The following is a 50,536-nucleotide window of genomic DNA, read 5'->3' as shown; positions in this document are numbered from 1 at the left end:
CCCCGGCCCTTCCCACGGGCACCGGCGGCGGCGCGAAGGTGCTCGGCGACGCGGACGCCGGTCCGCCGCGTGCGGTCGCGTTGCCGGTGGCCGATGCGCGCCAGCACGTGCACATGCTGGGTAAGACCGGGTCGGGTAAATCCACGCTGCTGGTGAACCTGATCCTGCAGGACGCCGCGGCCGGGCGCGGCCAGGTCGTGATCGATCCGATGGGCGACCTGGTGACCAACGTCCTCGATCGGCTACCGTCCGCGGCGCTCGAGCGCCCGATCGTGCTGTTCGACCCATGCGACGAGAGCGTGCCGGTGCCGCGGGTGAACATGCTCGACGGCGCGGAGCCGTACCTGGCCACCGACCACCTCGTCGGGATCTTCTCGAAGATCTACGCCGGGTTCTGGGGGCCGCGCACAGACGACCTGCTGCGCGCCGCGTGCCTGACGCTGATGCAGGCGGACCGGGCCCGTGCGGACCTGCCGTTCCCGACCCTGGCCGAGGTGCCGGAGCTGCTGACGGACGCGCGGATCCGCCGGCGCTACACCGACGCGCTGCGCCACGACCGGCACCGGGTGCTGCTCAACTTCTGGGCGGGCTACGAGCAGCACTCCGAGGCCGCCCGCGCCCAGCTGACGGCGCCGCTGCTCAACAAGTTGCGCGGGTTCCTCATGCGCGACTACCCAGCCAAGGTCATCGCCTCGGGTCCCACCGATATCGACATCCAGGCGGTGCTCTCCGGCGGGCTGCTGCTCGCTCGGCTGCCCAAGGGCGTGCTCGGGGAGGAGACCTCGCGGCTGCTCGGCAGCTTCCTGATCGCCAAGACCTGGCAGGGAGCCACCGCCCGCGCGGGGATGCACCCGGACTCGGACCGGCCGGACGCGGCGCTGGTCGTCGATGAGGCGCACACCTACCTCAACCTGCCTTTGAGGGTCGAGGACATGCTCGCCGAGGCGCGCGGCTACCGGCTCTCGCTCATTCTCGCGCACCAGGACCTCGGGCAGCTGCCGGCCGCGATGCGCGAAGCGATCTCCGCCAACGCCCGCAACAAGATCTACTTCAACGCCTCGCCCGAGGACGCTGCGAAGCTCGCCAAACACACCTACCCCAACCTCGGCGAACACGACCTCGCGCGCCTCGGCGCCTACCAGGCCGCCGTCCGGCTCGTGGTCGCCGGAGCCGAACAGCCCGCGTGCACGCTGGCGACCAGGCCCATGCCACCGGCCATCCCCGGCCGCGCAGCCGAACTGCGCACGCGACTGACCGGCAACGACATCCCAGCCGAAACCCCCGGCACCACCGGCGCTAGCGGCACCACCGAGCAGGAGGTATCCGCATGACCCGCACCGATGCCGGCACCGAGGCGGCCATCCCCCTCAACCCGGCCGCGAAAGGACGCGGTGGCTCGAGCAACTACCCGGCGCCCGTCGACGGTCTGGCCTATCTGCTGTTCCGCACGACGCCGCGGGACCGGTGGCTGCTGGCGATGCTCGGTGAGCACCGGCTGCTGACCGCGATGCAGATCCACGCCCTGGCCTTCACCCGCGCCCGCACGATGAACTACCGCTTGTCCCAGCTGCGCGAGCTCGGCCTACTCGACCGGTTCCGGACGCTCAGTGCCTCCTGGTGCGGGGCGCAGTGCTACCGCTATATCCTCGGTCCGCGCGGCGCGCTGCTGGTTGCGGCCGCGCACGACATGACGCCGAAGGAATACGGCTACAACCACGCCAAGCTGCTGCGCCAGGGTGCGCGCCCGGATCTGGCGCACACCATCGGGCTGACCGACGCGCTCGTCTCCCTCGCCGCGCGCGGGCAGCTCGCCGCGTGGTGGAACCAGTACACGTGCATGGGGCTGTGGGGAGACTTGATCCGCCCGGACGCCTACGCCGTGCACCGCGACCCGGCGACGGAGAAGGGGTTCGGGTTCTTCTTCGAGCACGACACCGGCAGCGAGCACCTTCCGCAGCTCGCAGAGAAGAGCGCGGGCTACGCGCGCTACGCCGCCGCCTACGGAGGGCACCGCCCGATCCTGATCCAGCTGCCCGACGCGGAACGCGAATACCGCCTCCACGGCAGGCTGGCGAAGATCCCGGACGCCGCCGGGCTACCGATCGCCACCACCGTCACCGCGCCCGCCGAACGCGCCACCGCGCAGATCCACGAACTCGGCGGACTCCTCGGCGGGCCGGCTTGGCGGCCACTGGGCGCCGACATGCGCGTCACGCTCGCGCAGATCCCGAGCTACTTCGCGGGCCGCGGGGTCAAGCTGCTCGCCCCGCTGATGGGCGACCGCGCGGTGCGTGCACCGATCCCCGTCGCGCCGAAACTCGCCATCCAGCAGCAGTAGCTTGAGGGGAGATGTGCGTGCTCGCCAAAGCCGGGCTCGCCGCCGGTACGCTCGCCCTCTGCTTCCTGCTGCTGAGCGCCGCCGCGGCGGCCGCGGTCCTCAGCCTGCTTACCGGCGGGCTGCTCGGCAATGACGGTGCCGCTCCCCGGCTCGCCGAGGATTACGGGGCGGTCGCCTGTCGCGTCGACGGCGGTATCCACGTCGAAGGGCTGGATCTGACTGCGCGGCAGGCCGCGAACGCCGCCGTCATCAACCAGGTCGCGCTCGAGGACGACATCACACCGGTAGACCGTGCCGTCGTGATCGCGCTGGCCACCGCCATGCAGGAATCCGGCCTGGAGAACCTCGACCGCGGGGACCGGGACAGTCTCGGGCTGTTCCAGCAGCGCCCCTCCCAGGGCTGGGGCAGCCCCGCTCAGATCATGAACCCCGCCTACGCGGCCCAGCAGTTCTACCGGCACCTGCAGCGCGTCCCCGGCTGGTGGAGCATCCCGCTGTGGCAGGCCGCCCAGGCCGTACAGCACTCCGGAGCGCCCACCGCGTACCAGAAATGGCAGCGGAAAGCCGAAATACTCCAGCAATTCCTCGCGGCAGATCCACGCATCTGCGTACCCGCCAGAAAATGACCGCGCGTACCGCGTTATGCACCGACACCCGTGAAATCCGCCGTGAAGAACCTTCGCCGACCGGGGGCATTCATGCGCCCGCGATATCCGGCGAACCGCTATCGTCGAAATCATAAGACGGGTCCCGGAAAAGTGGGTCCAATCACCGATTCGGCCACCGCGCAAACAGCCTCCGGGCCCTCGACGCTGCGGAGCCGCACAGGACCGCAGCCGCTGGCGGCAGGGCGACCGAGACGCGGAAGGAACGAAAGGAGCGAATCAATGTACAGCTATCCAGGCCCCGCCCTCCCTGACCTCCTCCCTGACCCCGGCGCTGAGCCCCGCTCTGGCCACCTCGTTCCTGAAGGAGGGGCTGGGATCTGCATACGCACAGTTCAGCCGCCATGTGCAAGGCGCGCCCGGCCGGGGCTGATAGGTCGTAATCGACCTATCCACGCGATACCCACCGCCCGGCGCATCCGGCCCCCGGCACGCTGAGTCCGCCGCGCCTCTTGTCCTCCTCCCCTTCCCGCTCCAGCCTCGCCGGCGCTGCCGGCGTCGAGCCGAGCCCGAGCCGGGCCGGATTCGAGCGCGGCGTCACACGAGCTGATATCCCGCCGCGACGCATTCAAAGCAGCGCAGGCGAATTCAACTAATGGTGGTTTACCCGGGGCGTCGAAAATCACCCGATGGACGTACGCGTATCAGTTGACTTCGTTAATAGCGTGGGAATAGCGTCCACGACGCCGGTTAGCCCGACCGGCCCGATAAGAAACGGAAAGAGAGTACTGACATGACCGAGACGACCGCCCGCGCCACTGCCGCTGTTCCGGCCGACCCGTACGCGGCCATGGCCGCGCCCATCCGCGCCGCGTTCACCGCCGCCATGGCTCCCTACACCAACGGGGAGGCCGCCGCCCCGGCCGGGCTCACCGGGATCCTGATGGAGGCGGTCACCGCGGCCGAGCCGACGGCCGAGCTGATCGGCATGCTCTGCCAGTTGCTGACCACCGCCGCACCCGACGCCGACACCCTCTCGATCATGCACCGGGCCATGGGCGCAGCCCTCGGCCTGGGCACCGGCCCGGGCCGTTCCCCCCTCCGCACCGGCGGAGCCACGGCGCCGCGTCCCACCACTGGCGGCACGGGCGTGGGGACGCGGCCGGGATCGATCGGCGCGCGGATCTTGGAGGTGCTCGCCGCGCACCCCGGTGCGCAGCTCACGGTCACGGAACTGGCCCGTGAGCTGGGCAACGGCACCGGCGCCACCGGCGCGGCCATCACCGGTCTGCTCAACCGAGGCGAGCTCGTCATGACGGGCGAGCACCCGCGCCGCTACACGACATCCGCACCCGCGCAGGCGACCGACACCGCCCCCGCCGACAGCGCCGCCGACGCGCCCGACGCCGCGTAGGCGATCCGTCGCCGGGCGACGTACACGGAACCGGCCGCGCCTACCTCAATTAGGCGCGCCCGGTCCGGTCGCAGCCTACCGGCCCGGCTCCTAGCGCCCCAGCACGTCGCCCCTCCGGCGCGCCCTCCCATCCAGCCATGATCTGGCGCGCCGCCCCTGGCCGCATGACGGCCCCCTGATCCCTCGCATCCGCGCCCGAGCCTGCGACAAAGGCGGCTACGGGTGCTGCTGCGGGCCATGGAAACACCAACCAGTAAAGGAATGCTCTGTCATGACTGCTACCCGTACCCCCGCCCGGACCCCTCGCCGCACCGGCACGCCCGACACCGCCACCGCCGGGTCGGCTCCGGACCACACCCCGGCGCCCGTGCCCGGGCACACGGTGCCCGCCTACGCGGCCGGTTGCGGCCTGCCCGAATCCGCCCTGGACGCCGGGGCCGACGCCGGGTTCCGGCGCGGGACGGATGAGAACGAGACCAGCTGGGCCGTGAGCCCGGACGAGCGGCTGCGCATCGAGTTCGGGCCCGAGTCCGCCCGCTACGCGGGCAACCCGATGGGCGGGCTCTGGCTGGTGACCTACACCGACCCCGAGGCCCCGCGCCGCGGCTGGCGCGCCGGTTTCGGAGACAACTGCCCGGCCGAAGCCATCGCCGCGTTCATCAAGGCCCTGGCCATCCCGGGCGGCCTGGACCCCGATCGCGCCGACGCGGACCAGGCCGAGGCCCGCATCACTGTCCAGATCACCACCGACATCACTACGGCGCAGGCGGAAGAGCAGGCGGACCCGGCCGATACACAGCCGGAACCCGCCCAGGCCACCGCCCCCACCGAACAGTAACGACCACGCCACACTTCGTCTCCGCTGCCCTGGCCGTCCGCGTATGGCCGGGGCAGCGTGGGGGCCTGGGCTCCGCCACGGCCCCGCCTCACCGGCGCCGCCTCCGTGCACGGCCCGGCTCGCGAGCGCGGCCATTCCGGTACACCGCGACGACGGCTGCGCGATCGCGTGCCCTCGCTTACCCCTGTTCGCACCGAACCTTCCTGGAGCCATGCCATGACCGAGCCTCCCGTCACGTCACAGGACACGCAGACACCCCCTTCGCCGCCCCGCCCCGGGCCCGTACCGCCGACCCGTACCCGGGTGCACGACGCGGCCGCCTATGTCACAGCCCTGGCCTACCACCACCGCGCGCAGCTCTCGGCCAGCAGCCTGCCGCTGGTGCACCCCGACCTGCACTGGCTGCTGCTCGCGCACATCACCCCGGCCCTCGAGCTCGCCGACGTGCGCGTCGGCCCTGAAGCCGAATTCGCCGTACTCCGCCTGGTCTTCGCCGCCCTGCGTAAGGCTGCCGCAGTGCGCACGGCCGAACTCGCCGGCTACCTGGAATCGATCACCATCGGCCAGCAGCAGGCCCTTCTCGCCCTCGCCCACCACTACCTGTCCGAGCAGGCCACCTCGTGAACGAGCTACGTAGGCGAGCCCGAGCCCCGCCGGGCCCACGCCTGCAGCAGCACGATCCGTGAACCACGTGACCTGGAACTGGAGAAATAGACCTTTGAATACGTCCCCTTCGTCAAACGTCACCGCCCCCGACCTGTCCGGCTGGCTGCAGCACGAGGGCTGGAGGATCGAGCGGCCCTGCCCCTGCTGCCCCACGCCCGCCGCGTCGACGTTCCGTGCGGCATCGCCGTGCGGCCGTCTGATGCTGCACGCCGCCGACCCACACGAGACCGAGTGCCGCCTCTACAGCCTCAGCCCCTCGGCCGGGCTCGGCGGCTGGGTGCTGACCGTGCCCGAGGAGCTGACGGGCACGGTCCTGGCCGCCGCGCTCAACGCGCTCGACCACACTCCGCCCGTCCCCGCGGGCACCGAGCACGATCAGCGGGTCGAGGGCCTCGACCTGCTCGACCTCGCGCTCAGCCAGCTGCGCCGAGAAGTGATCACCCTCTGCCTGCGGATCGATGACTGCGTCGACGGCATCAGCAGCGAAGAGAAGCCGGAGAAGGACCGGTGAACCGTCCGCACGTGACCGCCCGGGAAGCCGAGGAGCTTGTTCGAGCGCTGGTACGACTGTCCTTGCCGAAAACCTCGTCCGTGCAGGTCAGGCGGCTTGTCGGTATTCGTGGATGATGCCGCCGGCGCGGTCGTGTCGTCGCGCCCGGAATGCCTGGAGGTCGGCGACTTCGGGCGGGAGCGGCCGGTCCGGGGCGGCGCTGGCCAGTGCCATGTGCGGGCGGTGGCGGTTGTGGTGGGCTTCGTAGTCGCGCAGGATGCGGCGCAGGTGCGGCAGGTTCCATACGAGGGTGCGGTCGAGTAGTTCGCGGCGGCAGCCTCCGATCCAGCGTTCCGTGATCGAGTTCATGCGCGGTGCCCGCACGGCGCTGTGCACGGTTGTGATGCCTGCGTCGGCAAGGGTTTGGTCGAAGCCGGGCGGGTAGAGGATGTCGCGGTCGCGGATCAGGAATTTGACCCTTCCGGGGCCCTCTTCGAGGTCCATCAGCATATTGCGTGCCTGCTGGGTGACCCACTCCGCGGTCGGATGCGCAGTGGCGCCGAGGATGTGGATGCGCCGGGTCGCGTGCTCGATCACCGCCAGGACGTACGCCTTGGTGCCGTCGAGCAGGTCAACGGTGAAGAAGTCGCAGGCGATGATCGCCTCGGCCTGGGAGCGCAGGAACTGCGCCCAACTCGGGCCGCTTCGCTGCGGCGCGGGATCGATGCCGTGTTTCTTGAGGATCTCCCAGACGGTGGAGGGCGCGACGGTGATGCCCAGTCCGGCCAGTTCCCCGGTGATCCGCCGGTAGCCCCAGGGGTTCTCGCGGGCCATGCGCAGCACGAGCCGGGTGATCTGTGGGTGCTTGCGGGGCCGTCCCGGCTGTTTGTGCCTGGACTTCGCCGCCCACCGGCGTCTGACAAGGTCGCGGTGCCAGCGCAGGATCGTCGCGGGGGTTACGGGCAGGTGCAGGGCGCCGTGGCGGCGCCGGGGTATCACGGCCAGCAGCGTCGCGATCAGGGCGCGATCGGCCCAGGTGAGCCTCGGTCGAGCCGTGCTCTGGCGTTGCAGGACTGTGACCTGGTGGCGCAGTAGCAGGATTTCCGCGTCTTTCCAGGCCGAGGGGCGGCGCGAGAGCCGCAGCCACGCCGGTATCCGCAGGGCGAGGAGGAACACGAAGCGTAGACACACGAGAGACGATCATCGCGGAAACGCCGAACCGGACGCAACCTCGATCGGCAGCTGACCTGCGGGGACGAGGTTTTCGGCAAGGACAGGTCGCAGCCATGATTGTCCGTACCGTCGCAGAGCGCGACCTGTCCGCACTCGCCGGGCGGCAGCTTCAGCGCTCTGCCCGGCAGACGATGAACCGCCTTCGGCCCCGCGTTCGCACCGCCGACGCTGCCATGGAGGCTCTGAGGCCAGGCGGCGAGGAACTGTTCGCCGCCCTGCGCGATCAGCTCAGCGTCTACCGCAACGCCGTACCGGCACACCTGCGCACCTCCTGCGCATCCTCTCTGATCCACATGCACGCCAACCGGGTTCTGCCCTCGGGTGACGATGAGCCGCTCATGCGCGCTCTGGCCGCCGACCTCATCGCTCGTACCTCATGACTGCCGCCGTCAGCGCGAAGCTGGCTCTCGCCATCGCTGAGAGGCTGCTGGATGTTGATGTAGTCGCCCGCGGCCTCAGCCAAACCGCCCGCGAATCGCTGTCAGGTCTGTCCGGGACCGCCCTACTGCATGCACGACTCTCCGCCGTCGACGATTGCTTCGCCACAGCCGCCGTCGAACACTGGAACCGGCTCGCTATCCATATCCGCCAACGTGGAAGCACGGGAAGCGGAATCTTCACAGGGCTTGGCTCCGTGGCCGCCTCCTTGATCATCGGAGCGTCCTACCTGCCAGACGCACAGCGGCTCCACGATCAATGCGCCGCAGCCGCACGCTGGCTCTCAGCTCACGCCATTGCCATTGCCGAGCAACAACATGACCGACTTCGGTCGTGCGAACCACCCACCTCGTGGGCCGCTTATGACGTGATCTGCGGCCTCGCCGGCATCGGCAGAGTCCTCATGGCCGCAGTAGACCAAGGGCACGAGCACGTCACGATCGGACTCGAAGCTGCGCTCCAAACCCTCACCGCGATGATCAACAGCGGGAGCGAGAGCAGGCCAGGCTGGTGGCTACCACCCGACGCCCACCCATCAGCCGCACAGGTGCACCCGAGTGGCGCGGCAGCCACCGGGACCGCGCACGGCATCGCCGGACCACTTGCACTCCTCGCCGTCGCCCGAATCGCCGGACACGACGTTCCTGGCCAAGAAAAGGGGATACGCGCAGCTGCCGACTGGCTCCTGCGCTGGCGTGATCCCGCCACCGAAATGTGGCCACCGCGCATCACGGGTTACGAGCTCGAGTGCGGCAAGGCGGCTCCCGTCCGCGGACGGCATGACGCCTGGTGCTACGGCATCCCCGGCATTGCAGTGGCCCTCGCTCAGGCCGCGCGCGCCACCAGCGAGGATAAATACCAGGTCACAGCCCATCAAGCGATGCGAAGCCTCGCGGCGCGGGGCTCTCCGACCTGGGATGTTGAAGGGCCCACCCTCTGTCACGGTTACGCCGGGATCCTCGCAGCCTCCGACGACCATCCAGGCCTCGCCGAACTCGCCGCGAGAAGGATCGAAACGGTTGCTAATCCACGCCACCGATATCTGGTCCAGCACAGCGAACGCGGCGCTCTCGAAGACGATCCCGGCCTCCTCACCGGAGCCGCTGGCGCCGCCCTCGCCCTCGCCGACCACGCCGGCCTACCCTCGTCTGCCACGCCAGCCAGTCGCTGGAACTGCATCCTGCTCTTGTCCTGAGCGGTCAGGGCATGTCCTCCGGGAGGAACACGGTCTCCGGATCGCGCGGCGCTGAGCAGACCACTCACTAGATTGGGTAGAGTCCTGCCGGTCTCAAGCTGAATCAGCCTTTTTCTCGCTACTTCCCGGCTAATTTACGAAGCTGGTGGGCGAGGCGTGCCGTCTCGCATGCACACGAGACGTCGGGACGATGCGGATGCGGAGACTGCAGCACACTGTCATGCTCGGGGCAGCTCTGATCGGCGCTCTGGCTGCGTGCAGCGGCTCGCCAGCAAGCCCTGCAGCAGCGAGCAAGTCGACTTCGACATCTTCGGCGGTGCCCTCAGCGTCGCCGAGCAGCACGCTCGGGCCACAGGCCCAGGCCGCCCTCGCGGCCTACGTAGCGGCGTGGGCCGATGCGGCCGCCGTCGAGGACGGCGGTAACTACCGCGACTCCCGACTCGAGCGGCATATCGCTGGGGACCTACTTATGACGATCTCCGAGGATGACTACGTCGAGGAGGCACACGGCGTCGCCTCGCGCGGCATGCCGATTCTGCACCCACGCGTGAGTGCGCAGAATCTGAACGGCGACCCGCCGACCGTCACGGTCACCGACTGCATCGACTTTCGCCATTTCATCCAGTACTACGTGGCCACCGGCAAGCAGTACGGAGCGGTCCAAACGGGGCTGAGCGCGAGCACCTCGACTGTGACGCTGATGAACGGCGCCTGGATGGTGACGAGTGCCGCGACAGGCGCGGACGGCTCGTGTTCGCTGTGAACCGCGGCAGCCTCCAGCGAAGAACCGTGGTCATTATCGCCGCGGCGCTGGTATCGATCGTGTCGGTGAATCCAGCCGCCGAAGCGATGTGGAGTCGACACGGTTCAGAACACACTCCTGGCTTATGCTGAGCTTGCCTAGAGTTCTCCGTGCGATCTAGCCCGTTGATCTGCTGTTTTCTCGTTGTGGCAGGGTTCGCCCGGATGGGCGTACCCGTTTGGTGGTGGGCGTGGGCCGCTGTCCGGGCAGTTGTGCGGTCTCCGGCCCGGTGGGCACCGGGGTCTTCGCACGCTCGGGGCGTCGGCTTCGGCGTCGGGAGGCGTCCTTGGCCAGGCGTTCGAGCTCGTCCGCGGTCAGCGAACCTGCGGTGTGGGCGGTTTCGAACTGCATCTGCGGTTCAGTTCAGGTTCAGGCGGTGTGTTGTGGTGCGGGTCCAAGTTGGCCGGGGCGACCCTGACCGGTAACTCAAGGGTTTGCTAAGTGGGGTCGCGCATGGTTTGCGCGACCCCACTTGGCGTTGTGTGCTGGGGGTCAGTTCACGAAGTAGCCGTCGACGTCGACGATGACTTCGATGGTTCCGCTGGAGGCGTTGTGGATGTCGATCTTGTTGCCGTTGCTGGCTGCGGCGATGTTGAGGTTGGCGGCGGTCTGGCCGGTGGCCCAGTTGATGGCGCTGGCGGTGGGAATGGACTGGCCGTCGGGGTACACGTTCAGGTCGCCGGCGGCGGTGCCTCCGGTGACGGTGATGTTGAGGTCGAGGGTCGGGTTGGTGGCGTTGATGGCGGCGGGGGTGGGCATGGTGATGGTGGTGTTGGCCGGGATCGGCGCCTTGGTGCCGGTGGAGGGGTTGTAGGCGCGGGTGTCGAGGAGTCGGGTGGAGGAGAGGGCGTGGAACTTCTGTCCGGTGGTGGAGGTGGTGTAGTAGCCGGAGATGTCGCCGACGACGTTGACTGAGGCGCCGCCCGAGTTGTAGATGTCGATCTTTCCGTTGGCGCCGACGGGCACGATCAGGGCGGCGGCGATGTTCTGGCCGCTGGCGTAGGTGAGCGCGGTGGATTCCGTCGGGTTGGTGAGGCTGTTGGTTGCGTCGGGGTAGGCGATGAGTTCTCCGCTGCCCGTGCTGTTGATCGCGGTGAGGTTGATGGCGACGGCGGTGACGGTGTTGGTGCCGTCGGCGGGGATGTCCGCGGTGGTGTTGCCCGCGACGGTGAGTGTGATGCCGGCGTCGCTGGCGATGGGTGCTTCGCTCGTGCCGAGGCCGCTGCGGGTGTCGAGTGCGCGGGACGGGTCCGTCAACGGCGTGTAGGTGCTGGTGTTGTTTGCGCCTGTGCCGGTGGTGAAGTAGCCGGTGACATCCACGATGAGTTGGGCGGTGCCGGTGGAGCTGTTGTAGATGTCGAAGTCGCCGTCGGTGCCGAGGGGGACGATGGCGGAGTTGGTTCCGGTCGCCGAGGTGAGGTAGTTGAGTGTTGAGGTGATGGGTGTCGGGGATCCGTCGGGGTAGGCGGTGAGGTAGCCGTTCGCGGTCTCGCTGAGGACGGTGATGGAGACGGCGGCTGCGGTGATGTTGGTCGAGGGCAGGGTGGTTCCGGCGACGGTGGCGCCTTCGACGGGTACCACGGTGGTGGAGTCGGAGGTCACCGGTCCGAGGGCCGCGCCGGCCCTGGGGTTGCCGGTGGTGCCGTTCTCGCGGGTGTCCATGATGCGTCCCGGGGTGAGCGGAACGAAGGAGCTGCCGAGGGCGGCGGCGGTGGTGGGGGGGACGACGCCGTTCCAGATGCGTAGGTCGGCGAGTTGCCCGTTGTAGTTGTGGGCGAGGGAGGCGGCGGAGTACGCGGTGTTCGAGGACTGCTGTGCTCCGAGGATGAACGGGCCGGTGGTGACGGTCGCGACGGTGGCGTCGCTGACGACGGCGATCTCGGTGCCGTCGGCGTAGAGCGAGAGGATGTTGGTGTCGGCGTTGTAGGTCGCGGTGACCTCGGTCCATTCGCTCAGATCGACGGTCCCGCCGGTGATCACGGTGAAGGTGTTTCCGGTGGTGCTGGTCGCGGCTGTGGTGTTGACCGAGAGTTCCCAGGCTCCTGCGGTCGTGGTTGACAGGACGGCAAGGGGGTTGTCGGCTCCGCCTTGGGACCATACGGCGGTGCCGAGGGTGGTGGGTTCGGCCCAGATGTCGGCGGTCCATGAGCTGTTGGGGTTGATGACGCTGGTGCTGCTCGCGCTTGTGGTCAGGGCGCCGTTGTCGGCTGCGGTGAGGTCGAGGTCGGGGTTGAAGGTGTTGTAGTCTCCGCTGCTCCAGTTGGCGCCGTTGCCGGTGGTGGCGCCGTTGTTGTTGGTGAGGGTCAGTCCGCCGGAGGCGTCGGCGGCGGTGGTGGCCACTCCGGACTGCTCGTCACTCAGTCCCCAGGCGTGGCTGGTGGTGGCCAGGGTCTGCGGTGTGGTGCCGGTGGTCGCGGTGGCGACGGCGCCGACGGTGGTGGAGAGGTTGGAGAACGTCGTCCAGTTGACGTTGTTGGTGGCGCCGGGGGTGATGGTCCAGACGGCGGGGGTGCCGCTGCCGGTGATGTCGGCGGTCTCGAGCGTGGCCATGGTGGTGTTGGTGTCGAAGTTCGAGGAGAGTTCCTGGCCGCAGGGGTTGGTGGCCGAGCCGGTGTAGGTCAGCGTCGCGGTGCCGTAGTTCGAGTCGCCGAGGGCGACTGCCAGGGGGCCGGTGTTGATGTTGAGGTTGGTGACCTGGATGTCCTGCCACAGGCAGAGTTCGCCGCTGCTCGGCTTCCACAGCACAAGGTCGGGGGAGTCGGCGATCTGGGTGGAGGCGATGACCCAGTTCTGCCAGCTGGTGTCGCCGTCGGGGGTTTCGTTGCTCAGTTGCGCGGCGCCCTTGCCCTCGGCCCCGAATACGCCTGCCCCACTGGTGAGGTAGTACTCGAGGTAGTAGCCGTTGGTCGAGTTGCCGCTGAGGCCCAGCAGGTCCGGGGTGGTCTCATCCACCGGGTTCGACGCGGACGCGGCGTCGTAGGCGTTGACGAGCTGGGCCGGGCTGTCGCCGTTGACATCGGCCAGGTCGCCTACCTTGATGCCGGCCTGGTAGCCCGTCAGTTGAGGGGAGAGCGCGAGGCCGTTGCCGTTGCCCTGGATGATCGAGCCCGCGGTGGTCGAGGGGTTGTAGGCCAGGACGTCTTGGAAGCCGTTGCCGGTGAATTCTCCGGTGATGACGTCGTCGCCGTTGTAGCCGGCGGGGGTGGAGCCGTTGACGCCGGTTCCGGTGCCGTTGATGCCGATGTCGGTGGCGTTGGACTGGACCTCTCCGGTGCCGGCGGTGCCTGCGGAGTCGGGGATGCCGGAGGACAGGTCCAGGCCGGCTGGGATGGCGCTGGAGGGGTCGGTGGTGTAGGTGTACGGAGTGGTCCCGTTCGAGTTGCTAATCTCGGTCTGACCTGCGGTGAGCAGGTCGGGGATGCCGTCGTCGGTGAGGTCGCGGTCGGCCGCGTTGGCTGCAGGGCCCACGAGGAACGGGCAGGTCGCGGTGTCTCCGAGGTTGCCGCCGGTAGACACCTCGGTCACCGTGAGTACATTGACTCTCTGTACCGGTATAAGGGTGATCGTTCCCGTGCCGTCGCCGTTGGCGGGGACGGTGGCGGGGGCGGAGGTGTTGAGCTGGTAGCGGTACGCGCTGGGTTTCGCTTCGCCGTTGCTGGTGTCGGGGTCGAGGGTGAAGGAGATGGAGGTTCCTGCGGTGCCGATCGTGCCGCCTCCGCACTGGGCGGTGTCGGCGAAACTGGGCTGGCCGGGCTTGGTCGGGTCGTAGTAGAAGTCACAGGTGGGAGAAAACGAGAGACTGCTGGTGAGACCGTCGGAGACCTTCACCGCCCAGAAGAACTCGGTCAACGAGCCTGCGGTCCAGCTGCTGGTGCCGGTGAAGTCGCTCGCCGGGAGCTGGATGCTGGCGAAGGAGTCGTTGGGCGTCGTCGCGGTGCTGGACGGGCCGAAGCTGTAGATCGGGCTGCCGCCCGAGCCGGCCCTGCTGCTCCACAGGATGAACTGGTACTGCAGCGGGTTCTGGCTGCCCATCTTCGTCGAGACGTAGCTGTAGAGCGTCACCGGGCCCAGACCCACCGCGTCGGTAGTGGCCGAGGCGCACGGGGTGGCCGGGCTGGTGGACATGTCCGCCGCGGTCGGCGTGTTCGGCGGCTGGTCGAAGGTGATCGAGATCGTGGCGGTCGACTGATCGAACTTGCGCCAGGTCAATGGGTTGGTCTCGTCGTCCGCGCGCAGCGCGAGGGTGAGCGTGGTGGATTTGCTGATGCCGTTGTTCGCCTGGTCCTGCACGAGGGTGGTCAGCGCGGGGGAGTTCCAGGTGACGTCCTGGGCCGCGGCGCAGCCGGTGCCGCCGTAGGCGAAGGACAGCTGCTCAAGCTGGCTGCCCCAGGCCGGCGCGGTGGACGCGCTGGTGCTCGAGTTGATCGCGCCGGTGTAGTAGAGGTCGATCGGCTCGCTGGTGCAGGAGTCGGACCAGACGTCATCGGTGTAGAAGTTCACGGTGTTGACGGTGGCGCCGGACAGCAGCGACGAGAGGGCTCCCATGTTGTACTGGAAGTAGGAGATGTCGTTGCTCTCGTAGCCGTCGGTGTCGTAGTCGGGGTCGACGTATCCGACGTGCAGGTAGTCCGAGCTGGTGGCGATGTCAAAGTGCGTCGCCGTCGGGTACTCGCTCGACGTGTAAGTCCAGTTGTTGACGTCGCCGCCGGTCGAGGCCCAGGTGGGGTCGATGAAGACCGGCCACGCGGTGTTCTTGCCCGTCAGCAGGGACTTGTCGGCGGTGAGGGTGAGCGTGCCGTGGCCGGCGCTCACGCCCAGGCGCGCGGTGTGCGCGGCGGCTCCGGGCGCGGCGGCGCTGGAGGTGACCGGGCTGCCGGTGCGCCGATCGAGGTGGATGCCGGTGTGCGGGTCGGTGGCCGGGGTCGCGGACTCGGCGCTGGAGGTCGCCGAGTCCCACATCTGCGGGATCGGCGCGGTGAACAGGGCCACGCCGCGCGGGGTGCGGGCGGTGAGGTTGCCCGCCTTGTCCGCCGCGACGACGATCCCGCCGGTGGTCTTGGTGCCGAACGTCAGAGTGCTCAGCGCCGGGTTCGCCGCGGCCTGGGCGTCGGCGACCTCGAAGACCTCGGAGAAACCGCCGGTGGTGGAGGCGGTGACGGTCAGGCTCACCCCGGGCAGCACGTTTGCGTAGGTCGCGGTGGCGCCGCTGACCGTGGGGGCGGGCAGCGCGGGGATCGAGGAGGGCAGGGTGAGCGAGAGCCCGTAGGTGCCGGCGGCCATGCTGGCCAGGGGGCTGGTGCCGCCGCCGGATATCGCCAGGTGCTCGGTGGAGACCTTCGGCGAGTAGGTGCCGTCGGCATTGCGCACCAGCGTCGCGTCCAGCGACTTCCAGGTCCCGCCGACCTCGGTGCGCTGCGGGTTGACCGAGTCCGACAGCACCAGCTGCCCGTTCGGCTCCGCGGTCAGGGTGGAGAACGCGGTGGTGGCCGAGGAGACGGCCACCGGCTTGCCGGTCGAGCGCGCCTGCTTGAGCGCCTGCTCCCGCGCGGCCTGGGGGCCGGCGGCGGCCGAGGAACTCGATGACTTCGAGGACGGCTTGGCCGCATTCGATGGGATGGAGGACGCGGCCTGCGCGGTGTTGGCCCCGGTCAAGCAGAGGGCGAACAGCGCAGCAGCCATGGTTGGTATCAAGTATCTTTGTTTAAAGCCAATAGGTGACAAGATCATGACGAAAAGGCTTCCGTTCCGTTATCTGAGATTAGCGGCGTCCGGCATCGCTCATACGTGACGCCTAGACCGTGCCGAGTCATCGTTACAGGTCGACGCGCCGAGTGAAGGGGCGGAGGGCGTGTCGGAATGCCCGATTTTGGGTGCGAACCTTGATAAAGATCCTTGTGGGGTTATCAGATCGTTATCAAAATGCTCTTAGTGTCAGTGGTCTGTAAGGGTCTATGTTCAAGGTGGTTCATCGCGTGTTCGCCCACGAGCATGCGGTGGCTTTCGCTTGTCTGCTGTGGCTTGACTTGGCAATAGCCGTGCGCCCCGGAGGTCGGGAGCGAGCGGATGGGGAGGCGGCTTCGATGTTCGCTCGTGGTGGCTGGTGGCGTACCCGTCAGGGGAGGCGGCCGATACGGCTGGCTGGTCCCACTGTCGTGGTGGGGCTGGTGGCCGGGCTCGCGCTGGCGAGTCCGATGCCGGCGGTCGCGGCCGTGGCGGCGAGACCGGCTGCATCGAGCGGCCCGGCGGTCACCGGCGTCGTGATGTCCTCGAAGTCGCACACGAACACCCGGACGATGACCCTGAACGGCAAGTCCGTGGGCGTTTACAAGGCGAGCGGAACGCAACTGCCGGCCGCGACCTCGGGGTCTGCGACGCTGCAGGCCCGCGGCACCGCAACGGTTTCGGGCAACCAGCCCCCCGCCGTCACCGCGGCGCAGCTGCCGAAGGCGTCGATCGCGGGCACGCCGCTGTGGGCGCAGCGCACCTCAACCCTCTCCGGGCCGAGCAGCGTGACCGGAGCGGTTGCGTCGCAGAGCCTTGCCAAGCAGTTGGGCGTGACCGGAGTCGTCTACTCGGTCGCCGGAAGCGGCGGTTCGGGCAGCGTGCGGGTGGGCCTGGACTACGCGGCGTTCAAGGACGCGTACGGCGCGAACTTCGGGTCGCGCCTGGAGCTCTACACCCTGCCCGCCTGCGCGCTGACCACGCCGCAGCTGGCGAAGTGCCGGGTGCGCACGCCCGTGACCGGGGCCGTGAACGACCCCGCCGCCGACACGCTCTCCGGCGTCGTGAAGATATCCGGTGCCGACACGGCGGCCTCGTCCGGCGCGGCCTACACCGGCGGCGGCACGGTCAGCGACGGCAACTACGTCATCGGCACCGCGTCGGCGGTCAGCGCGTCGAGCCCGTCCTCGGGCATCGTGCTCGCCGCGTCCTCCGGCGCGGGCGAGGAGGGCTCGGCCACCGGCAACTACGCCGCCACCAAGCTCTCGCCCGCCGGGTCGTGGACCGCCGGCGGTTCCGAGGGCGACTTCACCTACAACTACCCGATCACCGTGCCCTCCTCCTCGACCTCGCTGACGCCGAAGGTCGAGCTGGACTACGACTCCGGGTCGGTGGACGGCAAGACCTCGATGACCAACGCGCAGGCCTCCATGGTCGGTGACGGCTGGACGGATCCGTCCGAGAACTACATCACCCAGACGTACGTGCCGTGCTCCGACAGCCCGGAGGGCACCGCCTCGCCGACGAGCACGCAGGACATGTGCTACGACGGCGAGATCCTCTCGATCTCGCTCAACGGCTCGAGCACCACGATCGTGGACGACAACGGCACCTTCAAGCTCCAGAACGACAACGGCGCCGTCATCTCCCATGTCGCCGATTCGAACAAGGGCCAGAACACCTACAACACCGACTACTGGACGGTCACCGAGCGCGACGGCACGGAGTACTACTTCGGCCTGAACGAGCTGCCGGGCTACACCTCGACGGGTCAGACGAATTCGGTGGACTGGGAGCCGGTCTACGCGGCGCACTCGGGTGACCCGTGCTGGAACGCGACCTGGGCCGACTCGGTGTGCAACATGGCGTATGAGTGGCACCTGGACTATGTCACCGACACCCACGGTGACGCGATGTCGTACTACTACAAGCAGGACACCAACTACTACGGCGCGAACAACGGCGCCTCAGAGAAGGAATACGTCCGCGACTCCTACCTCAGCGAGATCGACTACGGATACACCACGGCCAGCGGTGCCTACGGGATCGTCCCGGACAAGGTCTCGTTCACCACGGTCAACCGCTGCGTCGCCTCGACCTGTGACGCCCCGTCCTCCTCGATGTCAGCGACGACCGCGGCGAGCGAGTACCCGGACGTGCCCACCGACCTGATCTGCGCGTCGGGCGCGACCTGCACGAGCTACTCGCCGTCGTTCTTCTCCACGGTCATGCTCACCACGATCACCACGTCGCAGTACTCGCTGTCCGCGTCCAAGCAGGTCGATGTCGACTCCTACGCCCTGGCCCAGGACTTCCCGGCCACCGGCGACAACACCTCCGGGACGCTCTGGCTCGAATCGATCACCCACACCGGTGACGACACCTCCGCGGGCGGGTCGAGCTCCTCGATCAGTGAGCCGAGCGTGTCGTTCTCCGGGACCGACCTGCCAAACCGGTGGGACGTGGAGACCTACCCGGGCCTGTACCGGTGGCGCATCGCCGACGTCACCAGTGAGCTGGGTTCGAAGGTCGGCGTGACCTACGAGATACCGGACACATGCGCGGCCTCCACTTTGGACGCTCCCACCGCGACACCGTCGTCGAACACGACCTCCTGCTACCCGGTCTACTGGACACCGGATGGCTACTCGGCGGCGATCGAGGACTGGTTCATCAAGTACGCGGTGCGGGAGGTGACGGTCACCGACGAGACCGGCGGCGCCGCCGAAGAGGTGACGCAGTACTCCTACGCGAACCCGGCCTGGCACTACGACGACGAGCCGGCGGTGCAGGCGAAGGACCGCACCTACGGTGAGTTCCGCGGCTACGAGCAGGTGAACACCGTCCAGGGCAACGGCACCAGCGACGCGATGGACAAGAGCGTCACCCGCTACTACCAGGGCATGTACGGGGACTACCTCTCCCCTACCTCCACCTCCACCACGACCGTGCCCGACACGCTCGGCGGCGTTCACAACGACTACGCCGCCCTGGCCGGGCAGCCGCTGGAGACCCTCACCTACTTCGGCGACACCAGCACCGTGGACAAGGCCACCGTCGACTCGTACTGGGTCTCGAGCGCGACCGCGTCTCAGACGTTCACCGGCCTGCCGGCCACGACCGCACAGATGACCGGCCCCGCCGAGGCGTACACCGAGCAACTCGTCACCGACAGCAGCACGACGTCCGCGTGGGACTACACGGAAACCGACGACGCCTACGACGCCACCACGACCGACGCCGACTTCGGGCTGAAGCTCTACGAGTACTCCCACGCCTGGACATCGTCGGGCACCGCAGACACGGACGACACGGACACCGACTACAGCCACTGCACCAGCTACACCTACGCTCCGGCGAACACGACCCTGAACATCGTCGGGCTGTCGCTGGCCACGACCGAGGCGTCGGTGGCGTGCTCCGGATTCACCGAGAGCTCGATCCCCTCGGTGCCCAGCACCTCCACCTCCCTCGGCGCGCCGGCGAGCTTCACCCAGGACCAGGTCGTCTCGGCGACGCTGAACTTCTACGACCAGAACGGCTCGTTCGTCACCACCGGCATCGCGCCGCAGACCACGACCCCGACCGTCGGGAACCTGACCGAGACTGCCACGGCCACCGGGTACGCGCCCGGCACGTTCACCTACCAGATGGCCTCCGAGAGCACCTTCGACAACTACGGACGGGCCGAGGACACCTACGACGCAGACGGATACAAGACGATCACCTCGTACACCGTCACCGACGGAATCACCACGGCCGAGTCCGTCGAGAACGCCCTCAACCAGACGACCTCCGAGACCTTCGATCCCGCCCGGGCCCTGGTACTGACCTCCACCGACATCAACGGGGTCGTCACGACCAAGCAGTACGACGCACTCGGGCGCGTGACCGCGGTCTGGGGATACTCGCGGGCGACCTCCACAGCCGCGAACTACCTCTACAGCTACACCGAGTCGAAAACCGGCCTTTCCGGTTCGATCACCGAGAAGCTCAACGACCTGGCGGACTACACAGAGACCGCCACGATCCTCGACTCGCTCGGACGCACCCGCGAGACCCAGGCCAACACCCCGGCCGGCGGCTCACTGGTGACCGACACCATCTACAACTCCCTCGGCCAGGTCTCCGCGACCTACAACAACTGGTGGGACTCGACCGACCTGCCCTCGATCGCGCTTGCCTCCTCATTCGACATCGACCAGATCTACAACTGGGACCAGTACGTCTACGACGGCCTGGGCAACAAGGTCGAAGACGAGTCGATGACCTACGACGACCAGGTGTACTCCACCTCCTACACCGTCTACTCCGGCGATGAGACCACGACGTTCCCCCCGGCCGGCGGGACCGTGAAGAGCACGGGCACCGACCCGCTCGGGCGCACCAGCTCCGTCTCCACGTATTCGACCCGCCCGACCGTCACGATTCCGTCGAACGTGAACACCACCCCGTTCTACGTCAGCGGCGGCGTCGCGCTGACCACGAGCTACACCTACGACGGGCACGGCAACCAGGCGGTCACGACCGACCCGGACGGTCAGAAGTGGACCAGCGTCTTCGACCTGCTCGGCCGGGTCACCGAGAAGGAGGACCCGACCGCCGGCAACAGCTTTACGGTGTACGACGCGGACGGCAACGTCCTGCAGACGGAGGACGCGCGTTCGGAATACGTGTCGTACACCTACGACAAGCTCGGGCGTAAGACTGCTGAGTACGCCTCGGACGACGTCGCGGCGGACCAGGCCAAGGCCGGGGCCGAGGTCGCGGCGTGGGTGTATGACGACTCGAACGGCCTCGCGGCGATCAGCGCCTACGCGAAGGGGCACGTGACCACGGAGTACTCGTACTCGGGCGGCGCGACCTACACGCTGCAGTACGAGGGCTTCAACGTCTTCGGCGAGTCCCTGGAGGAGGCCTACACCTTCCCGTCCACCGTGACGGGGCTGGCCGGGACGTACTACATCGGGCACAGCTACACCGCGAACCTGGGCCTGCCCGCGAGCACGATCTACCCAACCACCACCGGCCCCCTGGCCACGGAGACGGTCGGCTACTCCTACACCGGTGCGCTCGAACTGCCCAACGGCGTCAACGGCACGGGCCAGTACTCCCAGTCCACCGCCTACGACGCCTGGGGCCGGGTCTCCTCCGAGACCATCGGATCCACCGCCGCCACCGGCGAGGCCACCCTGACCAACACCTACGACCCGCACACCGGCGCCCTGACCGAACAGCTGGTGACCAACGCCACCGGCAACATCGACGAGACCACCTACGCCTACGACCTGTACGGCAACATCACCAAACAGCTCGACGAGCGCGAGAACACCGCCGCCGACACCGAGACCCAGTGCTACCAGTACAACGGCCTCGACCAGCTGTCCACCGCGTGGACCGCGACCGACGCCTGCGCCACCGTCCCGTCGCAGAACAGCTTCTCCACCGTCGGCGACGCTCTTGGTACCGCCAGCGCGTACTGGGACAGCTGGACGTATGACAACGAGGGCAACCGGCAAACCCAGGACCAGCACTCCCTGACCAGCTCCGCCCAGGACCAGATCACCACCGACACGATCTCGAGCACCAACAACGAGATCAGCGGAACCACGACCAGCGTCAACAGCGCCCAGACCGCGTCCACCACCTACGGCTACGACCTGGCCGGCAACACCGACAGCCGCACCACCACCGCCGACGGCACCCAGACGTTGAGCTGGAACAACGAAGGCCAGCTCTACAACATCTCCTCCACCAAGAACGGCACCTCCGCCTACGTCTACGACGCCGACGGCAACCTGCTGACGGAGACCGACTCGGCCACCAACAGCACCACGCTTTACCTGCCGGGCGAACAGATCACCTACAACACCGGCAACGGCGCCACCAGCGTCAACCGGTACTACGCCCTCGCGGACGGCACCGCCGTACGCACTGGAACCGGCAACAACTACGACTTCGAGCTCAGCGACCAGCACCACACCAACGACCTCTACCTCGACTACACCGCCCAGACCCCGACCTGGCGCCAGTTCGACCCCTTCGGCAACGCCCGCGGCACCGCCGTCACCTGGGTCGACAACCGCACGTTCCTCAACGACGTCACCGACACCGAAACCGGCCTGACCGACATCGGCGCCCGCTGGTACGACGCCGCGATAGGCCGCTTCGAGAGCCTCGACCCGGTCTTCGAAGCCACCGATACCCTCGCCCTCGGCGGCTACGCCTACACCGACGGCAACCCCATCACCAGCAGCGACCCGACCGGTCAAATGATCGAGGGCGAAAGCGGATACGGTACCGCGAACGACAGCCAGTGTGACCTGAGCTGCGCCACCAATCTCGCAAACAACGTCACTCAAAAAAATCAAGAGAGCATAGAGGCGGAGCATAGCCACTCCGGTGGGCTGGGGACGAAGGTATTGGCATTATTGTGCGGAGTATGTGCAGCCGTCCCCGAAATGTATGACCAAGGCGCGAAGATCGACCCGACAAATCCGGCCCAGGGCATGATAAACAATGCCGATGGCGAAACCGCGATCCAGCAAGGCATAGCCACTGACAACCCACAGGAATTGCAGAACGGTTTCGTCCAGCTTGGCCTTACGCTCGCTCCTGGACTTGAGGAGGCAGGCGCCCTCGACGACAGTAGCGATTTACTGATGGGAGCATGCCTGGGCGGCGAAAGCTTTACAGCCGACACGCCCGTGCTCACTGCGACGGGGAAACAGGTCGCCATCAGCACGCTGAAGGTCGGCGACAAAGTGGAGGCGACCAACACCTCGACTGGCAAGACCGAGCCCGAGAAGGTATCTGCCGTCCTGGTCCACCACGACACGGACCTGTACGACCTCACTGTCCGGGTTGGCGGCAAGCCCAGCGTCATCCACACCACCAGCAACCACCTCTACTGGGTTCCCGGCACCGGCGACAAGAACCACGGCGGCAAGTGGGTCACCGCAGCCCAGCTCAAGCCCGGAACCCACCTACGCACACCTGACAATGCCACCGCAGTGACCGTCGTCGCCGGAGCGACCCCTGCCAAGCCCGATGGCTGGATGTGGGACCTCACCATCCCCGGTGACAACGACCACGACTTCTACGTGGTCATCGGTGGCACGGCTGTACTCGTACACAACATCAACGGTTGCGGACCGAGCGCAGTGCAGCAGTTGCTGTCCGCCAATGGCGAGCCGGGGAAGACCGCGGGTGTCCTTGATCTCAATGGCGAGCTTACCTCGTTGGTTTCGGGGAAAGGCGAGCTCCCTAACTATGCAGCTAGCGGACACGTTGAGGGGCAGGCTGCTATGATGATGCGCGCCGAGAAAGCGACGAGTGCCACGCTTTATATCGACAACCCGAATGGCATATGCGGATACTGTAGGTCACAGATTGCAACACTGCTTCCCGAGGGTGCAACTTTGGAAGTGGTGACGCCTTTGGGAACGGTCGAACCCACTGCAAGGTGGAGCTCCAGTAAGGTGTTCACGGGTAATGAACGTTATCCTAAGGGATGGGTTGAGTGATGGCGTGAGCATCGTATGGTGTATGAGTGATCCGCATTCTGGACACTATTCTCCCGTGGAAGTAACTTCAGATACTGCTGAATTTTACGAGGCGCTTGTCCCTCTTCGAGGAGTCGGGCGTGGATACGTCGAGGTAGGCTTAAGCGATCGAGACGACGTTCAGCTGACAATGGGGTTCCAAGAGGACTATGCAGTTATCCACTTGATTGCCGACGCGCACACGCTCCTTCTTGTTGGGGATGGGATCGCTCCAATTGATGCCATGGTTGAAGTTCCAATCATGGGGGAACTAGGGCAGTTCACGGGGGAATTTGCGATGGGCGTTGATCGCGCATGGACGGTTATTCAAAACTTTCTTGATTCGGTCGCCCCGGAAAGCCTTGGAGAATGGCGTGAGTTGTAGCTGTAACGGCTCTGGAGGTACTAATTCAATTTGAAGTTGAAGGTGCCGAGAAGTCCGTCCATACTGGTCAGGCTGCGATGTGGTATTCGTGGAGGATGCCGCCGATTCGGTCGCGTCGGGCGACGCGGAAGTGGTCGTGGTCGCCCGAGCGCGTTGCGGTAGCGTCTCGAGTGGTATTGAGATCCGCGATCCGTGTGCATAATCGCGTTGCCCGCGACCAGACCGGCACGATGTGCCGAGGTGATTGCTTCGACGGCGAGGCCGGCGCGCATGTGCGGCGCGATCGCGTATCCGATCAACTCCCTGCTACATAGGTCCAGGACGGTCGCGAGGTAGAGCCAGCCTTCGCCGGTCGGGAAGCAGCTGATGTCCCCGATCAGCTTCAATCCGGGCATCGGCGCGATGAACTGCCGTTGAATCAGATCCGCGACCGCGACCGCGTCCTTGTCCGGCTTCGTCAGGTTCCGACGCTTGCGCCGGGTGATTCCAGCGATGCCGTGCTCCCGCATCAACCTCGCGACCCGGCGCCGGCCGACCTCGAAGCCCTGCCGCTTGAGCTCGCGGGTGATCCGCTCGGCCCCGTACGCCGGGTGCGCGGCATGGATCTCGACAATCGGTTCGAGAAGCTCCTGTTCCTCTTCGGTGCGCGCGATCCGGCGAGCTTCGGCCCGGGTCCACAGGTTGAAGGATCCTGCTGGTTAATTCGTTGTCGCTGCGTGGAGGCGTATCAACCGGCTGGTGTGGGTGTGGTCGAGTGGCTGGTGGGTGAAGTAGGCGTCGAGCCGGGTGATGTTGATGGCGGTGGCGCCGAGGTAGTGTTCGAGCTCGACCTTCTTTTGCCCGCGGTAGCGGGCTTTGCGCAGGCCGACGCTGTTCGCCGCTTGGTTCATGGTGCCTTCGATCCCGGCGCGGCGCTGGTAGAGGCGTCGCCAGTCTTTCGAGCCCTGGGCCGTGCGGGTGGCCTGTTGGAGTTGGTGGATCTCGCGGGGGTAGACGGTGATCCGCCGTTGGCGGGCCTTGCTGCTGGTGCACGCGGGCTGGGCGTCGCAGGTCCAGCAGGCGCGCTGGGGGAAGGCGATGTGGATCTTCTCGATGCCGTTCTGGGTGCAGTGGTTCCAGTGTGCCGAGGTCACACCCTGCGGGCAGGTGGCGGTGCGGGTGTCGTAGTCGATGACGAACTCGTCCCGGCTGTAGCCGTTGCGGGTTCTGGCCTGGCGCGAGCTGTCTCCGAGCAGCGGGGTGATCATCGTGATGCCGTGCTCGCGGCGGGCTGCGACCAGGATGGGCATGGACGGATAGCCCGAATCCACGTAGTGCTCGGCCGGAGCAAGGCCGTGTTCGGCCAGGTCCCGGTGGATCGGGACGGTCGCGCTGCTGTCCGGCGTGGTCGCGGCCGTGGTCAGCACGTTCGTGATCAGGTTCGGAGTGCCGGCCTCGTCGGGGTCCTCGCAGGTTGGAGTGAACCCCGGGCACCCGACACGTGGCCGCTACGCTCGGGCCGGGTCAGGTGCGCCGAGGGCTGAGCAGTCATCCACATCGATGCCAACCCCGACAACGCTGAGCGGTTTTAGCCGAAGGGTGTTGATGTTCCGCCGCCGGGCGAGTGGTGGGCGAGCGGATGGGTGTGGACAGAGCGTGAGCATCTGGCGTCGGTAGGACGTGAGGGCGGCGGGCAGCCGGATCAGATGCGAGAAGCCGGACGTTGCGGCCCGGATTGGCATGCCCGGGAGCTGGCCCATCCCGCCTACGGATCAAAAGGTTAGGGGTTCGAATCCCTTCGGGCGCACCACGTACGACCCGGCTAGTCCGCAGTTCAGGGCTCTGTTCTCTTATCAAGAGGATGGGGCCCTTTTCGTGTTACTGGGGCCTTGCTCTCACAAACTCTCACAACGGGTCTAACGATCTTCTCTAGCGGGTGAGGTAGGCCTCGATCTCGTCGAGACCCACGCCTTCCGCCGGGGTGACCTTCTCGTCGCCGCGCAGCAGCCAGTACTTGCCGTAGTCGAGCGCACGCTCATCGCGGCGGCGCGAACGGGTCAGCTTGAGGCCCTGGCGCTCGGCGGCCCGCCGAAGCCGGATCTCGCGGACCTTCTCGGCCTGCTCCACTGCGGCCCCTTCGCTGTCGCGTAGCTGTTACTGGAAACGATACTGCAAGAGATGCTGGAAGCAAGGGTGTATCTCAAGATTCTTTATCCGCTCTTGCGGCCGAGGGCGTCGCGCGCTGCCGCCAGGTCGTCCGGCCGGGCATGCAGGTAGTTGGATTCGACACGGTTTATGCCACCAGCTAGTCTTACGCGTCCGTTGACATGCGGGTTTGTCATGCGAGGCACATGGTGGCGGGCGGCTGGTAGTCGATCGCGGAGTGTAGCCGCCGGGCGTTGTAGTCGTTGATGTAGTTTTCGATGTCGCGTCGGGCGCTGGCTCTGTCGGGCCAGGATTCGGTGCCGATCTCGGATTTGATCGTGGCGAAGAAGGATTCTGCGGCGGTGCCGTCGAGGCGGGAGCCGGTACGGCTTGTGGATTGTCGTATCTCGAGGCGCTGCAGGAGCCGCTGGTATGTCTTCGCGAAATATTGACTGGCTTCAAGGGATCGTTGCAACGCATTGTCCCGTTTAGGGTAACTTTAGCTCGTCGCGGAGGGCCTCGGCAGGGGTTCGCCAGCCGAGTGCTTTGCGCGGCCGGCTGTTGAGGGCGACCGCGACGGCCTCGATCTCCCGCGCGCTCCAGCGCGCGAGGTCTGTGCCCTTGGGGAAGTACTGGCGTAGCAGCCCGTTGGTGTTCTCGTTCGTGCCGCGCTGCCAGGGGCTGTGCGGATCGGCGAAGTAGACCTGGAGCCCGGTGTCGATCGTCAACTGGGCATGCTGGGCGAGTTCTTTGCCACGGTTCCAGGTCAACGACCGTCGCAGCTGGTCGGGCATCGTCGTGATCGTCTCGGCGATGGCGTCCTTCATCGCGTGGGCGCCGTAGCCGGCCAACGCCGGGCCGTTCTTGGTCCGTGGCTGCTGACCGAAGCCCTCCATCCGCGGCAGGTGCAACAGGACCGTGAACCGTGTCGTGCGCTCCACCAGCGTCCCGATCGCCGACCGGTCGGTGCCGATGATCAGATCGCCTTCCCAATGACCGGGCACCGCACGGTCCTCAGCCTCGGCCGGCCGCTGACTGATCATCACCTCGTCCGTGACGTGGCCCGCAGCGCGCTGCCGGGCGCGAGCGCGTGGAACCCGCAGCGCACGACCGGTGCGCAGGCAGGCGACCAACTCCCGTTTCAGCGCCCCGCGGCCTTCGACGTAGAGGGCCTGGTAGATCGCCTCGTGCGAGATGCGCATGGACTCATCATCGGGGAACTCCGCCGGCAACCGGTGCGCGATCTGTTCCGGGCTCCACGCGGTCGCCCAGCGCCGATCCGCCCGGCGCGGCTTGTTGCGTCCGTGCCACACAGGGACCGCGGGACCCGACGCGATCGTGCCGTTCGACATGCGGATCTCCCCGGCCAGCCGCTCCTGGACGTACTGGTGAAGACGCTCGTTCGCAGCCAGCTTCGAGACCTTGGGCCGACGCGCCCGACGCTCGGCGTGCCACTGCGCCGTCGAGGCCCGGTAATCCAGATAGTAGGACCGGCTCGAGGCGTTGCGCCGCACCTCCCGCGAGATCGTCGAGGGCGAGCGTCCCAACCGCCGGGCGATCTCGCGCACACCCACATCCTGGGCCCACCACACCGCGATGTCCTCGCGCTCAGTAAACGACAGATACCGGCCCGACGTGGATGAGGGCAGCTGCGGATTCACTCCGCCAGCGTGACGAAACCAGCGGAACCCCACCGGCGCAGACACGCGGGCGACCGCGGCCGCGTCCTCCGTACAGCCCCCTGCCCCGATCTCCGCCCAGAACCGAACCCGGTCCTCCCGCCAGGCCACCGTCGGCCGCCCCGGCGAAGGAATCTGCCCCCGATAGCGGCGAACCGCCCGCTGCCGCGGCCCTACACCCACCGCTCTCACCTCCAGAATCGAGGCGTTGCGACGACCGATTGAATCCGCCTTGGCTGCCTCTGTCCGTGTGCATGATCGCGTTGCCGGCGGTCAGGCCGCGGCCGTGCGCCATGGTCATCGCGTCGGCTACGAGGCTGGTGCGCATGTGCGCCGCGATGGCCCAGCCGATCAACTCTTTACTGCACAGGTCGATCACGGTCACGAGGTAGATCCATCCTTCGGACGTGCGGAGACAGGAGATGTCGCCGGTCAGTTTCAGGCCGGGCATGGGAGCGGTGAAGTTGCGCTGGAGCAGGTCGGGGATCGCGGCAGCGCGTTTGTCGGGTTTGGTCAGGTTGCGGCGCTTGCGCCGGGTGATTCCGGCGATGCCGTTCTCCCGCATGAGTCGGGAGACCCTGCGCGGGCCGATCTGTGTCCCTTGGTTCTTCAACTCCCGGGTGACCCGTTCCGCCCCATATGCGGGATGGGCCGTGTGGATCTCGGTGATCAGCTGCAGCAGCTCCCGGTCCTCGAGGTTGCGGGCCGTGCGCTTGGGTTCCGCACGGACCCAGGCGAAGTAGCCGGCGTGGTCGGTGGCGATGATCCGGCAGATTCGCCGGACTGCGAACCGGTTACGGAGCGTGTGGATGAACGTGAACCGTTCCCGGGCCGGCGCGTGATGGATCAAGGTTTCGGCCGATTTCCGCCCAAGGTCGGCTTCCTCGCGCAGGTCCCGTAGTTCGTGTTCTTGTCGCCGTAGCTGCCCGCGGGCGTCGGCGAGAGCGGCTTCGAGATCACGACGGCTGGCGCGGCGAGACGGCATGAACCAGAACCCTGGCAGCTGTCGCCCCGCTACCCGCGTTCCGTTGCTGTCCTGCAGCGCGACGGACGAACGCCGGAACCCATCCCGCCGCATGTCAAAGCCACGATGCGGCGAGGTGGTGGCATAAACCGCGTCCACTCCACAGTGACAGCCCCTGCCCGCTGACAACCGAGCTTGCTGGACCGTGGGGAGCGTGGTGTGGCTCGTCCGCGATTCGCGGCGAACGGTAAGGTTAGCGCGTGACGAAGCAGGAACGGTACTCGAAGGCCGTGAAGCTTGAGGCGATCAAGTCGGCTGGCCCGGGATACAACCCCCTCGAGCTGACGGAACTCGCTCGAAGCGTGGGCAGGAAGCTCCTCGAGTGTCCGCCGAAGTCTCTCGATGACCTTTTGCCGCCGTTCGGTGGCGCTGGCATCTATGCACTTTTCTATAGTGGACCGAATCCACTCTATGTGCCCATCTCAGGCATAAGGACCCCGATCTACGTCGGACGGGCGATCCCCAAAGGCGCGCGCACAGGTCAAGAAGCCGTTCGCGACGACGAGGCGAATCTTCCCCTTTGGGCGAGGATCAAGGACCACAGGAAGTCTGTCAGGTGCGCCGAGGAGAGTCTCAGCGCGGGTGACTTCACCTACCGCTACCTCGTCACCGAGCAGACGTTCATCCATCTCGCCGAGGGTATGATGATCAAGACGCTGAGGCCGGTCTGGAACAGTGTCGTCGACGGCTTCGGTATTCACGGCCCGGGATCAGGCCGCGGCGAGCAGAAGATGTCGAAGTGGGACACGGTGCATGTTGGAAGGCCCTTCGCGAAGGGTCGCGCGGCGAACGAGAGCAGTCCCGAGCAGATCGCGCACGCGATCAATGCACACTTCACCGAGCACCCCCCGATGGACGCGCTGGAACGGCTTTCACCGATGGCACCCGTCGAAATCGGGCAACTCACAGAGGATCAAGAGTCATAACTCTCGTCGGTGTCGAGCGGGGGAGTCCCGTCGTCGGCGCTGAAGATGTGAGCGCCCGCCGTCTCGATTACGTGCCCGTATTCGTCGCGCCGCCACCGAACCAGCGCGCTCTTATAGACGTCCGCGATCGCTTCTTTGTAAAGGATGGCGTACCCCGGCAGGGCTGTGAGCTGCCAGCCCGCTGGCAGGCTGCCGACGATCAGCCGGAATGCTTCCCGTGCTGTGGTGGGGCTCTCCAGTACCTCGATCCGCTCCAGCGCGGCTCCGCTCTTCGCCTTGAAGACCTCGTCGTAGCGCAGGTTGTATGGCAGGGAATCCTTGAGCGACTCGAGTAGATGCTTCGCGCCGTGCACGCCGCGGCGGACGCTGACAGCGGTCGAGAGGTTGATGGGGAAGTGGGCATCGAAGTGCGATGACTTCACTACGGTGCGGTCGCGATTGCGGCCGGGATCCTTGTTCCCGAAGCCGTTGTTGTTCCACGGGGCCTGCCCATGCCCCTGATGCTGCTTGATCAGGAGGGTTTCTGGCGCCACGGCGGAGAAGTCCTCGGCGACGTACAGGCACGTGAACGTCATCTCGCTAGTCGAGATGTTCTCGCGTCCGGAGATCTTGCGTCCGTGCTGCGCAAGGCGCTCCGGCAGGGACCTGTCGGCCTTGCCGATGTAAACGAGTTTGTCGCGCCGATACAGCTGGTAGACGCCGGGCTCGGGCTTGAGGCCACTCAGTGCGCTCGGCGCCAGCGGCGCGGGCGTGAGCTTCCTTATCTCCTCCCCCAGTTGGTCACCGAGGGCCTTGGTGATGCTGAGGCGGAAATCTGCGAAGTGGTGTGGCTCCTGTCTCGCGACACTCACGTCGGTACCTCACCCCTGGACGCTCCTGATGCCAACCGGTTCCTCACATTATCTGACCGCACGCTGCGAGTGCCAGCGGCGACGCTACCATGTAGAACGCGCGTTCGACCGCGGCCCGACCGGTTGCCGACGCGCCGTCGTGACCGGGCATTTCAGCGAAAAGCTTTCTTGATCGCCAACTCCGCGGTACACTTTCTCTATGATCGACCAGGCTGAACATTCCAGTGAGGCGGGCACTAGCGTCGAGCTCTTCGCCGGCGGCGGCGGGCTCGCCATGGCCGTTCACGAGGCCGGGTTCCGCCATCTCCTGCTTAACGAGTTCGCCCCGAAGGCCTGTGAGACGCTGCTCGCCAACCAGGCCACGCCGTGGTTGGGCGAGACCCACATCCCTCGGCAGCGTGGCGAGAAGTGGCCTCTTAAGGGCGGCCCTGTCCAAGATCTCGAGTTCGCGCATCTCCGCGACAAGGTGTCGCTCCTGGCGGGAGGGCCACCGTGTCAACCGTTCAGCCTCGGCGGCGACCACAAGGGCCACGAGGACGAGCGCAACATGTTCCCCGAGTTCTTCAGGGCGCTCAGGGAGATCCAGCCGAGGGCCTTCATCTGCGAGAACGTGCGTGGTCTGCTACGTCCATCCTTCCGGCCGTACTTCGACTACATCCTCAACGAGCTTCGCATGCCGTTCGTCGAGCGCGAGGGTTCGGTCTGGGAAGAGCACAACGAGAAGCTCAAGGGTCTGGTGGGGATTGAGCCGGCGGATCACGATGAGCGCGCACGGCGCTACGTCGTCTCCGCGATCCCGGTCAACGCGGCGGACTACGGTGTCCCACAGGTCCGTCACCGAGTGATCATCGTGGGGTTCCGCATGGACGTGTACGCCCACATCGGCGACGAGCTGTGGGAGGAGAAGTTCAAGCCGAGGAGGACCCACTCGGAAGCCGCGTTGTTCCAACAGTTGCGTGACGTCAAGAGCGAGTACTGGAAGCGGCACAAGCCCGTGCCCAAGCACGTGAAACAGCGCGTTGCCGCGTCTGTCCCGAGCGTGGACGAGAACGACGAAGGTCTCACGCTTCAACCGTGGCGCACTCTACGCGACGCGATCATGGGTGATCCGACTCGTGACGAGAAACCCCTCCCTCAGGACGGGCTGATTGATTACGAGCAGCATCCCAAGTGCGTCGTCCCTAACCATATCGGCTGGCCAGGCGCGCGGATCTATCCGGGCCATACCCCGAATCTGCTCGATCGGCCCGCCAAGACCGTCAAAGCCGGGGTCCACGGCGTCCCGGGCGGAGAGTCGGTCGTACTCCTGGACGACGGCACCCACCGCTACATGACCGTGCGCGAGACCGCTCGTGTCATGACGTTCCCGGACACGTGGGTCCCCGGGCGGAACGTCCGTCGCGGCGACCAGATGCGGCAGTTGGGCAACGCCGTGCCCGTCCTGCTCGGGAAGCGCTTCGCCACCGCCGTGGCGGACGCACTGCGTTACGCCGATAGCGTAGCGGCGGAGAACGACGGCGAGAAAGAAGCCGCGTGACCTCTCGCTGGAAGGGCACACGGCCAGACGAGCGTGCATGGAAGCGAGCCCCTGGAATGTCACCCGCTGGGGAGCAGGACGCATCGGCTGGCGGGCACGACAGACGCGTAGTGCCTCTGGAAGACGGCCGCATCGCACTCGGTTCCGTCGCGCTCAGGGTGTTCCCGCACTCGCGGCGCATCCGCGCATACCTGCGCTGGTCTGACAAAGGACGTACGCGGGAAGCCTACCTTGGCGAGGTAGACGGCGATACTCGCTCAGTCAATCTCCAGCGAGCATGGGCACTCGCCCGAGAGAAGGGGATCGCGCTCCCCGACACGCTCGCGGCCCAGTCCCCTGCAGCGACGGCGTGGGCGAGTTCGGTAGACGTCACCGCGAGCATGCGCGGCAATCGCAGTCGGGATACCAAGCCCGAACTGCGCCTCAGATCCTCTCTCCACGCCCTCGGACTCCGATACCGCGTCGCCATCAGGCCACTCGCTTCCATCCGACGCACAGCCGATGTCGTCTTCACGGGCGTCAAGGTCGCCGTCTTCGTGGATGGGTGTTACTGGCACGGATGCCCGGAGCATTACAGGCCCGCGAAACGGAACACCGAGTTCTGGTCAGACAAGATCGAGAAGAACCAGCAGCGGGACGCCGAGACTGACCGACTCCTGGAACAGGAAGGATGGATCGTCATCCGCGTTTGGGAACATGAAGACGCGTCAATCGCGGCCGAGCGAGTAAGAGGCGCAGTGCTAGTGGCGCGACGGCGGAATCAAGATCGCCACTCGCGGGGTTATTAATAGGAGTCTCTTCAGGCTCTTCAATCTGCCAAGTCGTCCTTTCCGCTCGGGAATCGGCGGTATAACGCGTAGGGGCGTCGCGGCGGATGCCAGCGGCGGCGGTCGGCATGGGCACTCTCGATGGCGGCAAGTGCCTGGAACGGATCATCGAAGGCGGTAATCGACGGGGTTGCTGGCGCCTCGCCGGGTTCTCAGCCCTAGGCGATTCTGGGCGGCACGTTGGAAACCATGGTCCGTTGGATGTGTTTGAGCTCGATCCCGCAATGACGTGCGACCTCGAGATGTCGCTGCTGGTCGGACTTCGACACGGCGTGCCCACTGCGGTACGTAATGATGATCAAGGGGGTCGTCTTCATGTCGATGGCCTGATTCAGCGCCGCCCACACAAGGTCGCGCATCGTGTTGTCTTTACCCCAGCACAGGTAGCGGGTGGTCGTGCCGTCGGTGGCGCGGCAGTGCGCTGGCTTCTCGCCGGCGGAATCCGGCACGACTCGCCATCCCTGGCCGAGGGCCAGCTTGACGATCTCTTCGGGCCCAGCGAATCGGCGCACAACGTACTGGCTGAAGTTGTTCAGTCCTTCTTGGGCCCGGACGAACTCCTTCATCGGAACGTCCTTGATCCACACTCTGGCTTCCTCGGCCGGTAGGTACTTCGTCAGGACGCCCCCGACGGCGGGGTCGTCGATCCACCGCTGATACTGGGTGGTCTTCTCCCGTGTCGACAGCATCTCCCAGTCGAGCTGGTCCGCCTGGCGGTACAGCTCGACGATCACTTCGGCGCGGACGTTGTCGGGTATGCGGGACACTCGATCACCAATCCTGGGGGACGAGGGCGGCGGGGAACTGAAGCTGGTGCTCGTCGAACGCGGTCTCCAGACTCGCCGCGTCCTTGATCCACTCTTCCATGAGGGTTGCGACGCGCTGGTTGGAGAAGTCGATGCGCGAGCCTCGCAGGTCGTCAAGGGTTTCTAGATCGCCGTCGAGGGCGCGTTTGAGGTTGAGCGCGGCGGCGATCCGTCGCAGATCGCTAACGAAGTCTAGGACGGTGACTCGTTCCTTGCCGTTGCTCAGGCGCAAGCCGCGGCCGAGTTGTTGGACGAAGATGCGACGGCTGTGGGTGACACGGGCGAAGCACAGGATATTGACGTCCGGGACATCGACGCCTTCGTTGAGGATGTCCACTGCGGTCAGGATCGGTACGGTGCCCGCGCGGAAGGCGATAAGCCGCTGCTGACGCTCGCGCAGGCTGAGCCCGTCGTGGATGGCTTGGGCGTCTGACCACCTCGGTACGCGGCGTAGCAGGTCGGCGAGGCGCTCGGCGTGTTCCTTGGTGCGGCAGAAGACGATCGCTCGGGGGTTGGTCGTAGCGCCCCAGATGTCGGCGAGTTCGTCGCGGATCGCCTCGTCGCGCTGCGGGAGGAAAAGCTTGGTGTTGAGCTCGGCCAGGCCGTAGGAGTGCACTGAGGCCGCGCGGACGGTGTCCCAGTCAAGGTTGTCGACGAACAGCCGGTAGTCGACCTGGGCGAGGTAGCCGTTGCGCATGCCGTCCTCGATGCCGAGGGTGAAGCTCGGCGGTCCCAGACGGTCGGTGATGTCGAAGGCGTCGCCCCGCCAAGGGGTCGCGGTGACTCCGAACTGGCGGGAGGTCCGCAGCAGTTCGAGGATCTCGTCGTAGTGTCCGTCGGCGCCCAGGTGATGCGCTTCGTCGATCATCACCAGGTCCGGGCGGTACCCGAACCGGACGGCGGACAGCGCCGAGGCGATGGTGGCGCAGGTCACACCCTTCAGATCGTCGGGGCGGGTGTCCCCGGTGAGGAGCCTAGTCGGCACGCTTTTCGGCAGGTGGCGCCATAGCGCGCGTTCAAGCTGCTGGACGAGGTCCTTCACATGGGCGAGTACGAGCACGTTGGTGCTGGGGTAGCGGTTCAGGTGGTCGGCGATGACGGCACCGCCGACCACTGTCTTGCCCAGTCCGGTTGCCAGGATCAGCAGCGCCCGTCCAGATTCGTCGATGCCGCGAATCAGAGCGTCGCGGGCCTGCGTCTGGTAGGGCCGCAGCGTGACGGCGCCGAAGCGCTCGGGGGCGCGGTCGTAGCCTTTGGAGAGGTCACCGCCGCCCCATAACGCGATCTTTGGTCCGATGCGGGCCAGTTCGTCGACCCGGCGTCGGGCGTCGGAGCTGAAGCGGGTGTTGGTGGCGACGATGGCGTGGTTCGCGCGGTAGAGATCGCGGGCGCGAGCCACTTCCTCGACGGCGTCGGCGCCGACCGCGCCCTGCCGCTTCCACTTGCATTGTACGACCCAGTCCCGGCCCTTGTAACGAGCGAGCAGGTCTCCGCCACCGTCGCCTGGTCCGTCGATGTTGGCGACATCGGTGAAGCCGGCGTGCCACAGGAGCCTCTCGACGCGTCGCGGGAACTGTAAAGGTCCGGCGTCCAGGAGCGAGGCTGGGTCGGTGAATCCGGTCACGTCGGCCTACTCGACGCTGATCAGTTCGCGGCCAAGCAGCCGGCAGCTGATGCGGGCCCTGTTCAGCTCGTCCAAGTCCAGGGTCTTGGGCCGGTGTTCCTCCAGAAGCGCGAGGTCGCCGATGAGGCCGACCAGCCGGGAAACAACCAGGGTTCGCGCGCCCTCATCGGTGAGCGTCGCATACCGACGGTCGAAGACGTTGCCGTCCAGGAAAGCGGAAGGGCTGTTTTCGATCATGCGGATCAGCGTGTTGGCCGGGGTGAACAGTAGGAAGTCGCCGTTGTTCTTGGCCTCGTCCCAGGACGCGGCACCGGACTCTGCGGCGAAGGTCCTCTCGGCTGCGGCGCGCTCTCCGTCCGTCAGTAGCTTCCAATAGTCGGAAGGGCTGGCGGCGACGGCGGCGGCCATGCCTTCGCGCACTCGGGCCAGCAGGGCCTCGGCTTCGTCGGCGATACCCGCCGGAGTGACGCGGGTGCTGTTGGATCGGGCCTTCAGGTCGGAGAGCACACCGGACAGCGGCAGGTTCACCGTACCCTTGCGCACGCGCAGGAACTCGGCGACCTCGACGAGGACCTGGTCGCGCATGTCGACGCCGAACTCGCTGAACAGCTTGTGGTTGGCGTCGATGAACGCCTCGGCTCGAGGAGCGCGAGACATCTGAACGAACAAGGGCGTTGGTTGATCGTGTCTGTCAAGCAGTTCTTGGCCGCGTACCGCCCACGCCGTCAACTCCAGGTGGCCGAGATCCGGTGCCTCATAACGGCCGGTGAGATCCCTGACGACTTCGGCGTGATCCCGATAGCGCTGCAGTCGCTGGTCCAGCGTCTCGGGTTGGGGGGTCGCACCGGAGGACGGAGTGCTCCCGGTGCCCGGCGTCTGCGAGTCGTCGGTGTCGTCGTCGATTCCCATCCCGGGGAGGATCTCGTCGTCGGCGGCCTCGTCCGGTTCGGGTTGTACGGGATTATCGTGCTGCCAGGCGGCTTGGTACCAGATCTCGTCGCTCTGGTATTCGGCGTCACCGGAGTGGAATCGCTTGGCCCACTCCAGCGGGTGCGTGCGCAGGGCGGTGCGGCCGTCCCCTGGAATGAGGTAGTTGAGACCCGGGTCGTTGCGGCGGAAGCCGGCATATAGCAAGGCCAGCTTGCTGTTGTTGTCCGGGTAGCCGAGTGCCTTGCCGATCTTCGGACGGAGGGGGCCGTCGCCCCGGATGGTCCGGATTACGGTGCGCCAGTCGTGGCTGTCGTATTCGAAGGCGTTCTTCTGGTAGTTGGGCGCCACGTGGTCGCAGTGGATCTCACCGACAATGCGGCCTTCGGGGTTCTTGGTGTCGATCGGGTACTCCGGTGCCGGCTCGGCAATGCCGTCGGGGTCATCCCAGAGGAAGATCCGCTTGTCCTTCTGCAGGATCTTGCGGCCGTTGCGGAGGAAGTCGATGCCGTAGTCGGAGATGTGCGCGTAGCGCTGGATTCCAAGCCAGCCATGGATCCGCCGCTCGCGCGGCTCCAGCCGCGTGCTCTCGCAGTCTTCACAGACCTTGGCGTCAGGGTCGTTCCAGTGACCACATTCCAGGCAGGCCGCCTTTGACGGGAGCGGGTGATTGATCTTCTGGATGGCGCTGATTTCGACACCGTTGCGGGTAACGAAGCGCTTCTCGTCCCACACGCAGTGACGACGAGGCTGGACTTTGCGTCCGTTAACCGTGATGAGGAAGTCGCGCTCCAGGAGCAGGTAGCTGTAGACGTCGCCGAGCTTTTCGCGAATCTTGTTCTGGGATGCCGGCCGCGCGATCGCGTCGAAGTGCTCTCTCTTCAAATCACTGATGAGTACCGTGGTGCCGTGCTCGGCGATGTCCGCTTTAGGCTCGCGTCGCGCCGGCACCATGTGCTGGCCGACGCGGGCCAGCGCTGGCAGGTCCAGGTCGACGACGATCCAGTCAGGATCACCGGCTTGCGTAGTCATGATCCGCGTCTTGCGACCAAGTCGCGCGGTAGCGATGTTGAAGCCCATCCCGAACAGACCCAGCGCTCCATGCCGGTCGTTCCCAGTCCAGCCCGCGCGAATCGCCATGCTCAACGTCTGGAGGTCCATGCCGCGTCCGTTGTCGGTGACACGCACCTCAGCGTTGCGCAGGTTAGCGGCAGCCGTCGGCAAGGTAATGGTGACAGTGGGCCTCACGCCGGTATCGATGGCGCCAGCTGCGAGGAAGTCGTCGAAGGCGTTGTCGATGAGCTCGGCCAGGCACTGCCACGGCGGAAACTCGATATCGCCGAGCACGCTCAGGGTCCGCAGGTGCGGCGAGATGTTGATCATATCGCTTTCGGTCACCGGGCTTCCCTCCACACCTCGTCGTTGGCAGTGGCGCGCTCACGTGCGGAAACCCGGCTATCGCTCGAAGGAGCGAATCCCGCAGGACGGTTGCCGAATGTAGTATCCAAGGTCGACACGGTGATAACCGTACCGGTCCACGCCCATCTCCGGGGAGTGTGTCTGAACTGGCGGGGATCCCCCGGAAGTAGGAGATTCCCATGACGATCACATCCCTTGAAATCAATGGCTCAACTGTGGTAGGGGGCGCAGTCGTGGCCGACGCGAGAGAGACGACCGCAGCTTCGGCCGGAGCGGGCGGCGTGACCGCCGCGTCGCCGGTGGATCTGGCGGAGCTGCTGGGTCCCGACGCGATCGCGGCACTGGCGTCGGCGGCGCGGGTCCAGGCAGCCGTGGAGTGAACCCTCGTGACCCCACACCTGGGCACCGCGTCAGGTCGGGGTCGAGTGCGCCGAGTGACGGTCTCCATCGACGCCACCTCCGGTGCTGAGCTCTTCCGGCCGAAGAAGGCCCATCGCTCTGGCGCCGGGCGAGCGGTGGGCGAGTGGAAGGGCGCGGGCGGTGCGGTGCCATCAGGTATCAGTAGGATGGGGTGGCGGCGGGCAAGCGGATCGGAGCGCGGCAAGGCGGATGTCACAGCCCGAGCCGATATATTCGGGAGCTGATCCATCCCGTCTACGGATCAAAAGGTTAGGGGTTCGAGTCCCTTCGGGCGCACGCAGCAAAGGGCCGGTAAGTCATCAAGACTTACCGGCCCTTTTGCCTGATCTGACACCCACGATCGAGACCGACGGCAACGACTCGCCAGAGCCGCACACCCACACACCCGCACTGCCCGGCGCACTCGATGCGGACAATCTGAAGATTGGACTCTGCGGGCGAGCGCGTCGGTTAGCCGGCGAACTCGACCAGGGCGCTGGACACGAGGCGCGAGAGGTCTGTCTTGCTTTGCGGACACCAATCCGCCGGTCTGTCGCCGGGTCGGGCTCAGGTGCTGTACATGCCGGTCCACGGTGCGTGGAATGCCAGGTCTTGCGGTGACAGGTCGACCCAGTCGGAGTCCGGGCCGCGATCGCTGAGGCTCCATCGCGGCCGTGGGCCTCGAACCCGAACAGCCGGATGCCGATGTCGCCGAACTCGGGATCCGTCAACCCGGCGATCAGCTGCTCCAGACGGTCTGCCGCGCCGTCGATATCGGTCAGGCCGGTCTCGAAATGCGTGCGGAGATGGCTGCCGTCGCCATCGAACAGATGCAGTACCACCATGACGGCGCCGGGGTCGAATCGGTCGCCCACGATGTCGCCGAAGAACTGTCCGTCGGCGTGGCGCCCGATGTGGGAGGTCCGGAAACCGGGCTCGTACCAGATCGGGATGACGTCAGGGTGTGACATGTCCGGACCATAGCAGTCACAGGTCAGCGCCTCGGGCCTCGCCGAGGTGACAGGGGTCTGACGGTCGCCTGGCCGGGCGGATCGGCCTTTTCCCTCGGGGACCGGGGACCGCGCTCCATGCCGATGACGAGTAGTACGGCCGCGACGGCGCAGAACGCGGAGCACGCGCGGAAGACGCCGGTGAATCCGGCCGAGCCGGTCAGTACGCCGACGGTGGTGCCGCCGAGCATGATCCCCGCCTTGAACGACGAGGTGTAGAGCGCGGAGACGGCTCCGCGGTTGTCGCCGATGCCGTCCTGCAGCATCGTGACCGGCAGGCTGAACGCCACGGCCGTCCAAAACGCGTTGGGCACTTGCAGCGCGATCAGGGCCGGTCTCGTGGTGGCGAACGGCAGCAGGGCGAAGAAGCCGCAGGCGCAGCATGCCGCGGCCAGCATCAGGCGTTCGGCCCCGAAGCGCCGCGCCAGGGAGCCGACGCCCACCAGCACGGGCACCTCAAGGGCCGCCCCGACGGCGAGGAGCCAGCCGGCGAACGTCGCGGTGTCGTGCATCCGCTGGGTGATGTAGAGCGCGATGTCGATCTGGAACACGGTGTTCACCGCGAGCAGCAGTACGTTCACGATCAGCAGGAACGCCATCCGCCGGGGCAGCGCGGCGAACGGGTTCTTCCTGACCCGCGCGGCCGGCCGGGCACGCAGCCGGGGCAGCCGGAAGGCGTAGATCGCCGCGCAGGTCAGGTAGAGCACGCCGGCGGTGAGGAACATGCCGGTGAATCCGTGCGCGGCGATGAGCCAGAATCCGAGCGGGGGCCCGATGATCCACGTCATCGACGTCAGTGAACGCAGGGTGGAGTTGAGCCTGACGGCGTCCACGTCGCGGGACTCGGCCACTTCCCGGGTGTAGGCGAGCGTCTGGGCGAAGCTCGCGCCGCCGAGGCCGAAGAAGACCACCCCTACCGCGAACAGCGCTGCGTAGTCGCGCAGAGCCAGGTAGCAGAACGCGCCGACGGCGGAGAGCACCGAGCACGCGGTGAGCAGGGTGCGGCGATCCCGGAGCCGGTCGGAAACCGTGCCGACGGCGAGGTCGGTGAACAGTTCGAGCACGGACCTCCCGGCGAAGAAGAGCCCGATCATCAGGGGCGAGGCGCGCACCGCGTTGGCGAGGAACAGGCTCGCCGAGGTCGAGATCATCGCGGCGGCCAGGCTGATCAGCACCGAGGCGCCGGCCAGCGCGGCCAAGCTGCCGTCCCGGACGAGATCGAGGATGGAGAAACGGGTGCCGGCGGCCGCCGGGTCGCGCTCCGCCCGGGTCTCGGGTCTGGCCGCGGGTCTGGCCGCGAGTCGGGTCGCGGGCGAGACCGGTTCGCTGCGCAGGCCTACCGAGTCCGTCGCCATGGTCACTCCTTCCGGATGGGCACTACCGATCATCGGATCATGCACGTCCGGCCCTGCCCAGAGCGGCCGGCCTGCGTAAAGCCGCGCGCGTTTTCCCGAACGGGCGCAATTGCGCGGCGCGGCATTGCGCACGGCCGGGGCTCTGGATCGGGGTTGTCGCGGTTGCGCATGCTGGTTTTCGTCAGCACACCCCGATCGACCGAGGGAGATTCAGCTCATGTATTCAGTGGAGGTACCACTCGGCTCCGTACGGCGGGCCGCCGGGTCGGGCCCGATCGCACACGCCTCACCGCAGACCACCGTGGCCTTCAGCCCCGACGGATCCCATTACGCCAGCGGCGGTTACGACGGCCGGGTCGTGGTCTGGGACACGGCCGACGGCACGCCGCGGTGGACGGGCCGGCACCAGCGGCTGGTGAACTCGGTGCGCTTCTCGCCCTCCGGACGGCTGCTGGCCAGTTGCGGGGCGGACAAGGTCTGCCGGGTCTGGCGGGTGCGGGACGGAGCCCTGGTCGACCTGCTCTCCCGGCAGCCGGACGATCTCAATGCGCTGGCCTGGCTGAGCGATGAGCGGCTGGCCGCGGTCTCGCAGGACGGCACCGGCCGGATCTGGGAGGTGGGCTCGGGGCGGCTGGAGGACGTCGTGCTGATGCACACGGACCACTGCATGTCCGTGGACGCGAGCGCGGCCGGTCTGCTGGCCAGCTGCGGCGAGGACGCGACGATCCGGCTGTGGGCCGAGGACGGCACCCCGATCAGGGTGCTGCGTGAGGCCGGGCATGCCGAGATGTGCCGCTGGTCCCCGGACGGCGCCCTGCTCGCGGCCAGTTGCGACGACGGCTACGTCCACATCCTGGAGCCGAACGGGGAGCTCGCGGCCAAGATCGGGCCCTACACCGCCGCCGTCAAGTCGGTGGCGTGGTCGCAGGACTCGGCGTGTCTCGCCGTCGGCGCCTACGACTGCACCGTGCGGCTGTGGGAGCGCGACGGTGCCCGTCAGCTGGTGCGGTGGCAGGGCGCGCATCTCTGGCCGCGGTCGCTGGACTGGTCGGTGGACGGCAGGACTCTGATCGTCGGCACCATCAGCGGCGCGCCGCAGCTGCTCGAGGTGCCCGAATTGCCCCTCGACGCCACGGCGGCGGACGCCGAGCCGATCCGGATCGAGGTCGCCGCGTCGTCCTGGACCAACGGCGTCAACCACCTGTCCGCCGAGGCCGGAGCGCTGGCCGCGGGCCGGGACGACGGCGCGGTGGCGCTGTGGCGGGCGGACGGCTCGGCGCTGCACCTGCCGGTCGGCAACGGCAGCCTGGTCAACGCGGTGGCCCTGTGCCCGGGAGCGCCGGACCTGCTCGCCTACGGCACGTTCAGCGGCCTGGTCGGCGTGGTCGACCTCGCCGCCGGCAACGGGCCGCTGTATGAGATCCGGGGCGAGTTCCCGATCAACCGGGTTGTCTGGAGCCCCGGCGGAGACCGGCTCTCCGTGGCGGACTACGAAGGCGATCTGCGCACCTTCGCCTGGGACGGCCGCGCGTTGAGCGAGATCTCCGTCTACTCGGGGCATTCGGGCGCCATCAAGGACTTCTCCTGGGTGGACGAGGATCGGATCGTCACCATCTCCACCGACCACACCGCGCATCTGATCGAGGCGGACGCCCGCCTGGTGCGCAGCTTCACCGGGCACGGGGAGCTGGTGAACTCCGGCTCCGTCACCCGGATCGGCGGCCGGTCCGTGCTGGCCACCGCCTCGCGCGACCGCACCATCCGGCTCTTCGACCTGGACACCGGCGAGCTTCTCCAGGTTCTGATCGGGCACGACGAGTCGGTGAAGGCGGTCGCCTGGCAGCCGGGCGGCGAGCCCAGGCTGCTGAGCGGCAGCTACGACTTCACCGGTCGGGTGTGGGAGCTCGATCCCGCCGATTGGAGCGTCGGCTCGGTGGAAGTCCTGGTCGGCCACGGCAACGCGATCAGCTCGGTCGCCTGGCTGGGGCAGGACCCGGTCACGGCCGGCTGGGACGGTCGGGTGCTGCGCTGGCACCGTGCGCCGGGCGACGGCGGGTACGCGGCGCACGCGTTCGAGGAGCCGGCCCGATGACGGCGCTCGGCCAACTCGTCGCGACGACCGGGTTGGACGAGGCCGAGGGCGGCTTCGCCCGGATTCGGCTGAGCCCGGGCGAAACCGAGAGCCTGCGCGGCAGTTGCGCCGCGTTGGTGCGGGAGAACTCGGCGCTCGACAGCCCCGAGTTCCTCGCGGCGGCCCGGGAGATCTGGGAGTACCTGCCGGTGCGGCTGCGTCAGGGCGTGCGCCGGTTCCGGCGGGAGCCCGGCGAGACCGGGGCGCTGCTCATCGAGGGTGTGCCGATCCAGGAGCCGCTGGCGCCCACCCCCCGCACTCCGGACGCGGTGCAGCGGGTGGCCTCCGCCGCGAGCGCGGGCCTGGCTCTGGTCGCGCTGGGCCTCGGCGAGCCGATCGCCTTCGCCCCGGAGAAGTCCGGAGCGCTGGTGCAGGACGTCGTGCCGGTGGCGCGGCTGGCCGGGTCGCAGAGCAACGCCGGCTCGGTGGCGTTGAAGTTCCACACCGAGAACGCCTTCCATCCGCACCGCCCCGACTACGTGATGCTGCTGTGCCTGCGCGCGGACCGGGACGCGAGCGCGGCGCTGCGGGTGGCGAGCGTGCGGCAGGCGCTCCCGCTGCTCGCGCCGGCCGACCGGGAGGCGCTGACCCGGCCCTGGTACGTCACCGAGCCGCCGCCCTCGTTCGGCGGCGTGCGCACCGGGACCGAGCCGTCCCCGGTGCTGACCGGGGCGCCCGAGGACCCGGACATCCGGCTGGACTTCCACGCGACCCGCCCGATCGGAGCGCGGGCCGAGGCGGCCTTGTCCCGGCTGGCCGCCGCGCTCGACGAGGTCTGCCTCGACCTGCGGCTGCGTCCCGGACAGCTGGCCGTGCTGGACAACCGGATCGCCGTCCACGGCCGCAGCGGGTTCCGGCCCGGCTACGACGGCGGCGACCGCTGGCTGCACCGGATGTTCGTACACGCCGACCTGCGCCGTTCCCGGCAGGACCGGCTCGGAGACGGCCACGTGCTGGCCGACCGCGCCGACCGCCCCGCGCCCGACCCCCGACACCTGTAAAGGAAGACGATGATCATCGACGCCGTCGCCACCCGCGACAACCGCAGCCTCGCCACCGCCGCGCGGATCCGCAGCAGCGTGGTGCTGCCCCAGCACGCCGTGGACCGCGCCGAACCGGCGCGCATCCTCACCTTCGACGGGCTCGCCGACGACGGTGAGCACATCGCCATGGTCTGGGGGCCGCTCGACCCGTGCCCCACCGTGCGCATCCACTCCGAGTGCCTGACCGGGGACGTGCTCGACTCGGCCCGCTGCGACTGCGGCAGGCAGTTGGCCGAGACCGTCCGCGCCTTCCAGCAGAGCGGTGGCATCCTGCTGTATCTGCGTCAGGAGGGCCGCGGCATCGGGCTCTACAACAAGATCGACGCCTACGCCCTGCAGGACAAGGGCGCTGACACGGTCGACGCCAACCTCGAGCTCGGGTTCCCGCCGGACGCCCGGCAGTACGAGGTCGCCGCGCAGATGCTCCTCGCGCTCGGCCACCGGGCGGTGAATCTGGTCACCAACAACCCGGAGAAGATCGCCGGCCTGGAGGACAACGGCGTCCGGGTCGCGCGCCGGCTGAACACCGGGCTGTTCCTGTCCAGGGACAACCTGGGCTACCTGGAGACCAAACGAAACCGGATGGGGCATCTGCTCGACTTCGGCGACCGGCGGGGCGCGGCCTCATGAGCGCCCCCGTGCAGGCCGCCGAGGCCACCCTCGGCCGCCAGGATCAGGCCCCTGAAGAACTGCGCTACGGCGGATTCCTCGAGTCCACCGAGGCGGCCGCCCGGGTCGCGGCCGACGCGGTCGTGCTGTCGGCCGATCCGGACGCGGCTGCGGCCAATCCGTTCTACTGGCACCAGGGCCGGCCCTGGTACCTCGAGGTGGTCCGGATCCTCGCCGAGGCCGGGCCGGAACCGCTGCGGCATCACGTCGAACAGCTGCAGCGGGCCCCCGGCGACGCGATGCTGCACCACGAGGTGCGCCTCGGTACCGCCGCGTTCCTGCGCGACGGTCCCGGGCCGGCCCGCCGGCTGCTCACGGAGGCGCTCGGCCGGGTGCGCGCCCGTTCCCGGGTCGGCTATCACCCCGGTGCCGGGGTCACGGCGCCGGGCCCCGGGCAGAACGAGCCCGAGGTGTGGCCGCAGCCGCCGGCGCCGCGCGTGGGAGCCGCGCCCGACGCCCGCGTCACGGTGGTCATCCCGTTCCGCGACCGGGACGGGTCCCACCGGCTGCGGAATCTGCAGGCCTGCCTGTCCGCGCTCGGAGACCAGTCGCTGGCCCGGGAGGACTACCGCGTCGTGGTCGTGGAGAGCGACGCCTCGCCGCGCTGGCGCGAGCTGATCGGCCCTCAGGTGGACGAGTACCACTTCGCCTACAACGCCGGTCCGTTCAACAAGTCCTGGGCCGTGAACGTCGGTGTGGTCCAGTCCCGCCACCCGAGTCCGGCGGTGTGCGTGCTGGACGCGGACGCGCTGGTGGACCGGGGCTTTCTGGCGCGCAACCTGGCCAGGTTCGCCCGGCCGGCCCTGGGCGCCTTCATGCCCTTCCAGGACGTGCTCTACCTGGACGCCCCCTCCACCGTCCGGGCGGTGCGCCAGCGCTGCCTGGCCGGCGACGGGGCCCCGGACCAGCCGCGGCTGCGCGGTTTCGTGGTCCACCGCTCCCCGGGCATCTGCGTCTTCACCCGGCGGGACGTGTTCGACGCGGTGGACGGCTTGGACGAGCGGTACGAGAGCTGGGGCGGGGAAGACCTCGACTTCATTCTGCGGCTGCAGACCAGGACCGCGTTCCACGGGTTCAGCGATCCGATGCTGCATCTGCACCACCCGGTCCGCGGCGACGCGTTGGACGCGACCGGCAACACCGCCAACAAGCGTCTGCAGCCGCTGACCTGGCGACCCGTCGAACCCCTGGGCATGGTGGAGAAGTACGCGCGCTCGGCCCGAATAAACTTGCCCGGAGCCCGTATCGCCGAGGATCGGGCCCGACCGGCGGAGGTCCACGATGGCATCGACGACTCCTGAACGACAGAGCGATCTGCGGGTCCGCCTCGAGGTCTTCCCGGAGGACCTGGACGCGTTCGTGGACTTCTACACCCGTGTCCTCGGCTTCCGGCTCGAGCGGGATCAGCGCGCCGGCGAGTGGCCCTACGCCGCAGTCGAACGCGGCGGCGTGCGCATCGGCGCGGCCCGGCCGTGGCAGGCCGTGGACGCCTCGGCCCGCGCGGTGCCGACCGGCGTCGAGGTGGTGCTCGAGGTCGACGACGTCCAGGCCGAGCGGGACGCGGTGGTCGCGGCCGGCTGGCCGCTGGCCGAGGATCTGCGGGAGCGCCCCTGGGGACTGACCGACTTCCGCGTCCTCGACCCGGGCGGCTACTACCTGCGCATCACCGCACGGGAAGAGCGCTGACCGCCTCCGCGCCCTCGAGCCCGACCGCGGCGATCTGCTGACCGAAACGCCCCATCAGATATCCGAGTTGGAAGCGGCTGCGTGCGCCGAACTCGTCCCTGAGTTCGGCGACGTGCGCCTGCACGCTGCGATGCGAGATCCCGAGCCGCTTGGCGATGATCTTGTCCGGCGCCCCGTCCGCGAGCAGGCTGACGATCACCGTCCGGGCCGCGGCCGCGGCCGGGACCGGGGCCGCGTCCGCCGCGGTCGGCGGGAACACCGGTTCGGAACCGGCCCAGAGGATGGAGGCGAAGCGGCCGAGGAACTTCACCACGGCCGGTTCGCGCACCTGCAGCGCGCCGTCGCGCCCGGACTCGTCCAGGATCAGCACCAGCTCGCGGTCGATCAGGACCAGCGGGTCGAACACCGCGTCGATGGTGCGCACCTCGGCGCCGAGCGCGAGCATCTGCTCGGCGCAGTGCCCGATCCAGCCGTCGGTGCACGCGGCCGGGTGCAACAGGACCCGGCAGGGCACGCCGCGGGCGAGGGTGTTGAGCGCGAGGCGCAGCACCTCCTCGGCCAGGGGCCGGCGCAGGTCGCCCGGCGAGGCGAGGATCAACACCTCGCTCCGCGAAACCCGCACCTGCGCGTCGATCTGCGTCTGCTCGGTGAGCAGCCGCACCACGCCGGTGGCCCGCGATCCGTCGGCGCGCTCGTCGACCTTCGCCACCCCCAGCGCCTTGAGCAGCTCCTCCTGACCCTCGACCAGCTGGCCGATCAAGGACTCGATCTCCACTCCTTGCACTCAAGCCACCTCCTCCTCGCGTCCCCGAGCGCGGCGGGGGGCGGCTTCCGCGTCGCCACGGCCTCCTCGCCTGACTCTCAATGCTCGAAGGTATCCGCTGTAACGCGGCCTTGATAAGGCTCCGGCTCAGGGTCTGTCAGATCGTGCCGGACTCGACCCCCGGCAGGCCCATCCCGGTTCGAATCCCTCCGGGCGCAGCGACGAAGTCCCCGGCTCAGGAGTTTCCGAGCCGGGGACTTCTGGTTTTCGGGTGACTCTTCGACCGGCCCGACGTGCGTCCTCGGGTTCATCCGGCCTGGCTCATTGTCCGGACCTCTTGGCTGTGGGCTGTTGCGTGTGCGCGTCATCGTGCGCGGCCTGCGGTGGCGGGGCGTCGGCGCCGCCGCCGAGGAGTTCGTCGAGCAGGGTGCGCACGTAGGAGGCACAGCCCCAGCACACGCTCACGCCGGAGCCGCCGTGGCCGTAGTTGTGGATGACGCGGTGGGCGCCGGCCTTGGCGGCCTCGAGTCGGATCTGCGTCCGGCCCGGGCGGAAGCCGACCCGGTGCCCCAGCACCCTGACGCCCTCGAGCGCGGGCTGCACCTCGCTGCAGCGCTCCAGGATGCCGCGGGCGATGTGCGGGTCGACGCGGGGGTCGCTGTTGTCCGGCTCGACGCTGCCGCCGAGGATGGCCCGGTCGCCCTGCGGCAGGATGTAGGTGGGCTCGGCGGTGTGTTCGTCGTAGTCCGCGAAGAAGTCCACGATGCCCGGGTTCTGCACGATCACCAGCTGGCCGCGCACCGGCTGCACGTCCGGGTCGGGGACGAGTTCGCGGGCGCCCGAGCCGGTGCAGTTGACGATCACGCCCGCGCGCAGCGCCGGGTCGGCCAGGGAGGCGACGGCGCCGCGCTCGATCCGGACGCCGAGTTCGTCGAGCCGGTCGGCCAGCCGCTGGAGGTAGCGCGGCATGTCGATCACCGGGACCGTGTAGCGCCACCCGGTGGCGAAGCCGGGCGGAAGCGACTCCGGAGGACTGAGCCGGCAGTCCTCGATCGTGGCGGTCCAGTACGGGATGGGCATCGGCACCCGCGCCGCCTCGAGGCCGCGCACGAGCGTGACCCCCGACCCGAGCCGCCCGGCCTCGGTCCGGAGCACGGCCAGCGTCTCCAGGCTCCACTGCGCGGTGCGCCGGTGGCGGGAGAGGAACGGCCCCCAGAACGCGCCCGCGGCCGCCGAGGCGGTCTGCGTGATCGGGTCACGGGAGAGCACGCGGGTGTGGTATCCGGCCTCGGCCGAGCGCACGGCCGTGGTCAGGCCGATCACTCCCGCCCCGAGTACGAGCACGTCCGGTATGTCAGAGGTCATATTCGCACGGTAGCCGGGCCGGACGGGTTAGGCCATACCGGCGCACAAGCACCGAGCCATCCCAGGTGCTGAGGTAGCCTGATATGCACACTGATTTAGGACAGATCTGCTGGGAAGATTGGCCGCTCGTGATCGCCCGCGCTACCCCCGGGTCCGGCGCGTCGCGGCCTTCCGGACGGTCGCCCCGGCACCCTCGGTATCCGGGCCGTGGCGCAGTTGCTGAGCCTGGCTAAATAGTCTAAGACTTGAGTCCATGAGCGATGCCTTCCTTTCCCAGACCATCACCATCACCTCGGACGGCGAAGAGATCGAGGCCTACGCCGCCCTGGTGCAGGACACGGCGCCGCGCGGCGGCGTGGTCGTGATCCACCACCTGCCCGGGTACGACGAGGAGACCAAGGAGATCGTCCGGCACTTCGCCGCGCTGGGGTACAACGCGATCATGCCGAACCTCTACTGGCGCGACGCGCCGGGCGCCTCGCCGGACGACGCCGCGGCCGCGGGCCGGGCCAAGGGCGGCGTGCCGGACGAGCGACTGGTCGCGGACGTGGCCGGGGGCGCCGAGTTCCTGCGCGCGCTGCCGAACTCCAACGGCAAGGTCGGCGTGATCGGCTACTGCTCGGGCGGGCGCCAGTCCGTGCTCGCGGCCTGCTCGCTGGAGCTGGACGCGGCCGTGGACAACTACGGCGCCTTCGTCGTGGGCACCCCGCCGGAGGGCTTCCCGCTCAAGGTCAAGCCGCTCTACGACCTGCTCGGCGACCTGTCCTGCCCGCTGCTCGGCCTGTTCGGCGTGGACGACCAGTACCCCTCGCAGGAGCACGTGGCCGAGCTCGAGGGCCTGCTGACCGAGCACGGCAAGGAGTTCGAGTTCCACAACTACGAGGGCGCCGGCCACGCGTTCTTCGCGGTCAACCGGCCCGCGTTCCGGCCGGAGGCGGCCAAGGACGGCTGGGAGAAGATCGCGGCCTTCTACGGCAAGCACCTGGGGGCCTAGTCCCGTGTGCACCTACATCGTCGAGAAGGTCTCGACCGAAGGCAGCGGCAAGGGCCCCGACGGCTGGTTCGCGGTGACCGACACCACGGTCTCCTACGACCACCCCGTGCACGCCTCGGCCGAGCACACGCTGAACATCGACTTCCTCAACCCCGGCAAGGGCGCCTCCGCCCGCGTCGCGGTGGAGCTCACCGCGCAGAGCGCACGCGAACTGATCGCCGCGATCCAGCGCACGCTCGAGCAGGTGCCGCCCGGCCTGTAGCCGGCGGCCACCCGCGCCCGAGCCCGCGACAGCGGCGACCGCTCAGGCAGCGCACCGTCGCCGGCGTGACCCGGACGGCCTCAGCCGTCCATCTCGCCGGCGATGGTGACGTTGCTGGGCGGGCCCGAGGGGGCCTGGCCCGGCCGGGCGGCCTGGGAGATCTGCCCGGAGAGCTGGATCTTCTTCGGCTTCGGCGGTCCCGAGGCGCCCCAGAGCAGGTGCGAGATCTGCAGATAGGTGTTGTCCGGGCTGCTGACGTAAGGGATCTTGCCGAGGTTGACGGCCGCGCCCGGGACCTGGAGATCGAAGGTGCCGTAGCCGAGCGTGCGTCCCAGCCCGGTGCGCTGGTAGATCATGTCGGTCAGCTTCGGCAGCGGCAGCGACTTGATCTGCTGGTTGACGATGCCCTCGGCCACCATGAGCCGTTTGTTCGTCAGGATCAGGTAGCGGTTCCAGTACCGGGCGAACTGCAGCAGTCCCCAGATGCCGAACGCGCCGAGGCAGTACCACATCAAGGTGGGCACACCCTTGGTCTTGCCTATGTAGCCGGCCAGGGCCACCACGCCCGCCGTCACCACCACGGCCAGCAGCTGCCCGACCGAAGAACCCTTATAGAAGCCTGTCAGGGTCTTGTAATCCCAGATGGTGGTCAGCGCCCAGGCGGCCCACAGGATCCACAGCCCGATGACCACCTCGCGCGCGTTGCCGCCGCCGCTGGAGTGCACCGCGACGGCGGCGTAGCTGGTGATGGCCACGCCCGCGGCCGCCACCGAGATCGGCTCGAGTAGGACCGCCCAGTGGAACCGCCGGTGGAAGACCACTTCCTCGGTGGGGTCCAGATACTTGCGTATGGAACCAGGGGCCTGGGTGGCCGGAACCCGGGAGAAGTCGGTCGACGCCATCGAACCCCTCAGGCGTTCGAATGGAAGGAGAACACTGAGAACAGGCTGTGGATCGTGTCGGAGATGAAGGTGAAGGCGTTGCCGACCAGCCGGGTCGAGTCCGTCGGGTCGTGCACTACATAGAAGAGCAGGAAGATCACGATGCCCCACTGGATGGCGGGCTTTGCCTTCGGCATGGGCCTCTCCTCGTCCCCTCCGACTCCATGATGGTCCGGTACCAGCGTAGCCTGATTATCCCTCAAGTACCGGCGGCTCGACGAGATGCATGCCGCCTCGCGCCGAGTGTCTCCACTACGAGCCCCTACCCGAGGCGCGGGTACTCAGAAACGCGCGCAGCGTCACAATCGGTCGCAGTCTCGGCGCTAGGCGGGGCGCGAGGGCGGTCGCCGGGTCGGCCGGATACATCGAATGCTGCGACGTCTTGACAGTGGTCGGCGCCGTGGTCCGCGGCCGGGACCGGCCCGGCCGCACCTCAGCGGATCAGCATGCTGTGATCAGGGCCCGTCGGCGGGTCCCCCGAGCCCGCGCCGACTCCCCCCGGATC

General features: G+C 67.8%; 40 protein-coding genes and 1 pseudogene. 24 read left to right on the top strand and 17 right to left on the bottom strand.

What is annotated here, in order from left to right; all coding sequences use genetic code 11:
* The 7 genes from KDL01_RS09520 to KDL01_RS09490 form a co-directional block, all read left to right on the top strand.
* On the top strand, positions 1 to 1,331 hold a 1,331-nt coding region (locus tag KDL01_RS09520), incomplete at its 5' end, for a type IV secretory system conjugative DNA transfer family protein (RefSeq protein ID WP_212528021.1).
* On the top strand, positions 1,328 to 2,338 hold the full coding sequence (locus tag KDL01_RS09515; RefSeq protein ID WP_212528020.1) for a replication-relaxation family protein: 1,011 nt from the start codon (positions 1,328 to 1,330) through the stop codon (positions 2,336 to 2,338). The genes KDL01_RS09520 and KDL01_RS09515, both read left to right, overlap by 4 nt.
* A 17-nt stretch (positions 2,339 to 2,355) precedes the next feature.
* Positions 2,356 to 2,964: a hypothetical protein gene (locus tag KDL01_RS09510; RefSeq protein ID WP_212528019.1), complete on the top strand. Its 609-nt coding sequence runs from the start codon at positions 2,356 to 2,358 to the stop codon at positions 2,962 to 2,964.
* Between the two features lie 772 nt (positions 2,965 to 3,736).
* The gene (locus KDL01_RS09505) at positions 3,737 to 4,357 is read left to right on the top strand and encodes a hypothetical protein (RefSeq protein WP_212528018.1); all 621 of its coding nucleotides are present in this window, start codon (positions 3,737 to 3,739) and stop codon (positions 4,355 to 4,357) included.
* 271 nt (positions 4,358 to 4,628) lie between these two features.
* Positions 4,629 to 5,195, top strand: a complete 567-nt coding sequence (locus KDL01_RS09500) for a DUF317 domain-containing protein (protein ID WP_212528017.1) — start codon at positions 4,629 to 4,631, stop codon at positions 5,193 to 5,195.
* A 216-nt stretch (positions 5,196 to 5,411) separates the two neighbouring features.
* On the top strand, positions 5,412 to 5,819 hold the full coding sequence (locus KDL01_RS09495) for a hypothetical protein (RefSeq protein ID WP_212528016.1): 408 nt from the start codon (positions 5,412 to 5,414) through the stop codon (positions 5,817 to 5,819).
* Between the two features lie 94 nt (positions 5,820 to 5,913).
* On the top strand, positions 5,914 to 6,372 hold the full coding sequence (locus tag KDL01_RS09490) for a hypothetical protein (protein ID WP_212528015.1): 459 nt from the start codon (positions 5,914 to 5,916) through the stop codon (positions 6,370 to 6,372).
* Between the two features lie 87 nt (positions 6,373 to 6,459).
* On the opposite strand, the gene KDL01_RS09485 is transcribed toward KDL01_RS09490, so the two are convergent.
* Positions 6,460 to 7,542, bottom strand: coding sequence for an integrase core domain-containing protein (locus KDL01_RS09485; protein ID WP_307846204.1), 1,083 nt, complete (start codon positions 7,540 to 7,542; stop codon positions 6,460 to 6,462).
* 95 nt (positions 7,543 to 7,637) lie between these two features.
* Here KDL01_RS09485 and KDL01_RS09480 point away from each other — a divergent pair, with 95 nt between their 5' ends.
* From KDL01_RS09480 to KDL01_RS09470, 3 genes are all read left to right on the top strand, one after another.
* A complete protein-coding gene (locus KDL01_RS09480; protein WP_212528014.1) occupies positions 7,638 to 7,964 on the top strand; it encodes a hypothetical protein in 327 nt (108 codons plus the stop codon).
* Positions 7,961 to 9,217, top strand: a complete 1,257-nt coding sequence (locus KDL01_RS09475; RefSeq protein WP_212528013.1) for a lanthionine synthetase LanC family protein — start codon at positions 7,961 to 7,963, stop codon at positions 9,215 to 9,217. The genes KDL01_RS09480 and KDL01_RS09475 overlap by 4 nt, the downstream gene beginning before the upstream one ends.
* A 316-nt stretch (positions 9,218 to 9,533) precedes the next feature.
* Entirely contained in the window at positions 9,534 to 9,980 is a 447-nt protein-coding gene (locus KDL01_RS09470) for a hypothetical protein (protein WP_212528012.1), read from the top strand.
* Positions 9,981 to 10,511: 531 nt separating this feature from the next.
* On the opposite strand, the gene KDL01_RS44470 is transcribed toward KDL01_RS09470, so the two are convergent.
* Positions 10,512 to 15,698 carry a LamG domain-containing protein gene (locus KDL01_RS44470; protein ID WP_212528011.1) on the bottom strand — a complete coding sequence of 1,729 codons (5,187 nt, stop codon included), beginning with the start codon at positions 15,696 to 15,698 and terminating at the stop codon, positions 10,512 to 10,514.
* Between the two features lie 473 nt (positions 15,699 to 16,171).
* Here KDL01_RS44470 and KDL01_RS09460 point away from each other — a divergent pair, with 473 nt between their 5' ends.
* Positions 16,172 to 23,266 carry an RHS repeat-associated core domain-containing protein gene (locus KDL01_RS09460; protein WP_212528010.1) on the top strand — a complete coding sequence of 2,365 codons (7,095 nt, stop codon included), beginning with the start codon at positions 16,172 to 16,174 and terminating at the stop codon, positions 23,264 to 23,266.
* A gap of 22 nt (positions 23,267 to 23,288) precedes the next feature.
* Positions 23,289 to 23,669 carry a hypothetical protein gene (locus KDL01_RS09455; protein WP_212528009.1) on the top strand — a complete coding sequence of 127 codons (381 nt, stop codon included), beginning with the start codon at positions 23,289 to 23,291 and terminating at the stop codon, positions 23,667 to 23,669.
* A gap of 20 nt (positions 23,670 to 23,689) precedes the next feature.
* On the opposite strand, the gene KDL01_RS09450 is transcribed toward KDL01_RS09455, so the two are convergent.
* The 6 genes and pseudogenes from KDL01_RS09450 to KDL01_RS46755 form a co-directional block, all read right to left on the bottom strand.
* Complete coding sequence (locus tag KDL01_RS09450; RefSeq protein WP_307846206.1) at positions 23,690 to 24,322, bottom strand: IS3 family transposase; 633 nt, start codon at positions 24,320 to 24,322, stop codon at positions 23,690 to 23,692.
* A gap of 45 nt (positions 24,323 to 24,367) precedes the next feature.
* Positions 24,368 to 25,075: a transposase gene (locus KDL01_RS09445; RefSeq protein WP_212528008.1), complete on the bottom strand. Its 708-nt coding sequence runs from the start codon at positions 25,073 to 25,075 to the stop codon at positions 24,368 to 24,370.
* A 502-nt stretch (positions 25,076 to 25,577) separates the two neighbouring features.
* Positions 25,578 to 25,775: a hypothetical protein gene (locus KDL01_RS09440; protein ID WP_212528007.1), complete on the bottom strand. Its 198-nt coding sequence runs from the start codon at positions 25,773 to 25,775 to the stop codon at positions 25,578 to 25,580.
* A 211-nt stretch (positions 25,776 to 25,986) separates the two neighbouring features.
* On the bottom strand, positions 25,987 to 26,268 hold the full coding sequence (locus tag KDL01_RS09435) for an integrase core domain-containing protein (protein ID WP_212528006.1): 282 nt from the start codon (positions 26,266 to 26,268) through the stop codon (positions 25,987 to 25,989).
* Positions 26,269 to 26,281: 13 nt separating this feature from the next.
* Complete coding sequence (locus KDL01_RS09430) at positions 26,282 to 27,655, bottom strand: IS30 family transposase (RefSeq protein ID WP_212528005.1); 1,374 nt, start codon at positions 27,653 to 27,655, stop codon at positions 26,282 to 26,284.
* Between the two features lie 58 nt (positions 27,656 to 27,713).
* Positions 27,714 to 28,457, bottom strand: a pseudogene (locus tag KDL01_RS46755) (IS3 family transposase); the annotation flags it as partial.
* A 239-nt stretch (positions 28,458 to 28,696) separates the two neighbouring features.
* Here KDL01_RS46755 and KDL01_RS09425 point away from each other — a divergent pair.
* Positions 28,697 to 29,422, top strand: a complete 726-nt coding sequence (locus KDL01_RS09425; RefSeq protein ID WP_212528004.1) for an Eco29kI family restriction endonuclease — start codon at positions 28,697 to 28,699, stop codon at positions 29,420 to 29,422.
* On the opposite strand, the gene KDL01_RS09420 is transcribed toward KDL01_RS09425, so the two are convergent.
* Positions 29,410 to 30,273 (bottom strand): Eco29kI family restriction endonuclease, encoded by an 864-nt coding sequence (locus KDL01_RS09420; protein ID WP_212528003.1) that lies wholly within the window; start codon positions 30,271 to 30,273, stop codon positions 29,410 to 29,412. The two genes, KDL01_RS09425 and KDL01_RS09420, sit on opposite strands and share 13 nt — an antisense overlap.
* A 199-nt stretch (positions 30,274 to 30,472) precedes the next feature.
* Here KDL01_RS09420 and KDL01_RS09415 point away from each other — a divergent pair, with 199 nt between their 5' ends.
* Entirely contained in the window at positions 30,473 to 31,810 is a 1,338-nt protein-coding gene (locus tag KDL01_RS09415; protein WP_212528002.1) for a DNA cytosine methyltransferase, read from the top strand.
* A gap of 56 nt (positions 31,811 to 31,866) precedes the next feature.
* Positions 31,867 to 32,598: a very short patch repair endonuclease gene (locus KDL01_RS45180; protein WP_307846201.1), complete on the top strand. Its 732-nt coding sequence runs from the start codon at positions 31,867 to 31,869 to the stop codon at positions 32,596 to 32,598.
* Positions 32,599 to 32,795: 197 nt separating this feature from the next.
* Here the strand turns inward: KDL01_RS45180 and KDL01_RS09405 are convergent, their stop codons facing one another.
* From KDL01_RS09405 to KDL01_RS09395, 3 genes are read right to left on the bottom strand one after another with little or no spacing between them, the layout of a single operon-like run.
* Positions 32,796 to 33,404 (bottom strand): hypothetical protein, encoded by a 609-nt coding sequence (locus tag KDL01_RS09405; RefSeq protein ID WP_212528001.1) that lies wholly within the window; start codon positions 33,402 to 33,404, stop codon positions 32,796 to 32,798.
* Between the two features lie 4 nt (positions 33,405 to 33,408).
* Complete coding sequence (locus KDL01_RS09400) at positions 33,409 to 35,067, bottom strand: DEAD/DEAH box helicase family protein (protein ID WP_212528000.1); 1,659 nt, start codon at positions 35,065 to 35,067, stop codon at positions 33,409 to 33,411.
* Positions 35,068 to 35,073: 6 nt separating this feature from the next.
* Positions 35,074 to 37,392, bottom strand: coding sequence for an ATP-binding protein (locus KDL01_RS09395; protein ID WP_212527999.1), 2,319 nt, complete (start codon positions 37,390 to 37,392; stop codon positions 35,074 to 35,076).
* A 200-nt stretch (positions 37,393 to 37,592) separates the two neighbouring features.
* Between KDL01_RS09395 and KDL01_RS09390 the strand changes: the two genes are divergently transcribed.
* Positions 37,593 to 37,793 (top strand): hypothetical protein, encoded by a 201-nt coding sequence (locus KDL01_RS09390; RefSeq protein ID WP_212527998.1) that lies wholly within the window; start codon positions 37,593 to 37,595, stop codon positions 37,791 to 37,793.
* Positions 37,794 to 38,486: 693 nt separating this feature from the next.
* Entirely contained in the window at positions 38,487 to 38,780 is a 294-nt protein-coding gene (locus KDL01_RS09385) for a hypothetical protein (RefSeq protein WP_212527997.1), read from the top strand.
* Positions 38,781 to 38,806: 26 nt separating this feature from the next.
* Here the strand turns inward: KDL01_RS09385 and KDL01_RS09380 are convergent, their stop codons facing one another.
* Positions 38,807 to 40,177, bottom strand: coding sequence for a sugar efflux transporter (locus KDL01_RS09380; protein ID WP_212527996.1), 1,371 nt, complete (start codon positions 40,175 to 40,177; stop codon positions 38,807 to 38,809).
* Positions 40,178 to 40,394: 217 nt separating this feature from the next.
* On the opposite strand from KDL01_RS09380, the gene KDL01_RS09375 reads away from it, so the two are divergent.
* Genes KDL01_RS09375 through KDL01_RS09355 form a run of 5 tightly spaced genes read left to right on the top strand, consistent with a single transcriptional unit; the run spans position 40,395 to position 45,706 of the window.
* The gene (locus KDL01_RS09375; protein ID WP_212527995.1) at positions 40,395 to 42,269 is read left to right on the top strand and encodes a WD40 repeat domain-containing protein; all 1,875 of its coding nucleotides are present in this window, start codon (positions 40,395 to 40,397) and stop codon (positions 42,267 to 42,269) included.
* Complete coding sequence (locus KDL01_RS09370; protein ID WP_212527994.1) at positions 42,266 to 43,309, top strand: TauD/TfdA family dioxygenase; 1,044 nt, start codon at positions 42,266 to 42,268, stop codon at positions 43,307 to 43,309. Before KDL01_RS09375 ends, KDL01_RS09370 begins: the two co-directional genes overlap by 4 nt.
* Positions 43,310 to 43,318: 9 nt before the next feature.
* Positions 43,319 to 43,981: a GTP cyclohydrolase II gene (locus KDL01_RS09365; RefSeq protein ID WP_212527993.1), complete on the top strand. Its 663-nt coding sequence runs from the start codon at positions 43,319 to 43,321 to the stop codon at positions 43,979 to 43,981.
* A complete protein-coding gene (locus KDL01_RS09360; protein WP_212527992.1) occupies positions 43,978 to 45,321 on the top strand; it encodes a glycosyltransferase family 2 protein in 1,344 nt (447 codons plus the stop codon). The genes KDL01_RS09365 and KDL01_RS09360 overlap by 4 nt, the downstream gene beginning before the upstream one ends.
* Complete coding sequence (locus KDL01_RS09355; RefSeq protein WP_212527991.1) at positions 45,302 to 45,706, top strand: VOC family protein; 405 nt, start codon at positions 45,302 to 45,304, stop codon at positions 45,704 to 45,706. Before KDL01_RS09360 ends, KDL01_RS09355 begins: the two co-directional genes overlap by 20 nt.
* On the opposite strand, the gene KDL01_RS45175 is transcribed toward KDL01_RS09355, so the two are convergent.
* The gene (locus KDL01_RS45175; RefSeq protein WP_212527990.1) at positions 45,684 to 46,490 is read right to left on the bottom strand and encodes a helix-turn-helix transcriptional regulator; all 807 of its coding nucleotides are present in this window, start codon (positions 46,488 to 46,490) and stop codon (positions 45,684 to 45,686) included. The genes KDL01_RS09355 and KDL01_RS45175 overlap by 23 nt on opposite strands.
* Positions 46,491 to 46,790: 300 nt before the next feature.
* Entirely contained in the window at positions 46,791 to 47,834 is a 1,044-nt protein-coding gene (locus KDL01_RS09345; RefSeq protein ID WP_212527989.1) for an NAD(P)/FAD-dependent oxidoreductase, read from the bottom strand.
* Between the two features lie 253 nt (positions 47,835 to 48,087).
* Between KDL01_RS09345 and KDL01_RS09340 the strand changes: the two genes are divergently transcribed.
* Together KDL01_RS09340 and KDL01_RS09335 are read left to right on the top strand one after the other, a co-directional pair.
* Complete coding sequence (locus tag KDL01_RS09340; RefSeq protein ID WP_212527988.1) at positions 48,088 to 48,828, top strand: dienelactone hydrolase family protein; 741 nt, start codon at positions 48,088 to 48,090, stop codon at positions 48,826 to 48,828.
* Between the two features lie 4 nt (positions 48,829 to 48,832).
* Positions 48,833 to 49,090, top strand: a complete 258-nt coding sequence (locus KDL01_RS09335) for a DUF6295 family protein (protein ID WP_212527987.1) — start codon at positions 48,833 to 48,835, stop codon at positions 49,088 to 49,090.
* Positions 49,091 to 49,170: 80 nt separating this feature from the next.
* Here the strand turns inward: KDL01_RS09335 and KDL01_RS09330 are convergent, their stop codons facing one another.
* Together KDL01_RS09330 and KDL01_RS09325 are read right to left on the bottom strand one after the other, a co-directional pair.
* Positions 49,171 to 49,992 carry a PH domain-containing protein gene (locus KDL01_RS09330; protein WP_212527986.1) on the bottom strand — a complete coding sequence of 274 codons (822 nt, stop codon included), beginning with the start codon at positions 49,990 to 49,992 and terminating at the stop codon, positions 49,171 to 49,173.
* 8 nt (positions 49,993 to 50,000) lie between these two features.
* Positions 50,001 to 50,168, bottom strand: a complete 168-nt coding sequence (locus tag KDL01_RS09325; protein ID WP_212527985.1) for a hypothetical protein — start codon at positions 50,166 to 50,168, stop codon at positions 50,001 to 50,003.
* Positions 50,169 to 50,536: the final 368 nt, after the last annotated feature.

Source organism: Actinospica durhamensis (assembly GCF_018139695.1).
Classification (GTDB): domain Bacteria; phylum Actinomycetota; class Actinomycetes; order Streptomycetales; family Catenulisporaceae; genus Actinospica; species Actinospica durhamensis.
The sequence above is the reverse complement of the archived record's forward strand: the minus strand, read 5'-3'. Positions and strand labels throughout refer to the sequence as shown.

What these genes read in the sequence shown, in the direction of transcription:
- KDL01_RS09415 (WP_212528002.1), top strand. Translation starts at nt 30,473, where the DNA reads ATGATCGACCAGGCTGAACATTCCAGTGAGGCGGGCACTAGCGTCGAG.
- KDL01_RS09360 (WP_212527992.1), top strand. Translation starts at nt 43,978, where the DNA reads ATGAGCGCCCCCGTGCAGGCCGCCGAGGCCACCCTCGGCCGCCAGGAT.
- KDL01_RS09325 (WP_212527985.1), bottom strand. Translation starts at nt 50,168, where the DNA reads ATGCCGAAGGCAAAGCCCGCCATCCAGTGGGGCATCGTGATCTTCCTG.
- KDL01_RS09365 (WP_212527993.1), top strand. Translation starts at nt 43,319, where the DNA reads ATGATCATCGACGCCGTCGCCACCCGCGACAACCGCAGCCTCGCCACC.
- KDL01_RS44470 (WP_212528011.1), bottom strand. Translation starts at nt 15,698, where the DNA reads ATGGCTGCTGCGCTGTTCGCCCTCTGCTTGACCGGGGCCAACACCGCG.
- KDL01_RS09380 (WP_212527996.1), bottom strand. Translation starts at nt 40,177, where the DNA reads ATGGCGACGGACTCGGTAGGCCTGCGCAGCGAACCGGTCTCGCCCGCG.
- KDL01_RS09500 (WP_212528017.1), top strand. Translation starts at nt 4,629, where the DNA reads ATGACTGCTACCCGTACCCCCGCCCGGACCCCTCGCCGCACCGGCACG.
- KDL01_RS45180 (WP_307846201.1), top strand. Translation starts at nt 31,867, where the DNA reads ATGTCACCCGCTGGGGAGCAGGACGCATCGGCTGGCGGGCACGACAGA.
- KDL01_RS09515 (WP_212528020.1), top strand. Translation starts at nt 1,328, where the DNA reads ATGACCCGCACCGATGCCGGCACCGAGGCGGCCATCCCCCTCAACCCG.
- KDL01_RS09330 (WP_212527986.1), bottom strand. Translation starts at nt 49,992, where the DNA reads ATGGCGTCGACCGACTTCTCCCGGGTTCCGGCCACCCAGGCCCCTGGT.
- KDL01_RS09495 (WP_212528016.1), top strand. Translation starts at nt 5,412, where the DNA reads ATGACCGAGCCTCCCGTCACGTCACAGGACACGCAGACACCCCCTTCG.
- KDL01_RS09455 (WP_212528009.1), top strand. Translation starts at nt 23,289, where the DNA reads ATGAGTGATCCGCATTCTGGACACTATTCTCCCGTGGAAGTAACTTCA.
- KDL01_RS09355 (WP_212527991.1), top strand. Translation starts at nt 45,302, where the DNA reads ATGGCATCGACGACTCCTGAACGACAGAGCGATCTGCGGGTCCGCCTC.
- KDL01_RS09480 (WP_212528014.1), top strand. Translation starts at nt 7,638, where the DNA reads ATGATTGTCCGTACCGTCGCAGAGCGCGACCTGTCCGCACTCGCCGGG.
- KDL01_RS09345 (WP_212527989.1), bottom strand. Translation starts at nt 47,834, where the DNA reads ATGACCTCTGACATACCGGACGTGCTCGTACTCGGGGCGGGAGTGATC.
- KDL01_RS09475 (WP_212528013.1), top strand. Translation starts at nt 7,961, where the DNA reads ATGACTGCCGCCGTCAGCGCGAAGCTGGCTCTCGCCATCGCTGAGAGG.
- KDL01_RS09370 (WP_212527994.1), top strand. Translation starts at nt 42,266, where the DNA reads ATGACGGCGCTCGGCCAACTCGTCGCGACGACCGGGTTGGACGAGGCC.
- KDL01_RS09340 (WP_212527988.1), top strand. Translation starts at nt 48,088, where the DNA reads ATGAGCGATGCCTTCCTTTCCCAGACCATCACCATCACCTCGGACGGC.
- KDL01_RS09375 (WP_212527995.1), top strand. Translation starts at nt 40,395, where the DNA reads ATGTATTCAGTGGAGGTACCACTCGGCTCCGTACGGCGGGCCGCCGGG.
- KDL01_RS09505 (WP_212528018.1), top strand. Translation starts at nt 3,737, where the DNA reads ATGACCGAGACGACCGCCCGCGCCACTGCCGCTGTTCCGGCCGACCCG.
- KDL01_RS09390 (WP_212527998.1), top strand. Translation starts at nt 37,593, where the DNA reads ATGACGATCACATCCCTTGAAATCAATGGCTCAACTGTGGTAGGGGGC.